The 52,982-nt window shown below is 70.1% G+C and carries 69 protein-coding genes (2 of these 69 running past the window's edge); 44 read left to right on the top strand and 25 right to left on the bottom strand.

The annotated features are described in order from the left end of the window. Window positions 1-3,248: the 3' portion of a DNA-directed RNA polymerase subunit beta' gene (locus ACIGW2_RS02250; RefSeq protein WP_361575128.1), read on the top strand. The gene continues 652 nt to the left of window position 1, outside the view; only the last 3,248 of its 3,900 coding nucleotides appear in the window; its start codon lies off the left edge, out of view; its stop codon occupies window positions 3,246-3,248. 62 nt (window positions 3,249-3,310) lie between these two features. Here the strand turns inward: ACIGW2_RS02250 and ACIGW2_RS02255 are convergent, their stop codons facing one another. The 14 genes from ACIGW2_RS02255 to ACIGW2_RS02320 form a co-directional block, all read right to left on the bottom strand. After that, window positions 3,311-3,574: a hypothetical protein gene (locus ACIGW2_RS02255; protein WP_356063715.1), complete on the bottom strand. Its 264-nt coding sequence runs from the start codon at window positions 3,572-3,574 to the stop codon at window positions 3,311-3,313. Beyond that, the gene (locus ACIGW2_RS02260; protein ID WP_128980813.1) at window positions 3,561-3,794 is read right to left on the bottom strand and encodes a hypothetical protein; all 234 of its coding nucleotides are present in this window, start codon (window positions 3,792-3,794) and stop codon (window positions 3,561-3,563) included. Before ACIGW2_RS02260 ends, ACIGW2_RS02255 begins: the two co-directional genes overlap by 14 nt. Window positions 3,795-3,825: 31 nt before the next feature. Next, window positions 3,826-4,737: a peptidoglycan-binding protein gene (locus ACIGW2_RS02265; protein ID WP_399840618.1), complete on the bottom strand. Its 912-nt coding sequence runs from the start codon at window positions 4,735-4,737 to the stop codon at window positions 3,826-3,828. A gap of 78 nt (window positions 4,738-4,815) precedes the next feature. Next, window positions 4,816-5,205, bottom strand: coding sequence for an ATP-binding protein (locus ACIGW2_RS02270; protein ID WP_361575138.1), 390 nt, complete (start codon window positions 5,203-5,205; stop codon window positions 4,816-4,818). A gap of 11 nt (window positions 5,206-5,216) precedes the next feature. Next, window positions 5,217-5,795 (bottom strand): hypothetical protein, encoded by a 579-nt coding sequence (locus ACIGW2_RS02275; protein WP_391653206.1) that lies wholly within the window; start codon window positions 5,793-5,795, stop codon window positions 5,217-5,219. Further along, the gene (locus tag ACIGW2_RS02280) at window positions 5,795-6,940 is read right to left on the bottom strand and encodes a hypothetical protein (RefSeq protein ID WP_361575144.1); all 1,146 of its coding nucleotides are present in this window, start codon (window positions 6,938-6,940) and stop codon (window positions 5,795-5,797) included. Before ACIGW2_RS02280 ends, ACIGW2_RS02275 begins: the two co-directional genes overlap by 1 nt. 11 nt (window positions 6,941-6,951) lie before the next feature. Beyond that, window positions 6,952-8,088, bottom strand: a complete 1,137-nt coding sequence (locus ACIGW2_RS02285) for a hypothetical protein (RefSeq protein WP_391653205.1) — start codon at window positions 8,086-8,088, stop codon at window positions 6,952-6,954. A 31-nt stretch (window positions 8,089-8,119) separates the two neighbouring features. Beyond that, entirely contained in the window at window positions 8,120-9,307 is a 1,188-nt protein-coding gene (locus ACIGW2_RS02290) for a hypothetical protein (protein WP_399840621.1), read from the bottom strand. 40 nt (window positions 9,308-9,347) lie between these two features. After that, a complete protein-coding gene (locus tag ACIGW2_RS02295) occupies window positions 9,348-10,550 on the bottom strand; it encodes a hypothetical protein (protein WP_391653203.1) in 1,203 nt (400 codons plus the stop codon). 47 nt (window positions 10,551-10,597) lie between these two features. Beyond that, complete coding sequence (locus ACIGW2_RS02300) at window positions 10,598-11,521, bottom strand: phage distal tail protein (protein WP_361575155.1); 924 nt, start codon at window positions 11,519-11,521, stop codon at window positions 10,598-10,600. A 102-nt stretch (window positions 11,522-11,623) separates the two neighbouring features. Continuing rightward, window positions 11,624-12,871: a tape-measure protein gene (locus ACIGW2_RS02305; RefSeq protein ID WP_399840623.1), complete on the bottom strand. Its 1,248-nt coding sequence runs from the start codon at window positions 12,869-12,871 to the stop codon at window positions 11,624-11,626. Beyond that, window positions 12,868-14,070, bottom strand: coding sequence for a phage tail protein (locus ACIGW2_RS02310; RefSeq protein ID WP_391653201.1), 1,203 nt, complete (start codon window positions 14,068-14,070; stop codon window positions 12,868-12,870). The genes ACIGW2_RS02305 and ACIGW2_RS02310 overlap by 4 nt, the downstream gene beginning before the upstream one ends. 26 nt (window positions 14,071-14,096) lie before the next feature. Further along, complete coding sequence (locus ACIGW2_RS02315; protein ID WP_399840625.1) at window positions 14,097-15,263, bottom strand: hypothetical protein; 1,167 nt, start codon at window positions 15,261-15,263, stop codon at window positions 14,097-14,099. Between the two features lie 99 nt (window positions 15,264-15,362). After that, window positions 15,363-15,563: a hypothetical protein gene (locus ACIGW2_RS02320; RefSeq protein WP_361575167.1), complete on the bottom strand. Its 201-nt coding sequence runs from the start codon at window positions 15,561-15,563 to the stop codon at window positions 15,363-15,365. Between the two features lie 307 nt (window positions 15,564-15,870). Here ACIGW2_RS02320 and ACIGW2_RS02325 point away from each other — a divergent pair, with 307 nt between their 5' ends. Next, window positions 15,871-16,662: a hypothetical protein gene (locus ACIGW2_RS02325; protein ID WP_399840627.1), complete on the top strand. Its 792-nt coding sequence runs from the start codon at window positions 15,871-15,873 to the stop codon at window positions 16,660-16,662. A gap of 49 nt (window positions 16,663-16,711) precedes the next feature. On the opposite strand, the gene ACIGW2_RS02330 is transcribed toward ACIGW2_RS02325, so the two are convergent. The 4 genes from ACIGW2_RS02330 to ACIGW2_RS02345 form a co-directional block, all read right to left on the bottom strand. Beyond that, window positions 16,712-17,014 carry a hypothetical protein gene (locus ACIGW2_RS02330; RefSeq protein ID WP_361575173.1) on the bottom strand — a complete coding sequence of 101 codons (303 nt, stop codon included), beginning with the start codon at window positions 17,012-17,014 and terminating at the stop codon, window positions 16,712-16,714. 113 nt (window positions 17,015-17,127) lie between these two features. Then, window positions 17,128-17,418, bottom strand: a complete 291-nt coding sequence (locus ACIGW2_RS02335; RefSeq protein ID WP_361575176.1) for a hypothetical protein — start codon at window positions 17,416-17,418, stop codon at window positions 17,128-17,130. 97 nt (window positions 17,419-17,515) lie between these two features. Further along, complete coding sequence (locus ACIGW2_RS02340) at window positions 17,516-18,115, bottom strand: phage tail protein (protein WP_391653198.1); 600 nt, start codon at window positions 18,113-18,115, stop codon at window positions 17,516-17,518. Window positions 18,116-18,255: 140 nt separating this feature from the next. Next, on the bottom strand, window positions 18,256-18,666 hold the full coding sequence (locus tag ACIGW2_RS02345) for a hypothetical protein (protein WP_356063755.1): 411 nt from the start codon (window positions 18,664-18,666) through the stop codon (window positions 18,256-18,258). Window positions 18,667-18,986: 320 nt separating this feature from the next. Between ACIGW2_RS02345 and ACIGW2_RS02350 the strand changes: the two genes are divergently transcribed. Continuing rightward, the gene (locus tag ACIGW2_RS02350) at window positions 18,987-19,823 is read left to right on the top strand and encodes a hypothetical protein (RefSeq protein WP_391653197.1); all 837 of its coding nucleotides are present in this window, start codon (window positions 18,987-18,989) and stop codon (window positions 19,821-19,823) included. A gap of 26 nt (window positions 19,824-19,849) precedes the next feature. Next, entirely contained in the window at window positions 19,850-20,197 is a 348-nt protein-coding gene (locus ACIGW2_RS02355) for a hypothetical protein (RefSeq protein ID WP_399840630.1), read from the top strand. A gap of 88 nt (window positions 20,198-20,285) precedes the next feature. On the opposite strand, the gene ACIGW2_RS02360 is transcribed toward ACIGW2_RS02355, so the two are convergent. The 3 genes from ACIGW2_RS02360 to ACIGW2_RS02370 form a co-directional block, all read right to left on the bottom strand. Continuing rightward, window positions 20,286-20,501, bottom strand: a complete 216-nt coding sequence (locus tag ACIGW2_RS02360; protein ID WP_391653195.1) for a hypothetical protein — start codon at window positions 20,499-20,501, stop codon at window positions 20,286-20,288. Beyond that, window positions 20,495-21,199 carry a hypothetical protein gene (locus ACIGW2_RS02365; RefSeq protein ID WP_399840930.1) on the bottom strand — a complete coding sequence of 235 codons (705 nt, stop codon included), beginning with the start codon at window positions 21,197-21,199 and terminating at the stop codon, window positions 20,495-20,497. Before ACIGW2_RS02365 ends, ACIGW2_RS02360 begins: the two co-directional genes overlap by 7 nt. Window positions 21,200-21,293: 94 nt before the next feature. Continuing rightward, a complete protein-coding gene (locus ACIGW2_RS02370) occupies window positions 21,294-21,767 on the bottom strand; it encodes a WhiB family transcriptional regulator (RefSeq protein ID WP_391653193.1) in 474 nt (157 codons plus the stop codon). 148 nt (window positions 21,768-21,915) lie between these two features. Between ACIGW2_RS02370 and ACIGW2_RS02375 the strand changes: the two genes are divergently transcribed. The 6 genes from ACIGW2_RS02375 (at window position 21,916) to nshR (ending at window position 27,970) form a co-directional block, all read left to right on the top strand. Beyond that, window positions 21,916-22,365 carry a helix-turn-helix transcriptional regulator gene (locus tag ACIGW2_RS02375; RefSeq protein WP_361575197.1) on the top strand — a complete coding sequence of 150 codons (450 nt, stop codon included), beginning with the start codon at window positions 21,916-21,918 and terminating at the stop codon, window positions 22,363-22,365. Window positions 22,366-22,686: 321 nt separating this feature from the next. Continuing rightward, complete coding sequence (gene rpsL, locus ACIGW2_RS02380; protein WP_003948652.1) at window positions 22,687-23,058, top strand: 30S ribosomal protein S12; 372 nt, start codon at window positions 22,687-22,689, stop codon at window positions 23,056-23,058. Window positions 23,059-23,060: 2 nt separating this feature from the next. Next, window positions 23,061-23,531 carry a 30S ribosomal protein S7 gene (gene rpsG / locus ACIGW2_RS02385; protein WP_128985143.1) on the top strand — a complete coding sequence of 157 codons (471 nt, stop codon included), beginning with the start codon at window positions 23,061-23,063 and terminating at the stop codon, window positions 23,529-23,531. A gap of 39 nt (window positions 23,532-23,570) precedes the next feature. Continuing rightward, window positions 23,571-25,697, top strand: coding sequence for an elongation factor G (gene fusA, locus ACIGW2_RS02390; protein WP_356063770.1), 2,127 nt, complete (start codon window positions 23,571-23,573; stop codon window positions 25,695-25,697). A gap of 158 nt (window positions 25,698-25,855) precedes the next feature. After that, on the top strand, window positions 25,856-27,049 hold the full coding sequence (gene tuf, locus ACIGW2_RS02395; protein WP_356063772.1) for an elongation factor Tu: 1,194 nt from the start codon (window positions 25,856-25,858) through the stop codon (window positions 27,047-27,049). Between the two features lie 117 nt (window positions 27,050-27,166). Further along, window positions 27,167-27,970, top strand: a complete 804-nt coding sequence (nshR, locus tag ACIGW2_RS02400) for an NshR/TsnR family 23S rRNA methyltransferase (RefSeq protein ID WP_391653192.1) — start codon at window positions 27,167-27,169, stop codon at window positions 27,968-27,970. 79 nt (window positions 27,971-28,049) lie between these two features. Here the strand turns inward: nshR and ACIGW2_RS02405 are convergent, their stop codons facing one another. Next, window positions 28,050-30,059, bottom strand: coding sequence for a PIG-L family deacetylase (locus ACIGW2_RS02405; protein ID WP_399840635.1), 2,010 nt, complete (start codon window positions 30,057-30,059; stop codon window positions 28,050-28,052). A gap of 78 nt (window positions 30,060-30,137) precedes the next feature. Then, complete coding sequence (locus ACIGW2_RS02410; RefSeq protein WP_399840637.1) at window positions 30,138-30,707, bottom strand: 2'-5' RNA ligase family protein; 570 nt, start codon at window positions 30,705-30,707, stop codon at window positions 30,138-30,140. A gap of 112 nt (window positions 30,708-30,819) precedes the next feature. Here ACIGW2_RS02410 and ACIGW2_RS02415 point away from each other — a divergent pair, with 112 nt between their 5' ends. The 33 genes from ACIGW2_RS02415 (at window position 30,820) to truA (ending at window position 49,744) form a co-directional block, all read left to right on the top strand. Beyond that, entirely contained in the window at window positions 30,820-31,935 is a 1,116-nt protein-coding gene (locus ACIGW2_RS02415) for a hypothetical protein (RefSeq protein ID WP_399840639.1), read from the top strand. 30 nt (window positions 31,936-31,965) lie between these two features. Next, window positions 31,966-32,178 carry a hypothetical protein gene (locus tag ACIGW2_RS02420; RefSeq protein ID WP_399840641.1) on the top strand — a complete coding sequence of 71 codons (213 nt, stop codon included), beginning with the start codon at window positions 31,966-31,968 and terminating at the stop codon, window positions 32,176-32,178. A 530-nt stretch (window positions 32,179-32,708) separates the two neighbouring features. Further along, complete coding sequence (rpsJ, locus tag ACIGW2_RS02425) at window positions 32,709-33,017, top strand: 30S ribosomal protein S10 (RefSeq protein WP_003948644.1); 309 nt, start codon at window positions 32,709-32,711, stop codon at window positions 33,015-33,017. A 13-nt stretch (window positions 33,018-33,030) separates the two neighbouring features. Beyond that, window positions 33,031-33,675 (top strand): 50S ribosomal protein L3, encoded by a 645-nt coding sequence (rplC, locus tag ACIGW2_RS02430; protein WP_031012092.1) that lies wholly within the window; start codon window positions 33,031-33,033, stop codon window positions 33,673-33,675. A 4-nt stretch (window positions 33,676-33,679) separates the two neighbouring features. After that, a complete protein-coding gene (gene rplD, locus ACIGW2_RS02435; protein ID WP_356063783.1) occupies window positions 33,680-34,330 on the top strand; it encodes a 50S ribosomal protein L4 in 651 nt (216 codons plus the stop codon). Beyond that, window positions 34,330-34,653 (top strand): 50S ribosomal protein L23, encoded by a 324-nt coding sequence (rplW, locus tag ACIGW2_RS02440; RefSeq protein WP_265864044.1) that lies wholly within the window; start codon window positions 34,330-34,332, stop codon window positions 34,651-34,653. The genes rplD and rplW overlap by 1 nt, the downstream gene beginning before the upstream one ends. Before the next feature lie 39 nt (window positions 34,654-34,692). Beyond that, window positions 34,693-35,529, top strand: a complete 837-nt coding sequence (gene rplB, locus ACIGW2_RS02445; RefSeq protein WP_046908246.1) for a 50S ribosomal protein L2 — start codon at window positions 34,693-34,695, stop codon at window positions 35,527-35,529. A 12-nt stretch (window positions 35,530-35,541) separates the two neighbouring features. After that, on the top strand, window positions 35,542-35,823 hold the full coding sequence (rpsS, locus tag ACIGW2_RS02450; RefSeq protein ID WP_265864046.1) for a 30S ribosomal protein S19: 282 nt from the start codon (window positions 35,542-35,544) through the stop codon (window positions 35,821-35,823). A gap of 43 nt (window positions 35,824-35,866) precedes the next feature. Beyond that, window positions 35,867-36,214 (top strand): 50S ribosomal protein L22, encoded by a 348-nt coding sequence (gene rplV, locus ACIGW2_RS02455; RefSeq protein ID WP_391653185.1) that lies wholly within the window; start codon window positions 35,867-35,869, stop codon window positions 36,212-36,214. Then, window positions 36,214-37,041 carry a 30S ribosomal protein S3 gene (gene rpsC, locus ACIGW2_RS02460; RefSeq protein ID WP_356063786.1) on the top strand — a complete coding sequence of 276 codons (828 nt, stop codon included), beginning with the start codon at window positions 36,214-36,216 and terminating at the stop codon, window positions 37,039-37,041. Before rplV ends, rpsC begins: the two co-directional genes overlap by 1 nt. 5 nt (window positions 37,042-37,046) lie before the next feature. Beyond that, window positions 37,047-37,466, top strand: coding sequence for a 50S ribosomal protein L16 (gene rplP / locus ACIGW2_RS02465; protein ID WP_030494257.1), 420 nt, complete (start codon window positions 37,047-37,049; stop codon window positions 37,464-37,466). Then, the gene (rpmC, locus tag ACIGW2_RS02470; protein WP_128985131.1) at window positions 37,466-37,690 is read left to right on the top strand and encodes a 50S ribosomal protein L29; all 225 of its coding nucleotides are present in this window, start codon (window positions 37,466-37,468) and stop codon (window positions 37,688-37,690) included. Before rplP ends, rpmC begins: the two co-directional genes overlap by 1 nt. Continuing rightward, window positions 37,690-37,971, top strand: a complete 282-nt coding sequence (gene rpsQ / locus ACIGW2_RS02475) for a 30S ribosomal protein S17 (protein WP_356063789.1) — start codon at window positions 37,690-37,692, stop codon at window positions 37,969-37,971. Before rpmC ends, rpsQ begins: the two co-directional genes overlap by 1 nt. 102 nt (window positions 37,972-38,073) lie before the next feature. Continuing rightward, entirely contained in the window at window positions 38,074-38,442 is a 369-nt protein-coding gene (rplN, locus tag ACIGW2_RS02480; RefSeq protein ID WP_003956455.1) for a 50S ribosomal protein L14, read from the top strand. 2 nt (window positions 38,443-38,444) lie between these two features. Beyond that, window positions 38,445-38,756 (top strand): 50S ribosomal protein L24, encoded by a 312-nt coding sequence (gene rplX / locus ACIGW2_RS02485; RefSeq protein ID WP_282694363.1) that lies wholly within the window; start codon window positions 38,445-38,447, stop codon window positions 38,754-38,756. Then, complete coding sequence (gene rplE / locus ACIGW2_RS02490; protein ID WP_265864084.1) at window positions 38,753-39,310, top strand: 50S ribosomal protein L5; 558 nt, start codon at window positions 38,753-38,755, stop codon at window positions 39,308-39,310. Before rplX ends, rplE begins: the two co-directional genes overlap by 4 nt. Window positions 39,311-39,315: 5 nt before the next feature. Then, on the top strand, window positions 39,316-39,501 hold the full coding sequence (locus ACIGW2_RS02495; RefSeq protein WP_003956452.1) for a type Z 30S ribosomal protein S14: 186 nt from the start codon (window positions 39,316-39,318) through the stop codon (window positions 39,499-39,501). Between the two features lie 222 nt (window positions 39,502-39,723). Then, entirely contained in the window at window positions 39,724-40,122 is a 399-nt protein-coding gene (gene rpsH / locus ACIGW2_RS02500; RefSeq protein WP_041130779.1) for a 30S ribosomal protein S8, read from the top strand. Between the two features lie 21 nt (window positions 40,123-40,143). Then, the gene (rplF, locus tag ACIGW2_RS02505; RefSeq protein ID WP_356063793.1) at window positions 40,144-40,683 is read left to right on the top strand and encodes a 50S ribosomal protein L6; all 540 of its coding nucleotides are present in this window, start codon (window positions 40,144-40,146) and stop codon (window positions 40,681-40,683) included. A 3-nt stretch (window positions 40,684-40,686) separates the two neighbouring features. Next, window positions 40,687-41,070, top strand: coding sequence for a 50S ribosomal protein L18 (gene rplR, locus ACIGW2_RS02510; RefSeq protein WP_356063795.1), 384 nt, complete (start codon window positions 40,687-40,689; stop codon window positions 41,068-41,070). A 45-nt stretch (window positions 41,071-41,115) separates the two neighbouring features. Then, window positions 41,116-41,721 (top strand): 30S ribosomal protein S5, encoded by a 606-nt coding sequence (rpsE, locus tag ACIGW2_RS02515; RefSeq protein WP_030201551.1) that lies wholly within the window; start codon window positions 41,116-41,118, stop codon window positions 41,719-41,721. After that, entirely contained in the window at window positions 41,721-41,903 is a 183-nt protein-coding gene (gene rpmD / locus ACIGW2_RS02520) for a 50S ribosomal protein L30 (RefSeq protein WP_005313525.1), read from the top strand. The genes rpsE and rpmD overlap by 1 nt, the downstream gene beginning before the upstream one ends. 1 nt (window position 41,904) lies before the next feature. Then, entirely contained in the window at window positions 41,905-42,360 is a 456-nt protein-coding gene (rplO, locus tag ACIGW2_RS02525; RefSeq protein WP_356063798.1) for a 50S ribosomal protein L15, read from the top strand. A gap of 167 nt (window positions 42,361-42,527) precedes the next feature. Further along, the gene (gene secY / locus ACIGW2_RS02530) at window positions 42,528-43,847 is read left to right on the top strand and encodes a preprotein translocase subunit SecY (protein WP_356063800.1); all 1,320 of its coding nucleotides are present in this window, start codon (window positions 42,528-42,530) and stop codon (window positions 43,845-43,847) included. Then, window positions 43,847-44,494 carry an adenylate kinase gene (locus ACIGW2_RS02535; protein ID WP_361575233.1) on the top strand — a complete coding sequence of 216 codons (648 nt, stop codon included), beginning with the start codon at window positions 43,847-43,849 and terminating at the stop codon, window positions 44,492-44,494. Before secY ends, ACIGW2_RS02535 begins: the two co-directional genes overlap by 1 nt. Before the next feature lie 99 nt (window positions 44,495-44,593). After that, window positions 44,594-45,445, top strand: a complete 852-nt coding sequence (gene map / locus ACIGW2_RS02540; RefSeq protein WP_361575236.1) for a type I methionyl aminopeptidase — start codon at window positions 44,594-44,596, stop codon at window positions 45,443-45,445. A gap of 140 nt (window positions 45,446-45,585) precedes the next feature. Then, window positions 45,586-45,807, top strand: coding sequence for a translation initiation factor IF-1 (gene infA / locus ACIGW2_RS02545; RefSeq protein WP_003956442.1), 222 nt, complete (start codon window positions 45,586-45,588; stop codon window positions 45,805-45,807). Between the two features lie 63 nt (window positions 45,808-45,870). Beyond that, window positions 45,871-45,984, top strand: coding sequence for a 50S ribosomal protein L36 (gene rpmJ, locus ACIGW2_RS02550; RefSeq protein ID WP_003956441.1), 114 nt, complete (start codon window positions 45,871-45,873; stop codon window positions 45,982-45,984). A gap of 186 nt (window positions 45,985-46,170) precedes the next feature. Then, the gene (rpsM, locus tag ACIGW2_RS02555) at window positions 46,171-46,551 is read left to right on the top strand and encodes a 30S ribosomal protein S13 (RefSeq protein WP_015035595.1); all 381 of its coding nucleotides are present in this window, start codon (window positions 46,171-46,173) and stop codon (window positions 46,549-46,551) included. 66 nt (window positions 46,552-46,617) lie between these two features. After that, a complete protein-coding gene (rpsK, locus tag ACIGW2_RS02560) occupies window positions 46,618-47,022 on the top strand; it encodes a 30S ribosomal protein S11 (protein WP_003956432.1) in 405 nt (134 codons plus the stop codon). A gap of 134 nt (window positions 47,023-47,156) precedes the next feature. Next, window positions 47,157-48,179, top strand: a complete 1,023-nt coding sequence (locus ACIGW2_RS02565) for a DNA-directed RNA polymerase subunit alpha (RefSeq protein WP_128985121.1) — start codon at window positions 47,157-47,159, stop codon at window positions 48,177-48,179. A 137-nt stretch (window positions 48,180-48,316) separates the two neighbouring features. Next, window positions 48,317-48,787 (top strand): 50S ribosomal protein L17, encoded by a 471-nt coding sequence (gene rplQ, locus ACIGW2_RS02570; protein WP_356063809.1) that lies wholly within the window; start codon window positions 48,317-48,319, stop codon window positions 48,785-48,787. A gap of 84 nt (window positions 48,788-48,871) precedes the next feature. Beyond that, window positions 48,872-49,744, top strand: a complete 873-nt coding sequence (gene truA, locus ACIGW2_RS02575; RefSeq protein ID WP_391653184.1) for a tRNA pseudouridine(38-40) synthase TruA — start codon at window positions 48,872-48,874, stop codon at window positions 49,742-49,744. Between the two features lie 210 nt (window positions 49,745-49,954). Here the strand turns inward: truA and ACIGW2_RS02580 are convergent, their stop codons facing one another. Beyond that, window positions 49,955-50,980, bottom strand: coding sequence for a hypothetical protein (locus ACIGW2_RS02580; RefSeq protein ID WP_399840646.1), 1,026 nt, complete (start codon window positions 50,978-50,980; stop codon window positions 49,955-49,957). Window positions 50,981-51,036: 56 nt separating this feature from the next. Here ACIGW2_RS02580 and ACIGW2_RS02585 point away from each other — a divergent pair, with 56 nt between their 5' ends. Next, a complete protein-coding gene (locus tag ACIGW2_RS02585) occupies window positions 51,037-52,659 on the top strand; it encodes an ATP-binding cassette domain-containing protein (RefSeq protein ID WP_361575249.1) in 1,623 nt (540 codons plus the stop codon). A 176-nt stretch (window positions 52,660-52,835) separates the two neighbouring features. Here ACIGW2_RS02585 and ACIGW2_RS02590 read toward each other — a convergent pair whose 3' ends face one another. Then, window positions 52,836-52,982 carry the 3' end of an NADP-dependent oxidoreductase gene (locus tag ACIGW2_RS02590; protein ID WP_391653182.1) on the bottom strand. 792 nt of this gene lie beyond the right edge of the window, so the window shows 147 of its 939 coding nt (coding positions 793-939); the start codon falls outside the window, past its right edge — the gene reads right to left on this strand; the stop codon is at window positions 52,836-52,838.

The raw sequence follows: 52,982 nt of genomic DNA on the forward strand, positions 1-52,982 counted from the left end.
GCCTCGACGAGGTGTGGAACCGCTTCAAGAACCTCAAGGTCCAGGACCTGGAGGGCGACGAGCTGCTCTACCGCGAGCTGCGCGACCGCTTCGGCACCTACTTCGACGGCTCGATGGGTGCCGCGGCGCTGCAGAAGCGCCTGGAGTCCTTCGACCTCGAGGAGGAGGCCGAGAAGCTCCGCGAGATCATCCGCACCGGCAAGGGCCAGAAGAAGACCCGTGCGCTCAAGCGCCTCAAGGTCGTCTCCGCGTTCCTGCAGACCGCGAACAGCCCCAAGGGCATGGTTCTCGACTGCGTGCCGGTCATCCCGCCGGACCTGCGTCCGATGGTGCAGCTGGACGGTGGCCGCTTCGCGACCTCCGACCTGAACGACCTGTACCGCCGTGTGATCAACCGCAACAACCGTCTGAAGCGTCTGCTCGACCTCGGTGCCCCCGAGATCATCGTGAACAACGAGAAGCGGATGCTCCAGGAGGCGGTCGACGCCCTCTTCGACAACGGCCGTCGCGGTCGCCCGGTCACGGGCCCCGGCAACCGTCCGCTGAAGTCCCTCAGCGACATGCTGAAGGGCAAGCAGGGTCGTTTCCGTCAGAACCTGCTCGGCAAGCGTGTCGACTACTCGGCGCGTTCCGTCATCGTCGTCGGCCCGCAGCTCAAGCTGCACCAGTGCGGTCTGCCGAAGGCCATGGCCCTCGAGCTCTTCAAGCCGTTCGTGATGAAGCGCCTGGTCGACCTGAACCACGCGCAGAACATCAAGTCGGCGAAGCGGATGGTCGAGCGCGGCCGCACGGTCGTGTACGACGTCCTCGAAGAGGTCATCGCCGAGCACCCGGTGCTGCTGAACCGTGCCCCCACGCTGCACCGCCTCGGCATCCAGGCCTTCGAGCCGCAGCTGGTCGAGGGCAAGGCCATCCAGATCCACCCGCTCGTCTGCACCGCGTTCAACGCGGACTTCGACGGTGACCAGATGGCCGTCCACCTGCCGCTCTCCGCGGAGGCGCAGGCCGAGGCCCGCATCCTGATGCTGTCCTCGAACAACATCCTCAAGCCGGCCGACGGCCGCCCGGTGACGATGCCGACCCAGGACATGGTCCTCGGTCTGTTCTTCCTCACCACCGACGGCGAGCTGCGGAACGTCAAGGGCGAGGGCCGCGCGTTCGGCTCCACGGCCGAGGCGATCATGGCCTTCGACGCCGGCGAGCTGTCGCTGCAGTCGCAGATCGACATCCGCTTCCCGATCGGCACCGTTCCGCCGCGCGGCTGGGTCCCCCCGGTCGCCGAGGAGGGCGAGCCGGAGTGGCAGCAGGGTGACTCGTTCCGTCTGCGGACGACCCTGGGCCGTGCGCTCTTCAACGAGCTGCTGCCCGAGGACTACCCGTTCGTCGACTACTCGGTCGGCAAGAAGCAGCTCTCCGAGATCGTCAACGACCTCGCCGAGCGCTACCCCAAGGTCATCGTGGCGGCGACGCTCGACAACCTGAAGGCGGCCGGCTTCTACTGGGCCACCCGCTCCGGCGTCACCGTCGCCATCTCGGACGTCGTCGTCCCGGAGGCGAAGAAGGAGATCGTCGCGGGCTACGAGGCCCAGGACGAGAAGGTCCAGAAGCAGTACGAGCGCGGTCTGATCACCAAGGAAGAGCGCACGCAGGAGCTCATCGCGATCTGGACCAAGGCGACCAACGAGGTCGCCGAGGCGATGAACGCGAACTTCCCCAAGACCAACCCCATCTTCATGATGGTTGACTCGGGTGCCCGAGGAAACATGATGCAGATGCGGCAGATCGCCGGTATGCGTGGTCTGGTGTCGAACGCGAAGAACGAGACCATCCCGCGTCCGATCAAGGCCTCGTTCCGCGAGGGCCTCTCCGTGCTCGAGTACTTCATCTCGACCCACGGTGCCCGTAAGGGTCTCGCCGACACCGCCCTGCGTACCGCCGACTCGGGTTACCTGACCCGTCGTCTGGTGGACGTCTCGCAGGACGTGATCATCCGCGAGGAGGACTGTGGCACCGACCGCGGTCTGAAGCTGCGGATCGCGGCCAAGGACGAGGCCGGCGTGCTGCGCAAGGCCGATGACGTCGAGACCAGCGTGTACGCGCGCTGCCTCGCCGAGGACGTCGTCGTCGACGGCAAGGTGCTGGCCCCGGCCGGCGTCGACCTCGGTGACGTGCTCATCGACCAGCTGGTCACCGCGGGCGTCGAGGAGGTCAAGACCCGCTCGGTCCTGACCTGTGAGTCCGCCGTCGGCACCTGCGCCATGTGCTACGGACGCTCGCTCGCCACCGGCAAGCTGGTCGACATCGGTGAGGCGGTCGGCATCATCGCCGCCCAGTCCATCGGTGAGCCCGGTACCCAGCTGACGATGCGTACCTTCCACACCGGTGGTGTGGCCGGTGACGACATCACCCAGGGTCTGCCGCGTGTCGTCGAGCTCTTCGAGGCGCGTCAGCCCAAGGGTGTCGCCCCGATCTCCGAGGCGGCCGGTCGCGTCCGCATCGAGGAGACCGAGAAGACCAAGAAGATCGTCGTCACCCCGGACGACGGCACCGACGAGACGGCCTACCCGATCTCGAAGCGTGCCCGTCTCCTGGTGGGCGAGGGCGACCACGTCGAGGTGGGCCAGAAGCTCACCGTGGGTGCCACCAACCCGCACGACGTGCTGCGCATCCTCGGCCAGCGCGCCGTCCAGGTCCACCTGGTCGGCGAGGTGCAGAAGGTCTACAACTCGCAGGGCGTGTCGATCCACGACAAGCACATCGAGATCATCATCCGGCAGATGCTGCGCCGCGTGACGATCATCGAGTCCGGCGACGCGGAGCTGCTGCCGGGCGAGCTCGTCGAGCGCTCGAAGTTCGAGACCGAGAACCGTCGTGTGGTCCAGGAAGGCGGCCACCCGGCCTCCGGCCGTCCGCAGCTGATGGGTATCACCAAGGCCTCGCTGGCGACGGAGTCCTGGCTGTCGGCCGCCTCCTTCCAGGAGACGACCCGAGTCCTGACGGACGCGGCGATCAACGCCAAGTCCGACAGCCTCATCGGCCTCAAGGAGAACGTCATCATCGGTAAGCTCATCCCGGCCGGTACGGGTCTGTCCCGCTACCGCAACATCCGGGTCGAGCCGACCGAGGAGGCCAAGGCCGCGATGTACTCGGCCGTCGGCTACGACGACATCGACTACTCGCCGTTCGGCACCGGCTCCGGCCAGGCCGTTCCGCTGGAGGACTACGACTACGGTCCGTACAACCAGTAAGTAGCGAGAAACGCCAAGAAGGGCGGCACCCCGCACGGGGTGCCGCCCTTCGGCGTGCGGGGTCAGCGGCTCGCCAGCTCCCAGACCGCGAGCAGCACGCCGGCGCTCGCGGTGAGCGCGGCGACCGAGGCGAGCGGCCAGCGGGCCCGTTCCAGGGCGTCGAGCCGGGACTCGTGGTCGGCGAGCTGCTTGTCGGTCTGGTCGCTGCGCTGCACGAGCAGCGCGAGGGAGCCGTCGACCCGGGCGAAGCCGGCCTCCAGGGTGCCGCGCAGCCGCTCCAGTTCGAGGGCGACGGCGACCGGGTCGTTCGGGTCAGGCTCGGTCATCGGCCGCCCCCGGCTCCACGCGCAGCCAGGACGGCAGCAGTCGCTGGACGGCCGGCAGGGCCATCACCCGGGTGAGGGCGCCGGCGACGGCGAGCGCCCCCGCGACCCAGGGCAGGGTCTCGGGGATGCCCGCGGCGTCGACGATCGCGGGCAGCACGACGGCGATGCCGACGGCGGTCTGCACGAGGGTGCGGGCCGTCCGCTTGGCGGCTTCGGTCATCGGTGGTTCTCCTTGCGTGCGGTGGGGGGAGTCAGGCGGTGTACGGGACCTTGAGCGCGTTCCAGGAGGTGGCGCCCGGCCAGCCGTCGGCGTCCGAGCCGCGGAAGCCGAGCTTGCGCTGCCAGGCGGCGTACGAGCGGCGGTCGGCCTCGGACCAGCGCGGGCCGGGCCCGACCTGGTACTGGCCGCAGCCCTCGGCCACCAGCCGGCGGCCCATCGCGGTGACGATCGGGGAGCTCGGGGTGGTCCTGAAGAAGGCGGTGCCGGGGAAGGGCTGGTAGCGCGGCGGGGCCGGCCTGGCGGGCGCGGTCGGCTTCGCGGCCGGGGCCTTGCCGAGGCGCTTCTGCACCCGGTCGCGCATGCCCGGCATGCCGAAGCCGCGGGGGTCGTTCTTCCAGTCGGACCACTCGGAGTGCCCGATGACGGACTTGGCGCCCCAGCCGTGGGCCCGGCACAGGGCGGCGGACACCCGCTCGATGGCGTCGAGCTGTTCGGCGGGCCAGGGGTCGGAGCCGTTGCCGAGGTTGACGCACTCGAAGCCGTAGAAGCGGGAGTTGCCGTCGACGGCGCCGGCGCTGCCCTGGTGCTCGCGCGGCACCGGGGGCCGTACCCCGTAGGTCTCGCTGATCACGGCCTGGAGCACGGACGGGTCGCCGCCGCCGGCGTGGTTGGCGCGGCCCGCGGAGACCAGGTGCACGGTGCCGTCCTTGGCGATGACGCCGTGGCACAGCGGGCCGGGCAGGCCGGCGTAGCCGTCGTAGCACAGGGCGACGGTGTTCGCGGTGCCGCTGGAGACGGTGTGGTGGATCATCACACCGGCCACGGGTCCCCAGGAGCCATGGCCGTTGCGGTCGTGGGTGCGCCAGCCGTCGTGCTCGACGACCTTGACGCCTTCGGCGCGGAGCGCGGCGACGAGCCGGTCCGCGGAGAGTGGTGCGGCCATGAGGGCCTCCAGACATGCGGAAAGCCCCGGCCGGTCGGGGCGGCGCGGGGCGTACGGGAGCGGGGTGACGGGGCCGGGTTACGGCGCGGGCTGCGCCGGCGGCTCCGGGGCCGGGGCCCAGTCGGCGCACAGGGCGGCGTACCCGGCGCGGCGGGTCTCGAAGTCGGCGAGCGCGGCGGCCACCGCCCTCTGCACGGCGGTCGGGTCGGGCACGACCGGCATGCCGTTCTGGCCGGGCACGGTGACCAGGCCGGAGCCGCGCAGCACGACGTCGCCGGTGCCGGTCTCGGCGCACTGCGCGGAGACGTACACCGGCGGGTACTGGCCGGTGACCGGGTCGCGCTCCAGGACGTAGCCGAGGCTGTTGTCGTGGACGTGGATGGCGAAGGTGTGGCCGGACTCGGTGACGGTCGCGCGGCCGGCGTAGTCGATGGCCACGCCCCAGGGCTGGGTGGGGTCGATGTTCACGGCGGGGCTCCTCAGGTCTGCTTGCCGTGGATGAGGACGGGCTGGGCGTAGACGGTGCCGCTGGTGGTGGTGAGGGCGGCCTGGACCTCGATCGTCATCGTCTGGCCGAACCGGGTCTTCATGTCGCCGGGCAGCACTCCGGTGTAGTCGTAGGTGGTGCCGGCGGTGACGGTGGGGCCGAAGGCGACGCCGTCGACGAGGACCCTCACCTGGCCGCTGGCGCCCGAGGAGGCCGCCGTGTTGATGGCGAGCCGCAGCTTCGGCTGCCAGATCGGGTTGGAGCAGCGGGCGATGGTGGTGAAGGCGGTGCTGCTGGTGGACGGCCACTTGGTCGTCTCGGCCGGCAGCGGCGGCATCAGCGGCAGCCACGGCCGGGCGAGGCCGCCGGTCATGATGTCGTCGGAGAAGATCTCGTGACCGTAGCCGTCGAAGACGCGGAACAGCGGGCGGGTGACCGTGATGCTGTCGGACGTGACCGGCGGGCGGAACTCGTTGACCGCGGGACGGGTGTTGACGGCCGTGGACAGCGCCTTGAGCCGGCGTTCCATCTGGTTGAGCCGGTCGATGATGTCCTCGGGCAGCTTGGGCATCAGGCCTCCTCAAGGTAGAGCTCGGCGGTGTCGGGTCGGCCGCGCTCCGGGGGAGTGACCTTGACGCCGATGATCCGGAACCGGGTGTCGAGGCCCTCCGAGAACCACTCGTCGGTGATCCGGATGCGGGCCATGCGCCCGAGCAGGGCGGGCGGGACGATCCCGCCGAGGTGGATGCTGATCGCGGGGATCACGACCGTGCCGCGGGCCTCGTCGAGCTCGCGCTTGGCCAGCGAGTCCAGGGTGAGGGTGTCGGTGACCTCGTTGTGGTCCGAGGACAGGTCGATCAGCGGCCAGCCGTCCGCGAGCAGGTCGCTGGCGTACTGCTGGGTGGAGGCGATCGGCCGGGACTCGGCGGCGGCGTTGGAGTTGGTCGAGGCGCCGCGGGCCAGTGCCGTGGTGCCGCCGCGGGTCGCGTCGTACGGGAAGGAGTACGACAGGATCGAGCCGGGCCGGTCGAAGACCAGGTCGGTCGCCCCGTTGACGATCTTGGGGGAGCCGAGCCGGAGCTGTCGGATCCGCCGCCCGTCGTTGGGGTCGCGGTAGACCAGGATCTGGTGCTCGAAGCCGTCCTCGAGCGCGGCGAGCTGGTCGAGCGCCTCCAGGTAGACGGTCTCGTCGCCCCGGCGCCAGGAGGCGGTCCGCCGGCCCTTGTTCTCGGGGGACTTCTCCTCGCCGAAGGTGATGCCGAGCCGGCGCGGCTGGTGGCCCTCCTCCGGCGGGACGGTGGGGTCGTCCTGGAGGTCGAGCTCGCTCCACAGCCGGCGGGCGATGTCCAGCTGGTCGGTCGGGGTGGTGAAGGAGATGTCGGTGCGGATCCGGCGCCGGCTCGCGTACGAGTCGAAGGTCGCCGCCTGCACGCCGAGGGTGAGCACCCCGCGGCCGCTGGACTGCAGGGTGGTGGTCCAGACGATGCCGCCCCACCACAGGTCGCCGCCGCGCTCCAGGTAGACCGCGGTGCGGCCCTCGCGGACCTTCTTGACCCGGTCCGCGATCTCCGCGTTGGGGATCGGGATGGTGCCGGACAGCGAGCCGGCCTTGCCGATGTAGTCGTCGATGGAGACGTCCCGCAGCGGCAGGATGTCGAGGGTCTGGTCGGTGAGCAGATCGCAGAAGATGGCCCGGTAGGGCGTGTCGAGTGCCATGACGAGCCTCCTCAGAGCACGTAGGTGGCGGAGATGCGGATGTTGCGGCCGGGCACGAGGGCGCCGTTGGAGGACCAGGTGCGCAGGTCGACCTGGCCCGAGGTGTTGACGGTGGCCCCGCCGTTGCCGTAGCCGTCGCAGGCCGGGGCCTCGACGAGGAGGGCCGGGCGCCAGCCCGCGGGCAGGACGCAGACGGCCTCGTCGTCGAAGTTGCCGGCGCTGTTGACGTTGATCTGGGCGCCGGTGCGGGTGACGGTGACGGTCGCGGTGCACAGTCCGCTCTTGGTCCGGCGGGCGGTGAAGCCGACCAGGCCCCAGCCGGTGAGCGGGGTGGCCCCGGTCGTGGTGGCCTCGGTCTCGGCCGGCGGCTGGTAGTTCGCCCAGGCCGTGCCGGTCCAGCGCTGGAGGACCCCGGCGTTGTCCCGGTACTGGCCGGTGTAGCTGCCGGTGGACAGCGAGCCGCTGGGGGCGATGCCGCCGATGTCCTTCGGGTACGGGATCCAGGCGGTGCCGTCCCAGCGCTGGAGCTGGCGGGCGTTGTTGTTGTCCTGGTACTGGCCGGGGTAGGAGCCCGGCACCGTCGCGTTGTTGTAGACCGGCAGGATGCCGCCGACCCCGGCCGTCGTGGTGCGCAGGTCGGTGAGCGAGGTGGTCCACGGGATGCCGCCGGTGCCGGCGGAGCAGCCGGCGGGCACCAGGACGCGGAACAGCGACAGGGAGGTGGCCGGTGCCTGCGGCGCCTCGGGCACGGCCTTCGGCTGTCCCTGGAGGATCTCGACGGTGGCCTCGCTGCGGGTCTGGCCGTCGAACTCCGCGTCGTACACCCGCAGCACCACCAGGTCGAGGCGCGGGTTGAAGGGGTCGCCGTCGGCGAAGGTGAGGGGCATGTCCGCGTCGAGGCTCACGGGGTAGGCGCCCCGGGAGTTGGGGCCCTGGACGACGGCGCGGCCGTAGGAGAGGTTCGCGGTCATCGGACCGATGGGGGTCAGGGAGTAGCCGCTCACCCGGTACGTGCCGTTCGGCGAGCCCGGCAGGATGCCGGAGCGGGAGGCGACCGGGTCGACCGGGGTGGTGGCGCCGAGGGCGGTGAGGCGGGTGGTCACCCGGGTCTGGCCGGTGGGCTGCAGCCAGCCGCTGCGCAGGGCCATGGTGTCTCCTCTCGAAGGGGTGGGCGACCGGTCAGAACTGCGGGTCGACGCGGATGAAGACGTTGTCGAAACCGCCCTTGACCCCGGCGGTGTTGGCGACGATCCGGTAGTAGGCCGTGAGCGTGTAGTTCACGCCCGGGGTCAGGCCCGACAGGCGCCGCGCGCTGGCCGTGGAGATCTGGTTGTCGCTCGCGCAGATCGCCGCCAGCTCGTCGCTGGGCTGCTGGATCACGGTGGTGCCCTGGCTCAGCTGGAGCGCCACGTACGCGTAGAGGTCGTTGCGCGAGCGGATGCGGGCGCCGAAGGAGACGAGGACGTTCTTCGACGCCGGGGCGGTGAAGGTGAGCGACACCGGGTTCGCCGGACCCGCGGTGAGGGTGCTGACGTACGTGCTCGACGCGGTCTCGCCGTAGTCGGAGGTGTCGGTGAAGTACGGGCCCGGCAGGACGGCCGGCTTCCACGTCGTGCCGTCCCAGCGCTGGAGCGAGCCGCCGGTCGTGTCGCGGTACTGGCCGATGTAGCTGCCCGGCACGTTGCCGGCGCTGGTCGGGACGATGCCGCCGAGCGCCTCCGGGTACGACACCCACTTGCCGCCGTCCCAGCGCTGCAGCTGGCCGTTGACGGTGTCCTGGTACTGGCCCGGGTAACCGCCCGGCAGCACCTCGCCCTCCACGGGCAGGATGCCGCCGATGGAGACGACCGGGGTGCGCAGGTCCTTCAGGGCGCTGCCCCACTGGATGCCGCCGGTGCCGGCGCTGGCGTTCGCCGGGACGGCGATCTCGTACAGCGGCAGGGAGCGCGGCGGCGCGGCCGGGCGGTCCGGGCTGCCCGGGGTGCCCTGCATGATCTCGACCTTGGCCTCCTGGCGGAGCTGGCCGTCGTACAGGCTGTCGTAGATCCGGATGACGAGCAGGTCCTTGCGGGGCTGGTCGGTGCCCGGGGCGACGGTGAGCACCTCGGGGGTGGTGAGGGCCACCGGGTAGACGCCCTGGGAGATGTCGCCCTGGATGACGGCGCGGCCCTCGTGGACCGTCACCTGCATGAGGGCGGTGCCCTCGGTCCAGAAGCCGGACAGGCGGTGGGGGCCGCCGTAGGAGCCGGGCAGGATGCCGGAGCGGACCTGGACGGGGTTGACGGGCGTGGTCGCGCCGATCTGGTTGAGGCGGGTGTCCTCGCGGGTCTGGCCGGTCTCGGCGACCCAGCTGCTGCGCAGGTTCATGGGGTTCTCCGTTCGGTGGTGCGGGAGGGACGGGGACGGGTCAGGCCTTGATCCACTCGGCGTGCAGCGTGCAGCCGTAGCCGGAGCCGCCGAGCGTCTTCACGGCGGCGGTGTGCGACTGGTAGCCCTGCAGCTGGACGGTGGTGCCGGCGGCGAGCCGGATCAGGCCCTGGCCGCCGACGGTGACGGCGCCGTTGCCGGCCGGGATGAGCCAGGTCATCCGGGGCTGGCCGGTGCCGCCGGTGACGATCCGGGCGCCGCGCATGCCGGTCTGGCCGTCGTTCGCCCAGCTGACGTGACCGCCGACGCGCCACCAGCCGGTGCGCGGGATGGTGTACGTGTGGGTGCCGTTCCAGCCGGTGCCGTCGTCGATCTCGACGGTCGGCAGGGTGATCACGGTCCAGGCGGCGGGCGCCACGCTCTGCTGCTGGGTGGACAGGTACTGGGTCGCGCCGAACAGGATCTTCGCGGTGCCCTCGGTGTACTGCCAGGCCGCGCCGTCCCAGCGCTGGAGGCCCGTGGAGGTGTCCCGGTACTGGCCGGTGTAGCCGCCGGTGGCGGTGCTGCTGGGGGCGACGCCGCCGAGGGCCTTCGGGTACGAGACCCAGGTGGTGCCGTCCCAGCGCTGCAGCACGCCGCTGGTGTCGCGGTACTGGCCGGCGTACGCGCCCTTGAAGCCGCTCGCGGGCAGGATGCCGCCGAGCGCGACGACCGGCCAGTGCTGGGTGGTGACGTTGCTGCCGGTGCCGGTCCAGGTGATGCCGCCGGTGCCGGCGGAGGTGCCCTTCTTGACCAGCACGGTGTAGAGCGGCAGGGCGCTGCCGCTCGGGCTGGCGGGGGCGACCGGCACGGCCGCCGGCTCGCCCTTGACCAGCCGGATCGAGGCGCCGGTGACGCCCGTCTTGTCGTACTGGTCGTCCAGCACGACCAGTTCGATCAGGTCGATCCGGTCGTACTGCGCGTTGCCGTCCTCGATGGTCAGCGTCTCGGGCGTGACGGCGGCCACCAGATAGGCACCCTGGTTGGTGTCCTTGCCCTGGACGATCGCGCGGCCGGTGCCGATGGTGCACTGCATCGGCGCGGCCTGGGTGAGCTGGAAGCCGCCCGGCAGGATGCCGGGGCGGGAGCGCAGCGGGGTCTCCAGCTCGCTCTGGCCACTGGGGGTGAGCAGGGCGGCGAGAGTGAGGCGGGTGTCCTCGCGGGTCTGGCCCGTGGACTGGAGCCAGGCGGCCCGTACGGTCATGGTTCGTGCCTCTCGGTGGGGAGGGGAAGGGAACGGGGGTTACCGGGTCACCACTCGGCGCTGCGCCAGTGGACGGTCATCACGGCTTCCGGGGCCGCCGAGTCGGGGCGGAAGGACAGCTCGCTGCGGCCGGGGTCGAGCGTGAACAGCTCCTCCGGCGTGGAGTCGGCCATCGCGGTGTGCCGGCGGGAGGCCGTGTTGTTGAGCATCACGGTGCCGTTGGCGGTGTCCACGGTGAGCTGGTCGCCGGCGGCCAGGTCGATCGCGTACCGCAGCCGGCGCCGGCTGGTGCGGTCGGTGACGCTCGGCATCGAGCAGGGGCCGCGGAACACGATCACCGGGTGGGTGGCGGCCGAGCCGGTGTTCTCGGCGACGGTGTCGCCGGTGGAGGTGGCCTGGCCCCAGTCGAGCGGCCAGGTCAGCGGCCAGGTCAGCCCGCTCTCCGGCTGCGGTGCGCCGGTGGAGACGGACTGCTCGTTGACGGCGTAGCGGCGCGGGTCGGAGGCCAGCCACTGGATGGACATCCGGGAGCTGCCCTGGGTGGCGAAGCCCTGGTCGGCGGGGACGACCCGCTGGGCGATCCGGGCGCGTACGGCGAGGAGTTCGCCGTGCAGCCGGACGGTGAGCCAGCGCTCCTCGTCGAGCAGCGCGAGGGACTGGCGCAGCGCGCGCAGCGCCTCGGGCACGCCGTCGTACTCGGGCGTCAGCACGATGGTGCCGCCGACCTTGCGCGGCTTGGCGTAGCGGGAGCCGGGCCACGCGCCGTGCGAGGTGGGCCGCTCGGCGTCGGAGGAGTCGTACTCGGGCAGGTCCTCCCAGCCCTGGAGACCGGAACGGTCGACGGCGAAGGGCGTGCCCGGCCCGATGAGGAGCCCGGCCCACTGGATCTGCCCGTCCTGGGTGATCAGCGAGCCGGGCGCGAGGTCGGCGGTGAAGGCGTTTCCGGCGTATGCGGTGGTGGTCTCGGCCATGGGGCCGTCACCTCACTTCTGAGGGGGTGTCGGGAGCGGGAGCGGGGTACGGGCCGGGGCCCGGGCGGCGGGCCCGGGGCAGCGGTCGGCCCAGCGGTGGGCTCAGCAGTGGGCGCCGGCGAGGAAGAGCAGGTCCTCGGCGACGGCCCGCGGCCCGGCACCCGGGTCCTCGTGGAAGTCCCGGATGCGGTGCGGCGTCCGGGGCGCCTCGGTGACGGCCGGGACCCGGCGGGCCTCCAGGACGGTGAGCGGGTCGATGCGCGGCGCGGAGTCGGCGCCGGGGAAGACGACACCGCCCTCGGCGAGCATCGGGATCTTGTCGATGTCGACGCCGAACTTCTTGCCGAGGATGTTGACGCTCAGCTTGTTGAGGCCGTCGATGATCCAGTTGGCGAAGGCGATGAGCCCGTTGATGGGGCCCTTGACGACGCCGAGGACGGCGCTGAGGGCGCCCTTGATCAGGTCGCCCATGCCGCGCAGGGCCTTGGCGACGGCGTCCTTGGCGTGCCGGAAGAAGCCGGGGATCTTCTCCGTGACGAAGGTCAGGACCGGCTTCACCGCGCTCTTGATCGCGCCCATGGTGCGGGAGGCGATCCCGCGCAGGGCGCCGGCGGCGGAGGAGACGGCGCTGCCGATCCTCCGGATGCCGTCGATCGCGGAACCGATGCCCTTGAGGGCGGCCTTGAACAGCGCGAGGTACGCCTTGACGTAGGTGCCGACCGCGGTGCCGATGGCCTTGATGACGGGCTGGAGGAACGTCCAGACGGCCTGGAAGCCCTTCAGGACCGCCTGGAAGACCTGCTTCATGATCCGCTGCCCGGTCTCGGTCTGCATCGCGTACTCGATGAACCAGGCGGCGACGGGCACGAGGATGCCGACGAGGAAGCCGATCGGGTTGGCGCGCATGGCGAGGTTGACCCCGGTCATGGCGACGGAGGCGACGGTCATGACGGTGCCGTACGTCTCCATCAGCTTGGTGATGACGTCGGCGACGGGCAGCATCGGCGCGAGGACGGCCAGGATCCCGCCGACCGCGGGCCCGAACCTCCCGGCGGCGGTACGGGCCTTGCCGGCTGCGGTGCCCAGCTTCTTGATGCCGGCGCCGGCCTTGGAGCGCTGGATCCGGCGCACCGAGCCGGCCGCGCCGGAGGCGGTGGAGCCGAGGGTGCGGACGGAGGTGCCGGCGGTGCGGATCTCGGAGACGAGCTTCGCCATGTTCCCGGCGGCCTGCTGGACGTCGCCCTGGAAGCGCTTCATCGCGCCGCCCGCGGCCTCCGCGCCCCGCCCCAGCGAGCTCATCACCGGGGTGACGCGCCCGAACGCCGGCATGCGGATCGCGGCGGCACTCATCCGCGGGCCTTCGCCAGGTACATCAGCGCGTCGGCCGTGGCCTGCGGGTCACTGCCGCGGGCCGCGTGGTAGTGCTCGATGTGCAGTCCGACGCCGGCGCCCTTGCCGCCGTGCAGCTGCGCCGACATGCGGGCGCGGCGGGCGGTGAGGGCGAGCAGCCGGTCCAGCTTGGACAGCGGGAGGACGGCCTCGGCCTCGCCGGCCTCGGCGAGGATCGCCGGGACACCGCCGGCGCGCGGCATGACGACACCACCGGTGGCGAGCATCGGGATGGTCGGGATGTTCACGCCGAAGGTCTTGCCGCCGACGATCGGCACCCAGCCGGGGACGCTGACCTTGACGCCGTTGACGGCGCTGATCATGCGGTTGATCAGGCCGATGACGGCGTTGATCGGGCCGGACACGCCGGACTTGATGCCTTCGAAGGCCCGGGACGCGATGTCCTTGAGGCCGTTCCAGATCGAGGACATCTTGTCCTTGACGGCCCGGAAGGCGTTCGGGATGGCGGTCTTGATCCAGTTCACCACCGGGGTGATGACGGCCTTGATGCCCTTCCAGACGGCGCCGACGACGGTCTTGATCGCCTTCATGACCGTGGTGATGACCGTCTTCCAGATCTTCACGTAGGTCTTGATGACGGTGGCGACCGCCTTGACGACGGTGGAGACGGCCTTCTTGATGCCGTTCCACACCGTCTTGATCAGCTGGCCGGCCTTCTTCATGATCGGGCCGACGGCCTTCATGACCGAGCTGATCACGGTCTTGATGGCGTCGAAGGCCTTCTTCAGGATCTTCTGCATCGTCTTCGACTGCAGGGCCATGTCGACGATCTTCTCGATCAGCGGCATGAAGAGGTCGATGAGGCGGGCGAGGAAGTTGCCCTTCATCGACTTGTTGAGCTTGTCCTGACCCTTGGCGGCCTTGCCGGCGCCGGACTCGTACTTGCCGAGCTTCTTCCCGGCGGACTCGGCGGTCCTGCCCGCCTTCGACATGGCCTTCTCGGCCTGGTCGGAGGACGTCTTGAGGTTCTTGAGCTGGGAGTTGGAGCCCTGGGCGTTGGTCTTGAGGTTCTTGAGCTGCCCGGACGCGGCCTTGCCGGCGTCGCCGACCTTCTTGACCGAGCTGCCGGCGCCGGAGGCCTGGGTCTTGAGGGTGCGCAGGCCGTCGGATGCGCCCTTGAGGGACTTGACGAGGGACATGGGTTACCTCCTTTCGGGGTGGGGTCTCAGAGGGTGTCGTCGGCGCGCTGGACGGCGATGCGGAAGTTGTTGAAGGCCTGGGTCACGTTTCCGCCCGCCTCGGCGAGGTCGTTGGCGGCCCGTGCGGCCGTCCGGAGGTTGCCGGCATCGGGGAGCTTCTCCGGCTTGAAGTGCCGCTGGGCACCGGCGAGCTTTCCGGTCGCCCGGGCGAGCTCCGCGACCCTGCTGGGCTTGGACTTGTCGATGAGCTTGTTGAACTTGCCCAGTTCCTTCAGGTCGACCGGGTTTTCCTTGTACTTCTCCGAAGCCTCGGCGAGCTTCACGAGCTTCTCGGCGACGGCGTTCATCTTCGTGGGAACGGCCGCGGAGATCGCCGTGTTGACCTTGCCGACGGCCGTCGCGGTCTTCTCGAGCGAGCGAGCGCTCGGAAGCTTGCGGACCTCGGTGTTGAAGGTCGTGATCTTGGAGTTGACGCTCCCCATCGCGTCCCGCAGGGTGCGCAGCCTCTGCTCGTCAGGGAGGTTGGCGATGGGGACGCCGGCGGCGGCGAGCCGTTCGCGCTCCTCGACATGCGTCCTGGGCTGAAGGCCCCAGCCGTCGCCGTTGTCGTTTCTGGCCATGATCTGACCGCTTGCGACGCGGCCGCGGCTGAGGAACGAGACGATGTTGAAGAAGCCGCCCTGGATGGCCCGCTGGATCGTGGTGAACCTGGCGAGCAGTACCAGGCCTATGCCCCCGAGGATCGCCGGGATGACCAGGCTGCCGAGGGCGGCGACCCAGTATTTCCAGGCGTTCTCGTTGTTCTCGTGAACCTTCTCGACGGCGGCGCCGATGGTGTCGAAACCGGCGGCCTCCCAGAGCTCGCTCGACAGCTGCTTGCTGAGCTCCTCGTGCATGGAGTCGAACTTCGTGATGAAGTTCATCGGCAGGTGTCGCTCGGTGAGGATCTTCGGATCGGCTTCGATGAGGGAGGCCTTGAACTTGGAGATCGTGACCTTGGGGTCCTCGGGGACGTCCTTCCCGTCCTTGCGGGCCTTTTCCTCTTCCTCCCGCTTCTTGTCCTCGGCCTCCTTCTTCTCCTTGTCGGTCATCCGCTGCATCTCAACGTTCTTCACGCTGACGGTGGCGGTCTCGAGGTCGCCCTTGAGCTCGGCGACCTTGTCCAGGACGTCCCTGATCGTTGGCTCTGCCATGGATTACTCCGCTTTCCGGCCGGTGACGGCCAAGCGCCGAAAAGCCCCTGCCGCGGGGAACTCGGCAGGGGCTCGTGCGGGGAGGGGGCGGGCGGGCGGTCAGGCGTCGTCGCTCCGGCGCAGGGTCGCGAGGGCGTCGTTCCAGCCGGCCGCGTAGGCGGCCGCCTCGCGGCGGTCGACCTCGGCGCGCAGGGTGCCCAGCAGCGCTCTCTTGTCGAGCGCGGCGGGTCCGTTCAGGAGCTGGGCGAGGCGGTCCTGGAGCGGGATGTGCGGTCGCGATGCCCCGGCCTGCTGAGTCATGGACGCCTGCCTTCCGTTGCTTGCCCGTGCGTGCGTGGCGGCGCCGCGGAGTGAGGCGGGGGCACCACGTTATCGAACTTCTGTGCGAACAGATTGTGGAACACCTGTTCGATGTTTGTCGAGCCGCAAACCTCTGACGGCGTGTCTCCTTGCCCCGTTCCCCCTGGGGTTGGGCCTTGATCGGGGCTGGTGTTCGACCGGGGTACTCTGGGGGACGCGTTCCCCGGACCTGACACAGTCAGGGGGGCGACGGGGCGCGAGGGGCGCGCGGGGGAACCCCAGGGGGTTTGGAAGGCAGTGCAGACGCATGGACACGGAGCCGGGCGCTAACCGGCGGGAGCGGGTCGTCGACTGGCTCGAATCCCATCCGGATCTGCCCCATCTCTTCGCGCGGCTCGCCGAGCTCGTCCACGTCGACGGCTTCGCCCCGGAGGATCTGGTGGTACTGCCCCGCGCCGAGGTGGACCGTCGTGAGACGGCCGCCTTCACCGCCGGGTGGGCCGAGGCCGTCTCCGACGAACTCCCGCGCATCCGGCGGGAGTACGAGAAGCGGGTGGCCGACGCGTACGCCCAGGGCCAGGGTGACGCGCGGGGCATCCGGCGGCCCCAGCGCCGCACCGACGCGCAGGACGGGACCGGGGCCCGGGTGATCCCGCTGCCCTTCGCCCGGCTGCTCGAACCGCCGGCCGTGGTCGTCCAGGCAGAGGAGCGGGTGCGCCGGGAGCGCGAGCTGTTCGAACAGCGCCCCGAGCCGGAGCCGACGCCCGAGCAGGAGCCGGACCGCGATCCCGAGCCCGAGCCGGACCGGGACCCCGGGTCCGATCCGGAGCCCGAGCTCGGCCCGGAGCCCGCGCCCGAACCCGTACGAGAGCCGGAGCCCGACGCCGAGCCCGGCCGGCCCCGCCGCAACGCCCAGCCCGTCCGCAAGGTCGTCCGCGGCAAGGGCGGCCGGCCCATCGTGCCGCCGCTCGACCACGTGCCCCCGCAGGACGCGCGCGCGGGCGCGCGCGGGCGCCGGCTCTCCGAGCGGGCCAGGGCCCTGGAGGAGGAGCTGGCCGCCGAGCGAGCACCGGAAGCGCCCCCGGAGCCCGCTCCCTGAGGGGAACGGGCTCCGGGGGCCTCGGGGGTCCGGCACGAGCGGGTGGACGTCAGCCGAAGAAGCGGGCGAGCGCGAGCGGGGAGACCGACTCGTCGCCGGTCCCCTCCGCCGAGGGGTTCTCGTCCGCCCCGTCCTCGTCCTCGTCCGCCACTCCCGGCCGGGGGACCGGCTTCGGCGGATCGGGCGTCTCGCCGTCCTCGTCGCTGTTGACGCACTGGAACATCCAGTTGGCGACGGCCAGGTGGTCCACCGTCGCGGCGAGCAGGTGGTCGGAGATCGACCACTCCGCCGCCTCGCCGTGCAGCTCGCGCTGCACGGCGCTGTCCCGGGGCAGGTTCTTGACGAGGATCATCAGCCGCCGGCTGGACAGCTCGCCCCGGTGCCAGTCGAGCAGGTCGGTCCGGTAGTAGCGGAGCAGGTCCGCCTCAAGGGCCTCGGCGTGTTCGTCGACGAACTCGACGAGGCTCAGTCTTCCCCCAGGCCGAGCCCGGTCTCCTTGCCGTAGGCCTCCAGGATGGCGGCGACGTCCTGCATCGTGATGTCGTGCTCCTCGAAGCGGGCGTACTGCTCCGCACCCATCAGGAGTTCGAGCAGCCCGTCCACGTCGTTGTCGTCGAGCTTGCGCAGCGCCTTCGCGGTCTTGCGGGACAGCTCGGTGGGGAGCGTGTAGGACTCGCCGTCCAGCTCGAAGGACCAGGTGCGGCCGTGAGCCTCCAGTCGCTGGGCGCGAGCGGCGTTGACGTCGAAACGGGCCATGGTGTGCGTACTCCTTGATCGCGTGGTGCGCGGGGATGAAGAGGAGGAGAGGGGGTGGGGCGGGACGGCGGTGTGCCGTCCCGCCCCGGGGGGTGGATCAGGCGGCGTACTGGCTGTCCTTCATGAAGAAGGTGGCCAGCGGCTTGCCGTCGCCGTTCGACATGGCGCTGAAGGTGATGCCCAGGGTGGACGCCGCCTTGCGGGCCAGCTTGATGTCGTCGGTGGCGGTCACCTGGCCGCGCGGGATGATGAAGCGGTACGTGACCGCGGTGGTGCCGCCGGCCTTGACGTCGGTGAACTCCAGGCCGAGGGCGCGGGTGTCCACGTACGGACGCTCGGCGATCTCGTACTTGTAGGTGTCCGCCGGCGTGCCGTCCTTCTCGACCTGGCCGCCGCCCATGAAGAGCTTCAGGGTGTCCTCGTTGAACTGGAGCAGGGAGAACTTCAGCGAGAGGTCACGGGCCGAGTAGATGTAGTGCACCGGGGAGACCGACTGCCAGGAGTCGACGGCCTCCAGCTTGTCCTTCTTGGAGAAGGTGACGCCGTCACCGGTCGTGAAGCCGAGGTTGGTCCAGCTCGCCCAGTCCGTGTCGGCCGGCGAGGTAGCGCCGAAGACCGGGGCGGCGGTGCCGACGTCGGCGATGAAGAGCTTGCCGGTACCGGCGACGCGGATCTCGGCGGCGTTGTTTCCTGCCATGGTGGGGTTCTCCTTGGTGAGAGGGTTGCGAGGGTGGGGCACCGCACCGGTCCGGAGGGCTTCCGGGGCCGGGTACGGCAAAGGCCCCGCCGGTCGGTCCGGCGAGGCCTGGTCTGTGGGGTGCGCGGTGCGCGCGACCGTTACGGTGCGACGGTCAGGGAGAGCTGGATGACGACGAGGTAGCGGTTGGCGCCCCGGTAGAGGTAGTCGGGCATCCAGCGCGGCCCGTCCATCTCCTCCACGTCCTGGACGAGGCTGTTGCCCAGCTGCTTGCCCATCTTGTCGAGCAGCGCCTTGCGGGCCGCGTTGGCGAGGACGTGCGCCGCGGGCTTGGTCGCCGCGTACACCTCGAACTCGACCAGCGGCTTGTCCAGGTGCAGGTCGCCGATCCAGGCACCGCCGCGGCGGTTGACGAAGACGGCGCTCTGGGTGCCGTCGAAGCCGGCGGGCGCCTGGGCCGCGATCGTGGCGCCGGCCAGTGCCGGGTCGGCCTTGAGGACGTCGACGACCAGCTTCTCGACGTCCGGGAACGCACTCGGGGGAGTGGTCATGACGGTGCTCCTCGGGAGACGGGGGCGGGAGTGGCGGGTGGTACGGGGGCCGTCCGGGGCGCTCGACGCGGGGGAGGGGCGGGGGGCGCGGAGCGCGCCCGGACGGCGAACGGCGGAGCCGCGGCCCGTCTCGCGGGCACAGCTCCGCCGCTGCACCAACTGTGACAGACGAGCGTGCGCGCACGCAACTAGTTCCGGGATCGAATTCGGAACAGGTCGCCCGAGCGCCGGGCGCACCCGTTCTGACCTGGGAGAACGCTCTTCCGGGGGCGGGTGCCGCCCGATAGGTTGGGGGCCCCGAACCCCAGGAGGAGCCGCCCGTGTCCGCCGTCCCCGCCGCCCGCCCCCGTCTCCTCTACGTCACCGACCTCGCCTATCCGGCCCGCGGCCGCCGCTACTGCGACGAGGACATCGCCCTCACCGCCCGGCTGCGCGAACGCTTCGACCTGGCCCTCTGCCACCCGCGCGACGCCGCCGCCCTGATGGACGCCTTCGACGCCGTCGTCGTCCGCAACAGCGGCCCGGTCCTCCACTACCAGGAGGCCCACGAGGACTTCCGCGCCCGGGCCCGCGCGCACGGCACCCGCGTCTACAACCCGCTGCACGGCCGCGGCGACATGGCCGGCAAGCAGTACCTCCTCGACCTCACCGCCGCCGGATACCCGGTCATCCCCACCGTCGACCGCGCCGCCGACCTCGGCCGGCTCCCCGAGGCGCGGCAGTACGCCGTCAAGCCCAAGGCCGGCGCCGACTCCATAGGGCTCGAGTTCGTGCCGTACGAGCGCCTCGCGGACCTCTCGTACGGCGAGGTGCTCGTCCAGCCCCGGATCGACTTCCGCTACGAGGTGTCCTTCTACTTCGTCGACGACCGCTTCCAGTACGCCCTCCACGCCCCCGACCCGGAGCGCCGCTGGGTCCTGGAGCCGTACGAACCCACCGCCGCCGACCTCGACTTCGCCCGCCGCTTCATCGCCTGGAACACCCTCGACCACGGCATCCAGCGCGTCGACGCCTGCCGCGCCCCCGACGGCGAGCTGCTCCTGGTCGAGCTGGAGGACCTCAACCCGTACCTCTCCCTCGACCGCGTCCCCGAGGAGGTCCGGGACCGCTTCGTCGACGCGATGGCCGACTCGCTCCACGCCTTCCTGAAGCAATGAGAGCCGGAGGAATGAGAGCCGGAGGGATGAGAGCCGAAGAGGTGAGCGCCCGGAGGGTGCGGCGGGTCGACTTCGCGGTGACGGTGCTGTTCGGCGCGGTGTACGCCGGCGCGCTGTTCCTCGTCGTGACGGGCTTCGCCGGCGGATCGGGCGGCTGCGGGGGACGCTTCCAGGCGGGCTGCGCGGCCGAGACGTACGCACGCCTCGGCGTCGGCTTCGGCCTCGTCCTGGTGGTCGCCCCCGTGCTGCACAAGATCGTGCCGGACATTCCGTACGGCCAGGGGGTCGGCCGGGCGGCGGGCATCGCCGCCCTGGTGACGGGGGCGGCGGCCGGAATCGCCGTGACTGCCCTGGCCGCCCGCGCGGTGTTCTGACATGCGGGACCGCGGGCACCCGGGCACAAACGACGAAGCGCCCCCGTCTCCGTACGAGACAGGGGCGCTCCGTCGCCATGGGGTGGTGCTACGCGGTACGGGGCTTCCGCCGGGCCGCGCGTTCCGCCGCGAAGACGTCCTCCAGACGGAACAGCTGCGCGCGGCCCGCCTTGCCGGCGGCCCGCAGGTGGCCCAGCTGGACCCACTTGCGGATGGTGGCCGGGGCGACTCCCGCCTCCGCGGCGGCGAGCGGGCCCGGGATCAGGGCCGGCAGGGGCAGGGACAGCGCGGTCGCGCTCAGCATGCGGTCTCCTCGGTGTCGTCCATCGCGGCCTCGATCTCCTCCGGGCGCGCCCCGGACGCGTCCGCGAGCTCCGCCCAGGCCTCCTCGGCCCACAGGTGCCGGTAGGCCGGGTCGTCCTGGCAGCCGCAGGCCGGGTCCGTGCACACGCACGCCGGGTTCACGCACAGCACCGCGCGCCGGTCCGGGAAGGCCCGCAGCGAGACCGAGTCGCACCAGGGGCAGCGCCCGGACACCCGGACCACCGTCTCCGCCTCGCCCAGGGTGCGGGCGCAGCGGCGGGCCATCCGGCGCACCTCGTCCCGCACGTGCCGGGCCAGCACGGGGTGGCCGGCGATCTCGTCGAGCAGGCCCACCACCCGGCGCAGCCGCTCGACGACCCCGGCCCGGCGCGGGCGCGGCAGGGCGAGCCGGGCGCAGACCGCCTCCTCCAGCTCCACCACCCCGTCGGTGATGTCGCGGATCGCGTCCGAGACGTGCAGCCGGATCGGCGCGGCGCCGTGGCCGGGGACGGCCAGGCCGTGCCGCTGTTCGAGGAGCAGCGCCTCGCGCCGCTCGGTGCGGATCAGCTCGTCCCGGCCCGCGTGCGGCGCGCGCGGGGCACTGCCGGCGGGGGCCCTGCGGCCGGGCGCGAGCTCCTCGGAGAGCTCGGGGAACTGGCGTACGAGGGAGGCGGCCCAGAGCACGACGTCGCGCAGCACCCGCTCGTCGGCACCGGCACCGGCACCGGCACCGGCGCCCGGGCTCGTACCCGTACCCGTACGCGTGCTCGCATCGGCGGACGAGGAGGACTGCTCAGCCACGGGTGCCCCCGGCGGCGGAGCCGGCGAGCGCGCGGGCGGGGGCGAGGGCGGCCGGGGCGAGGGTCGCGGCGGCCGCGTCCAGGGCGGCCTCCAGCGCGGTGGGCGCGGTGGCGGCGGACGCGGCGGGCGCGCCCCGGCGGCGGCGCGGCTTCACCGGGCGCCCGTTGCGCCACAGCCGGCCCGCGCAGACGCCGTCGAACCAGCTCTCGGCGGGGGCGACCGCGGCCTCGCACTCCCGGCTGACGGGGCAGACGGCGCAGGCGCGCAGGGCCGGGGCCGCCTCCTTGCCGCGCCGGGAGAAGACGACGGAAGGGGAGAGGCCGGCGCACGCGGCGGCGGCCTGCCAGGGGGTGGGGTCGGACTGGTGCACAAGGATCTCCACGTTCCGGGCCCCGCTGTCCTTGGGACCCATGGGGCCCTTGGGACTCGTGAGGCCGACGAGTGCGGCGCTCAGCAACATAGACATGTTGCGTGCGAGCTCGCAACTACCTTTGTGAAGACCCCTTTACCGATTCGACACGATTGCGCGCACGAAAGCACGTAATTCCGTGCGCGCAAGCACGCTACAGTGAGGGGCCCGAAGGGTGGGGGAATAAACAGGGAGAGCGGTACACATGAGCACTCAAGGGCTCGACGAGTTCGCGGGCTGGGTCGAGGGCCTGATGCGCGCGCGCGGCTACGACATCGACAGCCCCCGCGGTGGCGGCAAGTCCCGGATCGCCGACGAGGCGGGCGTCCACCGCGCGGCCGTGACCCGGCTGCTGCAGCGCCAGAGCATGCCCGACCTGGAGACCATGCGCAGGATCGCCCCGCTCCTCGGGGTCTCCGTCCGTGACATGCTCATCCGGTCCGGCCGTGTGACCCCGGAGGAGCTGCCGCTCGCGGCGGACCTGCTGCCGCCGGGCGACTGGCAGCCGACCATGGAGGACTTCGCGCGCTGGCTCGGCGTCCCCGACGAGCGGATGGACGTCTTCGTCAAGGTCGTCCACCAGTTCCTGGAGCCCGAGCCCAAGGCCGGCGAGTCGCGCCCCGCGGGTGAGTCGCGCCGCGCCGCCCAGGACTGACCGCCCAGGACTGACCGCCCGGGACCGGCCCCCGCCCGCGGCCGGTCCCGCGCGCGCCCCGCGCGGCCCGTCGGGCGGCCGCGCGCGTGGGCATTTGTTTTGACCGGAGTCCATGCGATAGGTACGCTCAAGCCTTGTGCCTGGGGTGTGCCCGGAGCCGTGTGCGTGTCCTCAACCGCACCGGATCCGAGACCGGCCACCGCAATCAGCGCCCCTTTCCGCCCCCCGGCGGAGGTCCGCGCGATTCGACACACCCGACCGCGTGGGTCGGTGACGTTCCAGGTTAGTTGTACCGAACGGCACACAGAAACCGGAGAAGTAGTGCCTACGATCCAGCAGCTGGTCCGCAAGGGCCGGCAGGACAAGGTCGAGAAGAACAAGACGCCCGCACTCGAGGGTTCCCCTCAGCGCCGCGGCGTCTGCACGCGTGTGTTCACGACCACCCCGAAGAAGCCGAACTCGGCCCTCCGTAAGGTCGCGCGTGTGCGTCTGACCAGCGGCATCGAGGTCACGGCCTACATTCCGGGTGAGGGACACAACCTGCAGGAGCACTCCATCGTGCTCGTGCGTGGTGGCCGTGTGAAGGACCTGCCGGGTGTTCGTTACAAGATCATCCGCGGCTCGCTCGACACCCAGGGTGTCAAGAACCGCAAGCAGGCTCGCAGCCGCTACGGCGCCAAGAAGGAGAAGTAAGAATGCCTCGTAAGGGCCCCGCCCCGAAGCGCCCGGTCATCATCGACCCGGTCTACAACTCTCCTCTTGTCACCTCGCTGATCAACAAGATCCTGCTGGACGGCAAGCGTTCCACCGCCGAGCGCATCGTCTACGGCGCCATGGAGGGCCTCCGCGAGAAGACCGGCGCTGACCCGGTCGTCACGCTGAAGCGCGCCCTCGAGAACGTCAAGCCGTCCCTCGAGGTCAAGTCCCGCCGTGTCGGTGGCGCCACCTACCAGGTGCCGATCGAGGTCAAGCCCGGTCGCGCGTCCACCCTGGCGCTGCGCTGGCTGGTCGGCTACTCCCGCGCCCGTCGCGAGAAGACCATGACCGAGCGCCTCATGAACGAGCTCCTCGACGCCTCGAACGGCCTCGGTGCTTCGGTCAAGAAGCGCGAGGACACGCACAAGATGGCCGAGTCCAACAAGGCCTTCGCGCACTACCGCTGGTAGTCGCAACCCACATCGAGACCGAGAGAAGACTGAAGCCTTATGGCTACCACTTCGCTTGACCTGGCCAAGGTGCGCAACATCGGCATCATGGCCCACATCGACGCGGGCAAGACGACCACCACCGAGCGGATCCTGTTCTACACCGGTGTCTCGTACAAGATCGGTGAAGTCCACGACGGCGCTGCCACGATGGACTGGATGGAGCAGGAGCAGGAGCGCGGCATCACGATCACGTCCGCCGCGACGACCTGCCACTGGCCGCTCGAGGACGTCGACCACACGATCAACATCATCGACACGCCGGGTCACGTCGACTTCACCGTCGAGGTGGAGCGTTCGCTGCGCGTGCTCGACGGTGCTGTGACGGTGTTCGACGGCGTGGCCGGCGTCGAGCCGCAGTCCGAGACCGTCTGGCGTCAGGCGGACCGCTACGGCGTCCCGCGCATCTGCTTCGTCAACAAGCTCGACCGCACCGGTGCCGAGTTCTTCCGCTGCGTCGACATGATCACGGAGCGCCTCGGCGCGACGCCGATCGTGATGCAGCTCCCGATCGGTGCCGAGGCCGACTTCCAGGGCGTCGTCGACCTCGTCCGCATGAAGGCCCTGGTCTGGTCCGCCGAGGCCACCAAGGGCGAGATGTACGACGTCGTCGACATCCCCGACACCCACACCGAGCTCGCCGAGGAGTACCGCGGCAAGCTGGTCGAGGTCGTCGCGGAGAACGACGAGGAGATGATGGAGCTCTTCCTCGAGGGCACCGAGCCCACCGAGGAGCAGCTGTACGCGGCCATCCGCCGCATCACCATCGCCTCCGGCAACCCGGACAACACCACGGTCACCCCGGTGTTCTGTGGCACCGCGTTCAAGAACAAGGGCGTCCAGCCCCTGCTCGACGCGGTCGTGCGCTACCTCCCCTCCCCGCTCGACATCGAGGCCATCGAGGGCCACGCGGTCGGCGACCCGGAGCAGGTCGTGAAGCGCAAGCCGTCCGACGACGAGCCCCTGTCGGCCCTCGCGTTCAAGATCATGAGCGACCCGCACCTGGGCAAGCTCACCTTCGTGCGCGTGTACTCCGGCCGCCTCGACGCCGGCTCCTCCGTCCTGAACTCCGTGAAGGGCAAGAAGGAGCGCATCGGCAAGATCTACCGCATGCACGCGAACAAGCGTGAGGAGATCGCGTCGGTGGGCGCGGGCGACATCATCGCCGTGATGGGTCTCAAGCAGACCACCACCGGTGAGACGCTCTGTGACGACAAGAACCCGGTCATCCTGGAGTCCATGGACTTCCCGGCGCCGGTCATCCAGGTCGCCATCGAGCCGAAGTCCAAGGGCGACCAGGAGAAGCTGGGTGTCGCCATCCAGCGCCTCGCGGAGGAGGACCCCTCCTTCCAGGTCCACTCGGACGAGGAGACCGGCCAGACCATCATCGGCGGCATGGGCGAGCTGCACCTCGAGGTGCTCGTCGACCGCATGCGCCGTGAGTTCAAGGTCGAGGCCAACGTCGGCAAGCCGCAGGTCGCCTACCGCGAGACGATCCGCAAGGCCGTCGAGCGCGTGGACTTCACGCACAAGAAGCAGACCGGTGGTACGGGTCAGTTCGCCAAGGTCCAGATCGGCATCGAGCCGATCGAGGGCGGCGAGTCCTCGTACGAGTTCGTGAACAAGGTCACCGGTGGCCGCATCCCGAAGGAGTACATCCCTTCGGTCGACGCGGGTGCCCAGGAGGCCATGCAGTTCGGCATCCTCGCCGGTTACGAGATGACCGGCGTCCGTGTGATCCTGCACGACGGTGCCTACCACGAGGTCGACTCCTCCGAGCTCGCCTTCAAGATCGCCGGCTCGCAGGCCTTCAAGGAGGCCGCGCGCAAGGCTTCGCCCGTGCTCCTCGAGCCGATGATGGCCGTCGAGGTCACCACGCCCGAGGACTACATGGGTGAGGTCGTCGGCGACATCAACTCCCGCCGTGGCCAGATCCAGGCCATGGAGGAGCGTCACGGTGCCCGCATCGTGAAGGGCCTCGTGCCCCTGTCGGAGATGTTCGGCTACGTCGGCGACCTCCGCAGCAAGACCTCGGGTCGCGCAAGCTACTCGATGCAGTTCGACTCCTACGCCGAGGTTCCGCGGAACGTCGCCGAGGAGATCATCGCGAAGGCCAAGGGCGAGTAACGCACCGCGTTTAACGCACCGCGTTCACACGCTTTAGGCTTGACACCGACCGTCGGGGGTCGGCCCGCAAGGGAAGACCCCCGCGGGCGGCACCCCAGCAAAGATCACCTGGCGCCGATGAACCAAGGCGTACAGAACCACTCCACAGGAGGACCCCAGTGGCGAAGGCGAAGTTCGAGCGGACTAAGCCGCACGTCAACATCGGCACCATCGGTCACATCGACCACGGTAAGACGACCCTCACGGCCGCCATTACCAAGGTGCTGCACGACGCGTACCCGGACCTGAACGAGGCCTCGGCCTTCGACCAGATCGACAAGGCTCCCGAGGAGCGCCAGCGCGGTATCACCATCTCCATCGCGCACGTCGAGTACCAGACCGAGTCGCGTCACTACGCCCACGTCGACTGCCCGGGTCACGCGGACTACATCAAGAACATGATCACCGGTGCCGCGCAGATGGACGGCGCCATCCTGGTGGTCGCCGCCACCGACGGCCCGATGCCGCAGACCAAGGAGCACGTGCTCCTGGCCCGCCAGGTCGGCGTTCCGTACATCGTCGTCGCCCTGAACAAGGCCGACATGGTGGACGACGAGGAGATCCTGGAGCTCGTCGAGCTCGAGGTCCGTGAGCTCCTCACCGAGTACGAGTTCCCGGGCGACGACCTGCCGGTCGTCCGCGTCTCGGCGCTCAAGGCGCTCGAGGGCGACAAGGAGTGGGGCGAGAAGCTCCTCGACCTCATGAAGGCCGTGGACGAGTCCATCCCGCAGCCCGAGCGTGACGTCGACAAGCCGTTCCTGATGCCGATCGAGGACGTCTTCACGATCACCGGTCGTGGCACCGTCGTCACCGGTCGTATCGAGCGTGGTGTCCTCAAGGTCAACGAGACCGTCGACATCATCGGCATCAAGACCGAGAAGACCACCACCACGGTCACCGGCATCGAGATGTTCCGCAAGCTGCTCGACGAGGGCCAGGCCGGTGAGAACGTCGGTCTGCTCCTCCGTGGCATCAAGCGCGAGGACGTCGAGCGCGGCCAGGTCATCATCAAGCCCGGTTCGGTCACGCCGCACACCGAGTTCGAGGCCCAGGCCTACATCCTGTCGAAGGACGAGGGTGGCCGTCACACCCCGTTCTTCAACAACTACCGCCCGCAGTTCTACTTCCGTACCACGGACGTGACCGGCGTCGTGACCCTCCCCGAGGGCACCGAGATGGTCATGCCGGGCGACAACACCTCCATGTCCGTCCAGCTGATCCAGCCGGTCGCCATGGAGGAGGGCCTCAAGTTCGCCATCCGTGAGGGTGGCCGGACCGTCGGCGCCGGCCAGGTCGTCAAGATCACCAAGTAAGTCCACTTGGCTGATCCGGGCTGACCCGGTTGCTCTTGCCTGAGCACCTGCACGAAGCGGAGGGCCCGTACGACGCGAGTCGTACGGGCCCTCCGTCGTACCTGCTAACGTCGGGGCGTGGCCAGTCTCGACATCATCGAAGAACGTTCCGATCCCGCGGTCCAGCGGATCATCGATGTCACCAAGCACTCCAGGTCCGTCGTCCGGACCGTGCTCATCGAGGACATCGAACCCCTGCTGCAGAGCATCCGCGCCGGTGTCGAGTTCACCGAGGTCTACGGCCTGGACACCGCGCCGCCGCCGGCCGAGCTCCTCCAGGCGTGCGAGAAGCGCGGCATCCGGGTCCGGCTGCTCGCCTCCGCGCTCGCCAACCAGATCTTCAAGGCCGAGAAGAAGCCCAAGCTCTTCGGCATCGCCAAGGTGCCGCGGCCCAGCCGCTTCAAGGACCTCGCGGACCGCACCGGCGACGTCATCCTGCTCGACGGCGTGAAGATCGTCGGCAACATCGGCGCCATCGTCCGCACCGCCTTCGCACTCGGCGCGGCCGGCATCGTGCTCGTCGACAGCGACCTGCCGACCATCGCCGACCGGCGCCTGATCCGGGCCAGCCGGGGCTACGTGTTCTCCCTGCCGATCGTCCTCGCCTCCCGCGACGAGGCCCTGGAGCACCTGCGCCAGAGCGGACTGCGCCCGATGGTCTTCGAGGCCGAGGGCGACCACACGGTCGGCGACCTCGGTGCCATCGACGAGCGGATCGTCCTCATGTTCGGCAGCGAGAAGACCGGCCCCTCCGGGGCGCTGTCCGACCTCGCGACCGAGACGGTGTCGATCCCGATGAACCCCGAGGCCGAGTCGCTCAACGTCTCCGTCTCGGCCGGCATCGCGCTCCACGCGCGCGCCCGCCGCAACCTCGGCGCCTGACCAACCTCCGTCCGCGGCACGGCCGTTCGCCCCGAAGGGGGCGGGCGGCCGTTCGTCTTGAGTGACGGGCGCCGGCCCCTCAGGGCCGCCAGATCCAGGGTCGGGCGTCCGCGCCCAGGCCGACGACCGCGCCGGTGCCGTGCAGCACGGGCCCGGCGCCGGCCGGCGCGGTGCCGCGGTCCCGGACCGCGAGGCGCCCGTCCCGCAGCAGCTGCACCCGGCCGCGCGGGTCCCGGCCCAGCAGGACCGGGCCGCGCGGGCCCGGGGCGGCCGCCAGCGGCCCGTACCCCTCGAAGAGCGGCGCCGGTCCCGTACCGGAGGAGCGCAGCCGGCCGTCCGCCGGGGCGCGGTAGAAGACCTCGACACCGGCCGGACCGGGGGCCGGCACGGCGGCGACCGGGTCGCCGGACAGCGGGAGCGGCGCGGCCGGGGAGCCGTCGACCCAGTGCCGTACGTGGGTGCGGCCCGCCGCCAGCAGATGCGTCCGGCCCGCGGTGTCGAGGAGCGCGGTCAGCCCGTCCTGCACCTCCTCCTGGCCCGGCAGCGCCCGCCACGGCCCCCAGGTGCCGTCCGCCGCCCGTACCCGGGTCGACACGCCCTTGTCCGCGTTCCGTACGAAGAGGTGCACCCGCCCGTCGGGAGCGGCGAGCGCCACCGGCGCGCCGATCCGGCGGCTCCGGTCGTCCTCGCGCTCCGGACTGCCCAGGCCCTGCCAGGCGCGGAAGGCGCCGCCGGGGGAGCGCTGCTCCAGGAACACCACCTCGCGCCGGTTCGCCCCGCCGCGGCCGGTCAGCGCGGCGAACCGCACGCCGAACAGCAGCAGCCGCCCGTCGGCGAGCGCCGCCGGGGCGAGCACCGGCGCCAGCGGGCCGCCGCCCAGGTCCTCCGGCTCCCCGAACTCCTCGCCGCCGCGCTCCCGTTCGCGCCAGCGCACCGCGCGCAGCCCGAGCACCCCGTACGCGGACAGGCGCCCGTCCGGCTCCTCGGCGACGGCCGGTCCGGCGGCCGGCCAGCGGTAGTGCGTGGCGCGCACCCAGCCCTTCCAGTTGGTCAGCGGACGGTCGCCGCCGACGCCGTAGTCCCCGCAGCCGGAGGGGTTGCCGCAGTCCCAGGACGGATCGCCGCCGTACGGGACGAGGTGGGCGGCCTTCTCGGCGAGCACCCGGGGCGGCAGGTTCTTCGGCCAGTGCCGGTTGTAGTAGCCGCGGAAGGCGGTCGTCGTGAAGGCCGGCACCGGCCCGCCGTCCGCCGTGGCGTCGGCGACCCGGCGCAGCAGCGCCGCCCAGGTGAAGCAGGCCACCGCGGTGTGGTCGCCGTGGTCGGAGTAGCCCGGCTGCTCGCTGTCCCGCTGCCGGGTGGCCTCCGGGCTGTGCTGGATGTCCGGGTCCGGGTCGAGGGTGTGCACGACCGTCGGCCGGTAGGCGGCGAGCAGCCCGGCCAGCACCTCGACCAGCTGCCCGTGGTCGTAGGTGTCGGAGCGGGTGACGGGGGAGTCCGCGGACAGGTGGGTGCGCAGTTCCAGGGCGCGGTCCTGCCAGAGCGCCGGCAGCGCCATGTAGCGGCGCGGGGTGTGCATCGGCAGGTTGAGGAAGACCAGCTCGACCCGGCGGCCGCCGTGTTCGAGGACGTCGCGCTCGGCGCGCCGGCCGCCCGCGAGCTCGGCGGTCTCCTTCCGCCAGGGCGTGAACCGGTCCGCGCCGAGCAGCTCCGCGTACGCCTGGCGCAGGCCCTGGTGGCGGGCGGAGGAGTAGGCGGCCCGGTCCGGCGGGGTCTCCGGCATGCCCTTGATCCGGTTCTTGCCGTTGTGCTCGCCCGCCGTCACGTACACGGAGACCAGCGGCACCCCGGCGTCGAGCAGCCGCTGGGTGTCCGGGTTCATGAAGTAGAGGTCGTCGTCCGGGTGCGCGGCGAACTGCATGAGCAGTGCCCGGTGACCGGTGGCGATCGGACGCCCCGGGGCCGGATCGGCCGAGACGGTGCGGCCGGGCGGCGGGGCGGGCACGGAACAGCCCGCGAGGGCCGCGCCCGCGGCCGCCGCCGTCGCCCCGGCGAGCAGTCCGCGCCGCGTCGGTCCTCTGTTCTCGTCCACCGGTCGTGCGCCCCCGTGCGTGCTGTGCTGCCGTCGTGGCCGTGCCGTGCGGCTAGACGGATTTTCGAGCGCGGGGGTTCAGTGCGAGCCGCCGGATTCCCCCGGGCCGCCGAGCGGCAGCCGGGCCCGCACCTCCATGGGCCCGTCCCCGCGCCGCGACAGCAGCACCAGCCCGTCGACCGCCACGGCCGTCGAGCCGAGGAGCGCGGCGCACTCCGCCGCCAGCACGGCCGGCTCCCGGCTGCGCCCGAGGGAGAGGTGCGGGGTGTACGGACGGGGGTCGGCGCAGTGCGGGAAGCACTCCTCCAGCGCCGCCCGCAGCCGCAGCCACGGCGCCGCCCCGTCGGCGGCCGGGTCCAGCCACACGGTGGCGTCGTGCCGGTGCCGGAACCACCGGACCCCGGCCAGCCGCGCGGTGAACGCCGGACACCCGGCGAGCGCCCGCGCGGCGAGCGGCACCGCGGCCTCGAAGTCCGCCTCGGGCACGAACCCGTACACGACGTTCACGTGCGGCGGCCACCGCCGCACCTGCCGGTCGTGCACCCGCCGGATCGCCTGCACCGGCTCCCACAGCCGCCGCGGCGGCAGCCAGGCGACGGCGGTGCGGCGGGTGGGGCCGGACAGCAGGGGGAGCGGCACGGGAGGCACGGAAACGGCTCCTCACGTCACGAACCGATCAAGGTGTCGGATTTCCCTTCTCCGCAGGTCGGAGGGCATGAGAACGTCCGCTTCGCATGATGCGTCACCAGGGGTGGGGAAGTTGGACGACAAGCCGTCGGTCTCCGACGAGGAATGGGCCGCGTTCGTCGCGGCCGCCAGGGAGCAGGGCCTCGGCACGGAGGCCCAGGACCGCGCGCTGCGCAGGGCCAAGCCGCCGAAGCCGCCGAAGCGCCCGAAGCGGCCCGGGGCCTTCCGGACCCGCACCCGGCCCACCCCGCGGCTCAAGGCGATCCTCGGGATCGGCCTGGCGGCGGCGCTGGCCCTGGTGGCCGTGCGGCCCCAGCTGTTCACCGCCCTGCTCCCGGAGACCGTCACCGCCGCCCTCCCCTCCTCCTGGACGGACCACCCGGAGGACACCACCCCGCTTCCCGCCGAGACGACCCGCCCGACGGCCGCCCCGTCCCCGGTCGACCCGGACCGCCCGACCCTCGCCGAACCGTTCCGCGGCTCCCCGGCGCTGCGCTGGGCGGACGGGGCGGCGGGCATCGAGCTGCCGCCGGCGAAGGCGACGGGCTGGATGTCGAAGGAGCGGGTCGAGGCGGCGCTGAAGCAGTCGAAGGAGTTCCTGGTCGCCACCAACCTGGACCCGGCCGTCCTTGCCGGCGCCAGGCCGGACGCGGCGCTGAAGCTGCTCGACCCGAAGCACCGGGACTTCCACCGGGAGCTGGAGCGCGGCCTGGTCGCGCCGACCGAGGAGAACGACCCGCTGCGCCTGTTCAGCCGCTTCGCGCCGTCCGAGGTCCGCCTCGTGGGGACCGTCGTGAAGACCCGCGGCCGGATGAGCGTGGAGAAGGGCACGGGCGACGCGGCGGACGCCGTTCTCGTCCGTGCCGACTACACCTTCGTCTACCCGCTGGTGCGGAGCACCCCCGGAGCCGACGAGGTCGCCCGCACGGTCCTGCGCCGCGAGCTGGTGTTCGCCTTCTATCCGGCCGGCTACGACGTCACCCGGGGACGGCTCGTCCTCCACGCCTTCCCGTACAACGTGGGCAACAGCTCCTGCGGTGCCACCGACGGCTTCTTCCATCCGTCGTTCCCCGCGGACCGGCGGTCCGCGCCCCGGCCCACCGCCACGGGCGAGGCGGTCGACCCGTACGACCGCAGCAGGCCCCTCGACGACTTCCCGCACGGCTGCGGAACCGTCACGCGCAGCTGACACGCGACAACACACAGGGGTGGGACACGCATGGGGTGGGGCGACGACCGGCACGACAACGGCACACGGAGTCCGGCGGCCCGGCTGGCCTCGGGGGCGGTCGGCGTCGTCGTGGCCGCCGGGCTCGCCGTGCTCGTGCCGCGACCCGAGCTGATGCCGTGGCGGGACGCGGCGGACGCCACTCCGCCGGCCGCCGAGACCGAGCGGCCCTCCGCCGCGCCCTCCCAGACTCCGACCTGGTGACCGTCCCGGACACGGCTCCCTCGGGCCCGGCCCAGGACCCGTACGACCGCAGCCGGAACCCGGACGACCTGCCGCAGGAGTGCGGGACGACCTCGCGGACCTGAGGACACCGGCCCCGCGTCCCGGCTCCGCCGCGCCCTCGTGTGTGACCCGGCGTGACGTGGGGTACAGTCTTCGATCCCGATTGGCGGGCGGATGGCCCCGTATGGCAGACTAGCGGGGTTGCTCGGTTGAGTGCCGATGCTGCGCGCCTCCCGCCGGGAGGACCGGAAGCGAGTCCCACAGTACTCGTCGACCCCCTGCGGGTCGGACGTACGGGAATCTTCCGGGAAGCGTGGGCGGGGCCTCAGCCAGGCACCCGGTGGTGTTCTGCACCCGCCACGCGGCTCGGCCCGCACCCCCTTGGTTGGGAAATCCCTATGGGAGATCTTCGTAGAGGGAGCGCGACACGCCCGACCGCGTGGGTCGGAGACAGAGCGCTGGACCACCGGGTTCCAGAGCGTTACGAGAAAAAGGACTACTGAGTAGCCATGGCGGGACAGAAGATCCGCATCCGGCTCAAGGCCTACGACCACGAGGTCATCGACTCCTCGGCGAAGAAGATCGTCGAGACGGTGACCCGCACTGGTGCGTCGGTCGCGGGCCCGGTGCCGCTGCCCACTGAGAAGAACGTGTACTGCGTCATCAAGTCGCCGCACAAGTACAAGGACTCGCGCGAGCACTTCGAGATGCGGACGCACAAGCGCCTCATCGACATCCTCGACCCCACGCCGAAGACGGTTGACTCGCTGATGCGTCTCGACCTGCCGGCTGGCGTCGACATCGAGATCAAGCTCTGAGGTGACGCGCGAGATGGCTAAGAACATCAAGGGCATCCTGGGCGAGAAGCTCGGCATGACGCAGGTCTGGGACGAGAACAACCGGGTCGTCCCGGTGACCGTCGTCAAGGCCGGCCCGAATGTCGTGACCCAGGTGCGTACGAACGACGTCGACGGCTACGAGTCGGTCCAGATCGCCTTCGGCGAGATCGACCCGCGCAAGGTGAACAAGCCCCTCAAGGGCCACTTCGCCAAGGCCGACGTCACCCCGCGCCGTCACCTCGTCGAGATCCGTACCGCTGACGCCAGCGAGTACACCCTCGGCCAGGAGATCACCGCCGAGGTCTTCGAGGCGGGCATCAAGGTCGACGTGACCGGCAAGAGCAAGGGCAAGGGCTTCGCCGGTGCCATGAAGCGCCACAACTTCCGTGGTGGCAAGGCGTCCCACGGTGCCCACCGTGTGCACCGCAAGCCGGGTTCGATCGGTGGCTGCGCCACCCCGGGCCGCGTCTTCAAGGGCATGCGCATGGCCGGCCGCATGGGCAACGAGCGCGTGACCACCCAGAACCTGACCGTTCACGCCGTTGACGCGGAGAAGGGCCTGCTGCTCATCAAGGGCGCGGTTCCTGGTCCGAACGGCGGCCTCGTCCTGGTCCGCACCGCGGCCAAGGGGGCCTGAGGATATGAGCACCATTGACATTCTGTCGCCGTCCGGCGACAAGACCGGGACCATCGAGCTCCCGGCCGAGATCTTCGAGGCCAAGGTCAGCATCCCGCTGATCCACCAGGTCGTCGTCGCGCAGCTTGCGGCTGCCCGCCAGGGCACCCACAAGACCAAGACGCGTGGCGAGGTCCGCGGTGGTGGCAAGAAGCCGTACCGCCAGAAGGGCACCGGCCGCGCCCGTCAGGGTTCGACCCGCGCCCCGCAGTTCGCCGGTGGTGGCGTCGTGCACGGTCCCGTGCCGCGTGACTACTCGCAGCGGACCCCGAAGAAGATGAAGGCCGCCGCCCTCCGCGGTGCCCTCTCCGACCGGGCGAACCACTCCCGCATCCACGTCGTCACCGGCGTGGTCGAGGGTGACATCTCCACCAAGGCCGCCAAGACGCTGTTCGGCAAGATCTCGGAGCGCAAGAACCTGCTCCTGGTCGCCGAGCGCTCCGACGAGGCCGCGTGGCTGTCCGCCCGCAACCTGCCCCAGGTGCACATCCTGGAGCCGGGCCAGCTGAACACGTACGACGTGATGCGATCCGACGACGTGGTCTTCACCCAGGCCGCCCTCGAGTCCTTCGTGTCTGGCCCCAAGGCCGATGAGACCGAAGGGAGCGAGGCCTGATGTCCGAGGCCACGATCACCAGCAAGACCTTCACGGACCCGCGCGACGTCCTCGTCAAGCCGGTTGTCTCCGAGAAGAGCTACGCGCTGCTCGACGAGAACAAGTACACGTTCATCGTCGCGCCCGGCGCCAACAAGACCCAGATCAAGCAGGCCGTCGAGGCGGTCTTCTCGGTCAAGGTCACCGGGGTCAACACGATCAACCGCCAGGGCAAGCGCAAGCGCACCCGCACCGGTTTCGGCAAGCGCGCCAACACCAAGCGCGCCATCGTGACCCTCGCCGAGGGCAACCGAATCGACATCTTCGGCGGCCCGACCGCCTGATGGCGGTCGAGTCGTCCGATATCGGACGAGGACTGAGAAATGGGTATCCGCAAGTACAAGCCGACTACGCCGGGCCGTCGTGGCTCCTCCGTAGCCGACTTCGTCGAGATCACGCGGTCCACGCCGGAGAAGTCGCTGGTCCGCCCCCTGCACAGCAAGGGCGGCCGTAACAACACCGGTCGTGTGACCGTCCGTCACCAGGGCGGTGGCCACAAGCGCGCCTACCGTGTCATCGACTTCCGTCGCCACGACAAGGACGGCGTGCCGGCCAAGGTCGCTCACATCGAGTACGACCCCAACCGCACCGCGCGCATCGCGCTGCTCCACTACGCGGACGGCGAGAAGCGCTACATCATCGCCCCGCGCGGCCTGAGCCAGGGCGACCGGGTCGAGAACGGCCCGACGGCCGACATCAAGCCCGGCAACAACCTGGCGCTCCGCAACATCCCGGTCGGTACCACGATCCACGCGATCGAGCTCCGTCCCGGTGGCGGCGCCAAGTTCGCCCGGTCCGCCGGTGCCTCCGTGCAGCTGCTGGCGAAGGAGGGCACCATGGCCCACCTCCGCATGCCGTCCGGCGAGATCCGTCTGGTCGACGCCCGCTGCCGCGCCACCATCGGCGAGGTCGGCAACGCCGAGCAGTCGAACATCAACTGGGGCAAGGCCGGCCGCAAGCGCTGGCTGGGCGTTCGCCCGACCGTTCGCGGTGTGGCGATGAACCCGGTTGACCACCCGCACGGTGGTGGTGAGGGCAAGACCTCCGGTGGTCGTCACCCGGTCTCCCCGTGGGGTCAGAAGGAGGGTCGTACTCGTTCGCCGAAGAAGGCTTCGAACAAGTACATCGTCCGCCGCCGCAAGACGAACAAGAAGCGCTAGGAGCGGGTTTAGATGCCGCGCAGTCTCAAGAAGGGACCCTTCGTCGACGGCCACCTCATCAAGAAGGTGGACGCCCAGAACGAAGCCGGTACCAAGAACGTCATCAAGACCTGGTCCCGTCGCTCGATGATCGTCCCGGCCATGCTCGGCCACACGATCGCCGTGCACAACGGCAAGACCCACGTCCCGGTGTTCGTCACCGAGTCGATGGTCGGGCACAAGCTCGGCGAGTTCTCGCCGACGCGCACCTTCCGGGGTCACGTCAAGGAAGACCGGAAGTCGAAGCGCCGCTAGTAGCGGATCGCATTCAGACACGTAAGTAACTGAAGGGACAACCATGGAAGCCAGGGCCCAGGCGCGGTACATCCGCGTCACGCCCATGAAGGCCCGCCGCGTGGTGGACCTGATCCGTGGCATGGACGCCACGGAGGCTCAGGCTGTTCTGCGATTCGCTCCGCAGGCAGCCTCCGTGCCGGTCGGCAAGGTGCTCGACAGCGCCATTGCCAACGCCGCGCACAACTACGACCACACGGACGCCTCTTCGCTGTTCGTCAGCGAGGCGTACGTCGACGAGGGCCCGACCCTGAAGCGGTTCCGTCCGCGCGCCCAGGGCCGTGCCTACCGGATCCGCAAGCGGACCAGCCACATCACCGTGGTCGTCAGCAGCAAGGAAGGAACCCGGTAATGGGCCAGAAGGTTAACCCGCATGGGTTCCGGCTCGGCATCACCACGGACTTCAAGTCCCGCTGGTACGCCGACAAGCTGTACAAGGACTACGTCAAGGAAGACGTCGCCATCCGTCGGATGCTGACGTCCGGCATGGAGCGCGCCGGCATCTCGAAGGTGGAGATCGAGCGCACCCGTGACCGTGTCCGCGTGGACATCCACACCGCTCGCCCGGGCATTGTCATCGGTCGCCGCGGCGCCGAGGCCGACAAGATCCGCGGCCAGCTGGAGAAGCTGACCGGCAAGCAGGTTCAGCTCAACATCCTCGAGGTCAAGAACCCCGAGGTCGACGCTCAGCTGGTGGCCCAGGCCGTCGCCGAGCAGCTGTCCTCCCGCGTCTCCTTCCGTCGGGCCATGCGCAAGAGCATGCAGTCCGCCATGAAGGCCGGCGCCAAGGGCATCAAGATCCAGTGTGGTGGCCGTCTCGGCGGCGCCGAGATGTCCCGCTCGGAGTTCTACCGCGAGGGTCGTGTGCCGCTGCACACGCTGCGCGCGAACGTCGAGTACGGCTTCTTCGAGGCCAAGACGACCTTCGGCCGCATCGGCGTGAAGGTCTGGATCTACAAGGGCGACGTCAAGAACATCGCCGAGGTCCGCGCCGAGAACGCTGCTGCCCGCGCCGGCAACCGCCCGGCCCGTGGCGGCGCCGACCGCCCGGCCCGCGGTGGCCGTGGTGGCGAGCGTGGCGGTCGCGGTCGCAAGCCGCAGCAGGCTCCCGCTGCCGAGGCCCCCAAGGCCGAGGCCGCCGCCGCTCCGGCTGCTGAGAGCACCGGAACGGAGGCCTGACCGAAATGCTGATCCCCCGTAGGGTCAAGCACCGCAAGCAGCACCACCCGAAGCGCAACGGTATGTCCAAGGGTGGCACGCAGGTTGCGTTCGGCGAGTACGGCATTCAGGCCCTCACCCCGGCCTACGTGACCAACCGCCAGATCGAGGCCGCGCGTATCGCGATGACCCGCCACATCAAGCGTGGCGGCAAGGTCTGGATCAACATCTACCCGGACCGTCCGCTCACGAAGAAGCCTGCCGAGACCCGCATGGGTTCCGGTAAGGGTTCCCCGGAGTGGTGGATCGCGAACGTCAAGCCCGGTCGGGTGATGTTCGAGCTGTCCTACCCGAACGAGAAGATCGCGCGTGAGGCTCTGACTCGTGCGGCCCACAAGCTGCCGATGAAGTGCAAGATCGTTAAGCGCGAGGCAGGTGAGCTGTGATGTCGGCCGGTACCAAGGCGTCCGAGCTGCGCGAGCTGGGCAACGAGGAGCTTGTCGCCAAGCTCCGCGAGGCCAAGGAAGAGCTGTTCAACCTCCGCTTCCAGGCGGCGACGGGCCAGCTCGAGAACCACGGTCGGCTCAAGTCCGTCCGTAAGGACATCGCCCGGATCTACACCCTGATGCGCGAGCGCGAGCTGGGCATCGAGACGGTGGAGAACGCCTGATGAGCGAGAACAACGTGACTGAGAAGACCGAGCGCAACGCCCGCAAGGTCCGTGAGGGCCTCGTCGTCAGCGACAAGATGGACAAGACCGTCGTCGTCGCTGTCGAGGACCGCGTCAAGCACGCGCTGTACGGCAAGATCATCCGCCGTACGAACAAGCTCAAGGCTCACGACGAGCAGAACCAGGCCGGCGTCGGCGACCGCGTCCTCCTCATGGAGACGCGCAAGCTGTCCGCCACCAAGCACTGGCGCGTCGTCGAGATCCTCGAGAAGGCCAAGTAATTCCCTCCTAGGGGGACCCCCTAGGAACAGTTCCGCCAGGCTCCGCCGGGGGCCGAGAGATCGGCCCCCGGCGGGGAACCGGCAGACAATCAGGAGATAGACGTGATCCAGCAGGAGTCGCGGCTTCGCGTCGCCGACAACACTGGTGCCAAGGAGATCCTTTGCATCCGTGTTCTCGGTGGCTCGGGCCGCCGCTACGCGGGCATCGGTGACGTCATCGTCGCCACCGTCAAGGACGCGATCCCCGGTGGCAACGTGAAGAAGGGTGACGTCGTCAAGGCGGTCATCGTTCGCACCGTCAAGGAGCGCCGCCGCCAGGACGGCTCGTACATCCGCTTCGACGAGAACGCCGCCGTCATTCTGAAGAACGACGGCGACCCTCGCGGCACCCGTATCTTCGGCCCGGTGGGCCGTGAGCTGCGCGAGAAGAAGTTCATGAAGATCATCTCGCTCGCGCCGGAGGTGCTGTAAGCATGAAGATCAAGAAGGGCGACCTGGTCCAGGTCATCACCGGCAAGGACAAGGGCAAGCAGGGCAAGGTCATCGCGGCCTACCCCGCCGAGTCCCGCGTCCTCGTCGAGGGTGTCAACCGGGTCAAGAAGCACACGAAGGCCGGCCCGAACCAGGCCGGCGGCATCGTGACCACCGAGGCTCCGGTCCACGTCTCCAACGTCCAGCTGGTCGTGGAGAAGGACGGCAAGAAGGTCGTCACGCGTGTCGGTTACCGCTTCGACGACGAGGGCAACAAGATCCGCGTTGCCAAGCGGACGGGTGAGGACATCTGATGGCTACCACCACTCCGCGTCTCAAGACGAAGTACCGCGAGGAGATCGCGGGCAAGCTGCGTGACGAGTTCAAGTACGAGAACGTCATGCAGATCCCCGGCCTCGTGAAGATCGTGGTCAACATGGGTGTCGGCGACGCCGCCCGTGACTCGAAGCTGATCGAGGGCGCGATCCGCGACCTCACCACGATCACCGGTCAGAAGCCGGCCGTCACCAAGGCCCGCAAGTCCATCGCGCAGTTCAAGCTGCGCGAGGGCCAGCCGATCGGTGCCCACGTCACGCTCCGTGGCGACCGCATGTGGGAGTTCCTGGACCGCACCCTGTCGCTCGCGCTGCCGCGCATCCGCGACTTCCGCGGCCTGTCCCCGAAGCAGTTCGACGGCCGTGGCAACTACACCTTCGGTCTCACGGAGCAGGTCATGTTCCACGAGATCGACCAGGACAAGATCGACCGCGTCCGGGGTATGGACATCACCGTGGTCACCACGGCGACCAACGACGACGAGGGCCGTGCCCTTCTGCGTCACCTCGGCTTCCCGTTCAAGGAGGCGTAAGCGAGATGGCGAAGAAGGCTCTCATCGCGAAGGCTGCCCGCAAGCCCAAGTTCGGTGTGCGTGCGTACACCCGCTGCCAGCGCTGCGGCCGCCCCCACTCCGTGTACCGCAAGTTCGGCCTCTGCCGCGTGTGCCTCCGTGAGATGGCTCACCGTGGCGAGCTGCCGGGCGTGACCAAGAGCTCCTGGTAATTCCCCTTCGCCCGTAGGGCGTTGGAGAAGACCGGAGTCTCTCGGTAAGCATTGGGTTGGCGGAGGCCCTTCTCTTCATGCCGTAGGCTTGAAGGGTTGGGCGTCCGCCGCCCGTACGACTTACTACGCCGTAGGTCCACCGCACCGCACCCGCCCCGTCTCGGATCGGGGAGAGGGATGGTGCACCAGGAAACCCCGGCGAGAGAGGCCGAAGGCCAATTCATGACCATGACTGATCCGATCGCAGACATGCTCACGCGTCTGCGGAACGCGAACTCGGCGTACCACGACTCCGTGACGATGCCGCACAGCAAGATCAAGTCGCACATCGCGGAAATCCTCCAGCAGGAGGGCTTCATCACGGGCTGGAAGGTCGAGGACGCCGAGGTCGGCAAGAACCTCGTGCTCGACCTCAAGTTCGGTCCGAACCGTGAGCGCTCCATCGCGGGCATCAAGCGGATCTCGAAGCCGGGCCTCCGGGTTTACGCGAAGTCCACCAACCTGCCGAAGGTCCTCGGCGGCCTGGGCGTGGCGATCATCTCCACGTCCCACGGTCTCCTGACCGGCCAGCAGGCGCAGAAGAAGGGCGTGGGTGGGGAAGTCCTCGCCTACGTCTGGTAGTCGGGAACGGAGGAATAGCCAATGTCGCGAATCGGCAAGCTCCCCATCACGGTTCCCGCCGGCGTGGACGTCACCATCGAGGGCCGCACGGTCACGGTGAAGGGTTCCAAGGGCACCCTGACCCACACCGTCGCCGCGCCGATCGAGATCGTCAAGGGTGAGGACGGCGTTCTGAACGTCACCCGCCCCAACGATGAGCGTCAGAACAAGGCCCTGCACGGCCTGTCCCGCACGCTGGTGGCCAACATGATCACCGGTGTGACCCAGGGGTACACGAAGGCGCTCGAGATCAGCGGTGTCGGTTACCGCGTGGCCGCGAAGGGCTCCGACCTGGAGTTCCAGCTCGGCTACAGCCACCCGATCCTGGTGGAGGCCCCCGAGGGGATCTCCTTCAAGGTCGAGTCGCCGACCAAGTTCTCGGTCGAGGGCATCGACAAGCAGAAGGTCGGCGAGGTCGCCGCGAACATCCGCAAGCTGCGCAAGCCCGACCCGTACAAGGCCAAGGGCGTCAAGTACGCGGGTGAGGTCATCCGCCGCAAGGTCGGAAAGGCTGGTAAGTAAGCCATGGCATACGGTGTCAAGATCGCCAAGGGCGACGCTTACAAGCGCGCTGCGAAGGCGCGCCGTCACCTGCGCATCCGCAAGAACGTGTCGGGTACGGCGGAGCGTCCGCGCCTCGTCGTGACGCGCTCCAACCGCGGTATCACCGCGCAGGTCATCGACGACCTGAAGGGCCACACCGTGGCGTCGGCGTCCCACCTGGACGCGTCGATCCGCGGTGGCGAGGGCGACAAGTCCGCGCAGGCCAAGCAGGTCGGCGCCCTGGTCGCCGAGCGCGCCAAGGCCGCCGGTGTCGAGGCCGTCGTGTTCGACCGTGGTGGCAACAGGTACGCCGGGCGCATTGCCGCTCTGGCTGACGCCGCCCGCGAAGCCGGGCTGAAGTTCTAAGCCCCGGTTCCGGGACTAACGGACGTAACAGAGAGAGGTATTCCAATGGCTGGACCCCAGCGCCGCGGCAGCGGTGCCGGTGGCGGCGAGCGGCGGGACCGGAAGGGCCGCGACGGTGGCGCTGCCGCCGCCGAGAAGACCGCGTACGTTGAGCGCGTAGTCGCGATCAACCGCGTCGCCAAGGTTGTCAAGGGTGGTCGTCGCTTCAGCTTCACCGCGCTGGTCGTGGTGGGCGACGGTGACGGCACCGTGGGTGTCGGTTACGGCAAGGCCAAGGAGGTGCCGGCCGCCATCGCCAAGGGTGTGGAGGAGGCCAAGAAGCACTTCTTCAAGGTCCCCCGTATCCAGGGCACCATCCCGCACCCGATCCAGGGTGAGAAGGCCGCGGGCGTCGTCCTGCTCAAGCCGGCTTCCCCCGGTACCGGTGTCATCGCCGGTGGCCCGGTGCGCGCCGTGCTCGAGTGCGCCGGCGTTCACGACATCCTGTCGAAGTCGCTCGGCTCCGACAACGCGATCAACATCGTGCACGCGACCGTGGAGGCCCTGAAGGGCCTGCAGCGTCCCGAGGAGATCGCGGCCCGCCGCGGTCTGCCCCTCGAGGACGTCGCTCCCGCGGCTCTGCTTCGTGCGCGTGCCGGGGCGGGTGCGTAATGGCTCGCCTCAAGATCACGCAGACGAAGTCGTACATCGGCAGCAAGCAGAACCACCGCGACACCCTGCGTTCGCTCGGGCTCAAGCGCCTGAACGACGTGGTCGTCAAGGAGGACCGCCCCGAGTTCCGCGGAATGGTGCACACCGTCCGCCACCTCGTGACGGTCGAGGAGGTCGACTGACATGGCGGAGACCAACCCGCTGAAGGTCCACAACCTCCGTCCCGCCCCGGGCGCCAAGACCGCCAAGACCCGTGTGGGTCGTGGTGAGGCGTCGAAGGGTAAGACGGCCGGTCGTGGTACGAAGGGCACGAAGGCCCGCTACCAGGTTCCGGAGCGCTTCGAGGGTGGCCAGATGCCGCTCCACATGCGCCTCCCGAAGCTGAAGGGCTTCAAGAACCCCTTCCGCACCGAGTACCAGGTCGTGAACCTGGACAAGCTGGCCGCGCTCTACCCGCAGGGTGGCGAGGTCACGGTGGCCGACCTGGTCGCCAAGGGTGCGGTTCGCAAGAACCAGCTCGTCAAGGTCCTGGGCCAGGGCGAGCTCTCCGTGGCGCTGCAGGTGACGGTCGACGCCGTCTCCGGCTCCGCCAAGGAGAAGATCGCCGCCGCCGGCGGCACCGTCACCGAGCTCGTCTGAGACGACTCGATGGCCTGAACATCCGACCGGGGATGCCTCTCAAAAGGGGCATCCCCGGTTGGTCGTTCCTAGGGGGGCATGCTCGCCGGTAAGGTGGCCTGCAACTCTGTCCTTTACCTCAAGACCGTCACCTCTGACGCACGTGCGCGGGGGTCGCAGGAGGCACCGTGCTCACCGCGTTCGCCCGGGCGTTCAAGACGCCCGACCTGCGCAAGAAGCTGCTCTTCACGCTCGGCATCATCGTGCTGTACCGGCTCGGGGCGCACATCCCCGTCCCCGGCGTCAGCTACGAGGCCGTCCAGCAGTGTGTGGATCAGGCGAGCCAGGGCAACAACAGCCTGTTCGGCCTGGTCAACATGTTCAGTGGCGGGGCGCTGCTGCAGATCACCATCTTCGCGCTCGGCATCATGCCGTACATCACGGCGAGCATCATCCTGCAGCTGCTCACCGTCGTGATCCCGCGCCTGGAGGCCCTCAAGAAGGAGGGGCAGGCCGGCACGGCGAAGATCACGCAGTACACGCGTTATCTGACGGTCGCGCTCGCCATCCTCCAGGGCACCGGCCTCGTCGCCACCGCCCGCACCGGCGCGCTCTTCAGCGGCTGCACCGTCGCCAGCCAGGTCGTTCCCGACCAGTCGATCTTCACCACCGCCACCATGGTCATCACCATGACCGCGGGCACCGGCGTCGTGATGTGGCTCGGCGAGCTCATCACCGACCGCGGCATCGGCAACGGCATGTCGATCCTCATGTTCATCTCGATCGCCGCCGGCTTCCCGGGCGCCCTGTGGGCCATCAAGAAGAGCGGTGACCTGGCGGGCGGCTGGATCGAGTTCGGCACCGTCATCCTGATCGGCTTCGTGATGGTGGGCCTCGTCGTCTTCGTCGAGCAGGCCCAGCGCCGCATCCCGGTGCAGTACGCGAAGCGGATGATCGGCCGGCGGTCGTACGGCGGTACGTCCACTTACATCCCTTTGAAGGTGAACCAGGCAGGTGTGATTCCTGTCATCTTCGCCTCGTCGCTGCTCTACATCCCGGCGCTCGTCGCGCAGTTCTCGAACTCCACGGCCGGCTGGAAGACCTGGATCGAAGCCCACTTCGTCAAGGGTGACCACCCGTATTACATCGCCGCCTACTTCCTCCTGATCGTGTTCTTCGCCTTCTTCTACGTGGCGATCTCGTTCAACCCCGAGGAAGTCGCCGACAACATGAAGAAGTATGGTGGCTTCATCCCGGGTATCCGGGCTGGTCGACCTACTGCCGAGTATCTGAGCTACGTGCTCAACCGGATCACTTGGCCGGGCTCGCTGTATCTGGGTCTGATCGCTCTTGTGCCGACGATGGCGTTGGCGGGCTTCGGTGGGGCCAACCAGAACTTCCCGTTCGGTGGCACCAGCATCCTGATCATCGTGGGTGTGGGTCTCGAGACCGTGAAGCAGATCGAGAGCCAGCTCCAGCAGCGCAATTACGAAGGGTTCCTCCGCTGATGCGAATCGTCCTCGTCGGACCGCCCGGGGCCGGCAAGGGAACGCAGGCCGCGTTCCTTGCCAAGAACCTGGACATCCCGCACATCTCCACGGGCGACCTGTTCCGTGCCAACATCTCGCAGGGCACGGAGCTGGGCCTCAAGGCGAAGGCGTACATGGACGCCGGTGACCTCGTCCCGGACGAGGTGACCATCGGGATGGCCAAGGACCGCATGGAGCAGGAGGACGCCAAGAACGGCTTCCTGCTGGACGGGTTCCCGCGCAACGTGGCCCAGGCCGAGGCCCTGGATGTCGTCCTGAAGGCGGACGACATGCAGCTGGACGCGGTCCTGGACCTGGAGGTCCCCGAGGACGAGGTCGTGAAGCGGATCGCGGGTCGCCGCATCTGCCGCAACGACTCCTCGCACGTCTTCCACGTGACGTACAACGCCCCCAAGGTCGAGGGCGTCTGCGACGTGTGCGGAGGCGAGCTGTTCCAGCGCGACGACGACTCCGAGGAGACCGTCCGCCGGCGCCTGGAGGTCTACCACACCCAGACCGAGCCGATCATCGACTACTACCGGGCCCAGAACCTGGTCGTCACGATCTCGGCGCTCGGCAAGGTGGAAGAGGTCACGGCGAAGGCCATGGCCGCGCTGAAGAAGTAACCACGGTTCCGTACGACACGGCCGCGGTGCCCGGTGAGGGCGCCGCGGCCGTATCGTTGTTCTGTCCCCGGTACGCGCAGAGGAAAGGCCCCGACCACGATGGTGCAGATCAAGACCCCCGAGCAGATCGCGAAGATGCGCGAGGCGGGGCTGGTCGTCGCGGCCATCCACGCGGCCACCCGCGAGGCGGCCGTGCCGGGCGCCACGACCCGGGACCTGGACGAGGTCGCCCGCAAGGTGATCGCCGACCACGGCGCGAAGTCGAACTTCCTCGGGTACGGCGGCTTCCCCGCGACCATCTGCACCTCGGTGAACGAGGTCGTGGTCCACGGCATCCCGGACGAGAAGACGGTCCTCAAGGACGGCGACATCATCTCGATCGACGCCGGCGCGATCGTGGACGGCTGGCACGGTGACGCCGCGTACACCTGCTTCGTGGGCACCGGTCACGCGCCGGAGCTGATCGAGCTCTCCCGGGTGACCGAGGAGTCGATGTGGGCCGGCATCGCGGCCATGAAGCTCGGCAACCGCCTCGTGGACGTCTCGAAGGCGATCGAGACCTACATCAAGCGCCAGCCGCGCCCGGCCGTGGGAGACCACAGCCTGGGCCGCTACGGCATCATCGAGGACTACGGCGGCCACGGCATCGGCACCGAGATGCACATGGACCCGCACCTGCTGAACTACGTCTCCCGCAAGCGCGGCAAGGGCCCGAAGCTGGTCCCCGGCTTCTGCCTGGCCATCGAGCCGATGGTCTCCCTCGGCACGCCGAGGACGGAGGTCCTCGCGGACGACTGGACCGTCATCACCACCGACGGCACCTGGTCCTCGCACTGGGAGCACAGCGTCGCCCTGACCGAGGAGGGCCCCCTGGTCCTCACCGCGGTCGACGGCGGCAAGGCGAAGCTGGCGGAACTGGGCGTCACGGCGGCGCCGGACCCGCTCGCGTAATGATCTCGCGCGGTGGGAAGACTCCCCGGATTCGTCTTTTCCACAGGCCTGACGTAGACTGATGCGTCGGCTCTCGTGTACCCGTGTGCCCGCACACGGCGGCGAGAGTCGATCAAGGTAGCCGATTCGAAAGGCGAAGCGTGGCCAAGAAGCAAGGTGCCATCGAAATCGAGGGCACCGTGATCGAGTCCCTCCCGAACGCCATGTTCAAGGTGGAGCTCCAGAACGGTCACAAGGTCCTCGCGCACATCTCCGGCAAGATGCGTATGCACTACATCCGCATCCTCCCGGACGACCGGGTCGTCGTGGAGCTGTCTCCGTACGACCTGACGCGTGGCCGGATCGTCTACCGGTACAAGTAGATCTTGCCCGCACCCCCGCACTCCGCGCGGGTGGTGGCACTGACCCGGAGAACCTCACATCCCATGAAGGTCAAGCCGAGCGTCAAGAAGATCTGCGACAAGTGCAAGGTGATCCGCCGTCACGGCCGGGTCATGGTCATCTGCGACAACCTGCGCCACAAGCAGCGCCAGGGCTGACGCACGCCGACCGACCTGCATCTCGCAGTTCTTCGCGCGACGCATAGCAACACGTACATACGCAGAGCCCGCCCAGCCCATCAGGGTCGGCGACACCTCCGGCGGGGGCCGGGGACCCGATTCGTACCTCATACGGCGGTCGGGACCGGTTCTGCGGCAGACCCCCGAGAACACAGGAGCCATTGAATGGCACGCGTTTCCGGTGTTGACATCCCGCGCGAAAAGCGTGTGGTGGTCGCACTCACCTACGTCTTCGGCATCGGGCGTACCCGGTCCGAGGAGATCCTCGCCGCGACCGGCGTGAACCCGTCCACCCGTGTCCGCGACCTGGCCGAGGAAGACCTCGTCAAGATCCGCGAGTACGTGGACGCCAACCTCCAGACCGAGGGTGACCTCCGCCGCGAGATCGCCGCCGACATCCGCCGCAAGGTCGAGATCGGCTGCTACCAGGGTCTGCGCCACCGTCGTGGCCTGCCCGTCCGCGGCCAGCGCACCAGCACGAACGCTCGTACCCGCAAGGGCCCGCGTCGCGCCATCGCCGGTAAGAAGAAGCCGGGCAAGAAGTAGTCCTCAGCGGACGCTTGACCAAGCGGTCTTCGCTGTAGGACCGACCACCTCCCGTAGGAGTTATAGATGCCCCCCAAGGGTCGTCAGGGCGCTGCCAAGAAGGTGCGCCGCAAGGAAAAGAAGAACGTCGCTCACGGCCACGCGCACATCAAGAGCACGTTCAACAACACGATCGTCTCGATCACGGACCCGTCCGGCAACGTGATCTCCTGGGCCTCCGCCGGCCACGTCGGCTTCAAGGGCTCGCGCAAGTCCACCCCCTTCGCCGCGCAGATGGCCGCCGAGTCGGCCGCCCGCCGCGCGCAGGAGCACGGCATGCGCAAGGTCGACGTCTTCGTCAAGGGTCCCGGCTCCGGCCGTGAGACCGCGATCCGCTCCCTCCAGGCCACCGGCCTCGAGGTCGGCTCGATCCAGGACGTCACCCCCACCCCGCACAACGGCTGCCGTCCGCCGAAGCGGCGTCGCGTCTGACCCAGGTCCTCGCGACCTGCGGTTGATGTGGGCTCTCGGGCGGCACGTCCCCTTCGGGGGCGTGCCGCCCGTACCCTTGGCAGTACCTGTCGGACGTCAAATAGTGGGCGTCCACAAACGAAGGAATCACCGACATGCTTATCGCTCAGCGTCCTTCGCTGACCGAAGAGGTCGTCGACGAGTTCCGCTCCCGGTTCGTCATCGAGCCGCTGGAGCCGGGCTTCGGCTACACCCTCGGCAACTCGCTCCGCCGCACCCTCCTCTCGTCGATCCCCGGCGCTGCTGTCACCAGCATCCGCATCGACGGCGTCCTGCACGAGTTCACCACCGTGCCGGGCGTCAAGGAGGACGTCACCGACCTCATCCTGAACATCAAGCAGCTGGTCGTCTCCTCGGAGCACGACGAGCCGGTCGTGATGTACCTGCGCAAGCAGGGTCCGGGTGTCGTCACCGCCGCCGACATCGCGCCGCCGGCCGGTGTCGAGGTGCACAACCCCGACCTGGTCCTCGCCACGCTCAACGCCAAGGGCAAGCTGGAGATGGAGCTGACCGTCGAGCGCGGTCGCGGCTACGTCTCCGCCGTCCAGAACAAGCAGGTGGGCCAGGAGATCGGCCGCATCCCGGTCGACTCCATCTACAGCCCCGTGCTGAAGGTCACCTACAAGGTCGAGGCGACCCGAGTCGAGCAGCGCACCGACTTCGACAAGCTGATCGTCGACGTCGAGACCAAGCAGGCCATGCGCCCGCGCGACGCCATGGCGTCCGCCGGCAAGACCCTGGTCGAGCTGTTCGGTCTGGCCCGCGAGCTCAACATCGACGCCGAGGGCATCGACATGGGCCCGTCCCCGACGGACGCCGCCCTGGCCGCCGACCTGGCGCTGCCGATCGAGGAGCTCGAGCTCACCGTTCGGTCCTACAACTGCCTCAAGCGCGAGGGCATCCACTCCGTGGGTGAGCTCGTCGCCCGCTCCGAGGCGGACCTGCTCGACATCCGCAACTTCGGTGCGAAGTCGATCGACGAGGTCAAGGCGAAGCTGGCCGGCATGGGCCTGGCCCTCAAGGACAGCCCGCCCGGATTCGACCCGACCGCCGCCGCGGACGCCTTCGGCGCCGACGACGACGCGGACGCGGGCTTCGTCGAGACCGAGCAGTACTGAGAAAGCCCGGACCGCACGGTCCGTACCTTCCGGGACCCGCCCTCCGGGGCGCGTCCCGGATCTCCGACAGGTAACCGCCTGCTCGGACACTGACTCCGGTACCTGACACGGCCGGGGCAGACCCAAGGAGAATCACCATGCCGCGTCCCACCAAGGGCGCCCGCCTCGGCGGCTCCGCCGCGCACGAGAAGCTGCTCCTCGCCAACCTGGCGAAGTCGCTCTTCGAGCACGGCCGCATCACGACGACCGAGGCCAAGGCCCGCCGCCTGCGTCCGGTCGCCGAGCGCCTGATCACCAAGGCGAAGAAGGGCGACATCCACAACCGTCGCCTGGTGCTGCAGACGATCACCGACAAGGGCGTCGTCCACACCCTCTTCACCGAGATCGCCCCGCGCTACTCGGAGCGTCCGGGTGGTTACACCCGCATCACCAAGATCGGCAACCGTCGTGGCGACAACGCCCCGATGGCCGTGATCGAGCTGGTCGAGGGCGAGATCGCCAAGAAGGCGACCGTCGCCGAGGCCGAGGCCGCCACCAAGCGCGCCGTCAAGGAGGCCGACGAGGCCGCCGCGGTCGAGACGACCGAGGACGAGGCGAAGGACGCGTAAGCGTTCCGGCCTTCCCGTCTCGTGAGCGGGCCCGCATCCCCAGGGGTGCGGGCCCGTTCCCGCGTGTTTGAGAGGATTTACGGCGTGACTGACCTGCCTGAGCGTGACGACGTGCGGCCCGGGTTCGTACGGGTGCGGCTCGACCTTTCGTACGACGGCAAGGACTTCTCCGGCTGGGCCAAGCAGGCCCGGGGCCAGCGGACCGTCCAGGGCGAGATCGAGGACGCCCTGCGCACCGTCACCCGCTCCCAGGAGACGTACGAGCTGACCGTCGCCGGCCGCACCGACGCCGGCGTGCACGCGCGCGGCCAGGTCGCGCACGTCGACCTGCCGGCCGCGCTGTGGGAGGAGCACCGCGAGAAGCTGCTCAGGCGGCTCGCCGGGCGACTGCCGCACGACGTGCGGATCTGGAGGGCCGACGAGGCCCCCGCGGGGTTCAACGCGCGCTTCTCGGCGATCTGGCGCCGCTACGCGTACCGGGTCACCGACCACCCCGGCGGGGTGGACCCGCTGCTGCGCGGGCACGTGCTGTGGCACGACTGGACCCTCGACGTGGACGCGATGAACGCGGCTGCCGAGCGGCTCGTCGGCGAGCACGACTTCGCCGCGTACTGCAAGAAGCGCGAGGGCGCGACGACCATCCGGACCCTCCAGGAGCTGCGCTGGGAGCGCCGCCCCGACGGGATCCTGGAGGCCACCGTCAAGGCCGACGCCTTCTGCCACAACATGGTGCGCTCGCTGGTCGGCGCGCTGCTCTTCGTCGGCGACGGCCACCGCCCGGTGGAGTGGCCCGGCAAGGTGCTCGCCGCCGGTGTGCGGGACTCGGCCGTGCACGTCGTGCGCCCGCACGGCCTCACCCTGGAAGAGGTCGGCTACCCCGCCGACGACCAGCTCGCCGCCCGCAACCGCGAGGCCCGCAACAAGCGCTCACTGCCCGGGAGCGCCGGCTGCTGCTGAGGCCTGGGCGCGCCACCTCGGGCGCCTCGTCGGCTTCGGGCTGCGGGGGCGGGCGTCACTGCCCGGGAGCGCCGGCTGCTGCTGAGGCCTGGGCGCGGCCTCGGGCATAGGTCGTTCCTTTTGACGCAGCCCTCGCGGGCTCGGCGCCCGGGGCGCCTCGCAAGCTTCGGGCTGCTGCGGCGGACTCCGTCCGCCGGGCGGGGGCGGGCGTCACTGCCCGGGGGCGCCGGCTGCTGCTGAGGCCTGGGCGCGGCCTCGGGCATAGATCTGGTTGAAGGCGAAGGTGCCCAGGTCGTTGCTGGTCGTGAAGACGGCCTGGTCGGCCTTGGTGACCTTGCGGCCGTTGGTGAAGCCGGTGTAGGTGACGTACACGTACCGGCCGATGGAGTTGGTGCTGCGCAGGCAGACCGTCTTGCCGTGGCAGAAGTCGTTGACGCCGGCGCCGGCGAGCGGGGCGATGTTGCCCCGGGCCTGGTCCTTCGCCTTCAGGGCGGCCTGCTCGGACGGGAAGACCGCGACGCCGACGGTGACCGCGACCCCGTCCCTGACGTAGGTGGCGCGCAGCACCCGCTGGCAGCCCTGGGCCTTGAGGACCGCGCCGAGGCCGTTCTCGGTGGGGGCCGCGCAGTTCGTGGTGGCGGCGGTGGCGCCCTTGGCGTAGGGGCGGCCGTTCATCGTGAGCTTCTTGCCCGGGAACAGGCCCTCGGGGGTGAGCGGGGCCGTGTCCTTCTTCGGGTCGGAGATGTAGTCCTTCGGGTTCGGCGGGGGCGGCGGGGCCACCGAGGAGAAGGTGGGCGCCGGGCTCGCGGTCTCCGTGGGGGCGGCCGAGCCGGTCGGCGTGCCGCCGCCGTTCTTGGCCTCCTCGTTGGTCTTGTTGGTGGAGACGATCGCGGTGGCGACCACCGCGCCCACGGCGAGCGCGGCGACCGTGCCGCCCGCGATCAGCAGCAGGCGCTTGCGCTTGGTGCGGGCGGCGGAGGCCTCGGCGAGGGCGCCCCAGTCGGGGGTGCCGGTGTCCTGCGCGCCGGGGAAGGGGTTGGGCTGAACCTGGCCGGGCAGAGCCTGGCCGGGCTGCGGCTGGCCGTACGGGCCGGCGGGCTGCTGCGGGTACCCGTATCCGTACCCCTGCGCCGGCTGCTGCGGCTGCGCCGGCGGGTACCCGTACCCGTAACCCTGCTGCCCGTGCTGCTGCTGTCCCGGCTGCTCGCCGCCCGGCTGCGGTCCCCCAAAGCTCATGCCGCGCATCCTAAACCGCTTGGGTTCCCGGGCCGACGGCGGCGACAATGCCCCTCATGGGACACGTCGAAGCCGCGCATCTGGAGTACTACCTGCCCGACGGGAGGGTGCTCCTCGGCGACGCCTCCTTCCGGGTCGGGGAGGGCGCGGTCGTCGCCCTGGTCGGGGCCAACGGCGCCGGGAAGACGACCCTGCTCCGGCTGATCTCCGGGGAGCTCCAGCCGCACGGCGGCACCGTCACGGTCAGCGGCGGGCTCGGCGTGATGCCGCAGTTCGTGGGCTCCGTGCGGGACGAGTCGACCGTGCGCGACCTGCTGGTCTCGGTGGCGCCGGCCAGGATCCGGGCCGCCGCGAAGGCGGTCGACGAGGCCGAGCACCGGATCATGACGGTGGACGACGAGGCCGCGCAGATGGCGTACGCGCAGGCGCTCAGCGACTGGGCCGAGGTGCAGGGCTACGAGTTCGAGACGCTCTGGGACATGTGCACCACGGCGGCGATGGGCGTGCCGTACGACAAGGCGCAGTTCCGTCAGGTGCGCACGCTCAGCGGCGGCGAGCAGAAGCGGCTGGTCCTGGAGTACCTGCTGCGCGGCGGCGACGAGGTGCTGCTGCTCGACGAGCCCGACAACTATCTGGACGTGCCCGGCAAGCGCTGGCTGGAGGAGCGGCTGCGGGAGACCCGCAAGACCGTGCTCTTCATCTCCCACGACCGGGAGCTGCTCGCCCGGGCCGCGCAGAAGATCGTGGCCGTGGAGCCCGGCCCGGCCGGCTCGGACGTGTGGGTGCACGGCGGCGGCTTCGACACCTTCCACGAGGCGCGCCGCGAGCGCTTCGCCCGCTTCGAGGAGCTGAAGCGGCGCTGGGAGGAGAAGCACGCGCAGCTGAAGAAGCTGGTGGTCAACCTGCGGCAGGCGGCCGCGGTCAGCCACGAGATGGCCTCGCGCTACGCGGCCGCGCAGACCCGCCTGAAGAAGTTCGAGGAGGCCGGCCCGCCGCCGGAGCCGCCGCGCGAGCAGGACATCCGGATGCGGCTGCGCGGCGGACGCACCGGCGTGCGCGCGGTGACGGCGGAGAACCTGGAGCTGACCGGGCTGATGAAGCCCTTCTCCCTGGAGATCTTCTACGGGGAGCGGGTCGCCGTCCTGGGCTCCAACGGCTCCGGCAAGTCGCACTTCCTGCGGCTCCTGGCGGGCGACGAGTCGGTGGCGCACACCGGTACGTGGAAGCTGGGCGCCCGGGTCGTCCCGGGCCACTTCGCCCAGACCCACGCGCACCCGGAGCTGGAGGGCCGGCCGCTGGTCGACATCCTGTGGACGGAGCACGCCAAGGACCGGGGCGCGGCGATGTCGATGCTGCGGCGGTACGAGCTGGAGCGCCAGGGCGACCAGCCCTTCGACAAGCTCTCCGGCGGCCAGCAGGCCCGCTTCCAGATCCTCCTCCTGGAGCTGGCCGGCACCACCGCCCTGCTCCTGGACGAGCCGACGGACAACCTCGACCTGGAGTCCGCGGAGGCCCTCCAGGACGGCCTGGAGTCCTACGAGGGCACGGTCCTCGCCGTCACCCACGACCGCTGGTTCGCCCGCTCCTTCGACCGCTACCTGGTCTTCGGCTCGGACGGTGTGGTGCGGGAGACCAGTGAGCCGGTGTGGGACGAGCGGCGGGTGGAGCGGGCGCGCTGACCGGGCGGTGCCCGGCTGTCCGTGCGGCGGGGGCCCGCTACGACCGCCGGGCGAAGTCCGGCGCAGCCGGCCGAGGCCGGGGAGGCCCCCCTGGGGGCCGTGCCGTGCGAGGGTGGCGTGGAGAGCGGGGTCCAGCGAGGCGGTGTGGGACGAGCGGGCACGCTCGCCCTTGCTTCTTAGGGCACCAGCACCAGGCGCCCGCGCAGGCCGCCGCGTTCCAGGGTGCGGTGGGCCTCCGCGGCCTCCGTCAGGGGGAGGGCGCGGGCGACGCGCGGGGTGAGGAGGCCCTGTTCGGCGAGGGCGGCGAGGCGGGACAGGTCGGC

The organism is Streptomyces sp. NPDC053541 (assembly GCF_044544705.1).
In the GTDB taxonomy this organism is placed as follows: domain Bacteria; phylum Actinomycetota; class Actinomycetes; order Streptomycetales; family Streptomycetaceae; genus Streptomyces.

Coding starts and splice junctions, on each gene's coding strand:
- rpsS (WP_265864046.1), top strand. CDS start 35,542: ATGCCGCGCAGTCTCAAGAAGGGACCCTTCGTCGACGGCCACCTCATC.
- ACIGW2_RS02285 (WP_391653205.1), bottom strand. CDS start 8,088: ATGGCCCTGCGCAGCGGCTGGCTGCAGCCCACCGGCCAGACCCGGGTG.
- rplP (WP_030494257.1), top strand. CDS start 37,047: ATGCTGATCCCCCGTAGGGTCAAGCACCGCAAGCAGCACCACCCGAAG.
- ACIGW2_RS02295 (WP_391653203.1), bottom strand. CDS start 10,550: ATGACCGTACGGGCCGCCTGGCTCCAGTCCACGGGCCAGACCCGCGAG.
- ACIGW2_RS02360 (WP_391653195.1), bottom strand. CDS start 20,501: ATGCTGAGCGCGACCGCGCTGTCCCTGCCCCTGCCGGCCCTGATCCCG.
- ACIGW2_RS02260 (WP_128980813.1), bottom strand. CDS start 3,794: ATGACCGAAGCCGCCAAGCGGACGGCCCGCACCCTCGTGCAGACCGCC.
- ACIGW2_RS02585 (WP_361575249.1), top strand. CDS start 51,037: ATGGGACACGTCGAAGCCGCGCATCTGGAGTACTACCTGCCCGACGGG.
- rpsC (WP_356063786.1), top strand. CDS start 36,214: ATGGGCCAGAAGGTTAACCCGCATGGGTTCCGGCTCGGCATCACCACG.
- rplX (WP_282694363.1), top strand. CDS start 38,445: ATGAAGATCAAGAAGGGCGACCTGGTCCAGGTCATCACCGGCAAGGAC.
- ACIGW2_RS02280 (WP_361575144.1), bottom strand. CDS start 6,940: ATGGCACTCGACACGCCCTACCGGGCCATCTTCTGCGATCTGCTCACC.
- fusA (WP_356063770.1), top strand. CDS start 23,571: ATGGCTACCACTTCGCTTGACCTGGCCAAGGTGCGCAACATCGGCATC.
- rplR (WP_356063795.1), top strand. CDS start 40,687: ATGGCATACGGTGTCAAGATCGCCAAGGGCGACGCTTACAAGCGCGCT.
- ACIGW2_RS02330 (WP_361575173.1), bottom strand. CDS start 17,014: ATGATCCTCGTCAAGAACCTGCCCCGGGACAGCGCCGTGCAGCGCGAG.
- rpsE (WP_030201551.1), top strand. CDS start 41,116: ATGGCTGGACCCCAGCGCCGCGGCAGCGGTGCCGGTGGCGGCGAGCGG.
- ACIGW2_RS02335 (WP_361575176.1), bottom strand. CDS start 17,418: ATGGCCCGTTTCGACGTCAACGCCGCTCGCGCCCAGCGACTGGAGGCT.
- rplF (WP_356063793.1), top strand. CDS start 40,144: ATGTCGCGAATCGGCAAGCTCCCCATCACGGTTCCCGCCGGCGTGGAC.
- ACIGW2_RS02565 (WP_128985121.1), top strand. CDS start 47,157: ATGCTTATCGCTCAGCGTCCTTCGCTGACCGAAGAGGTCGTCGACGAG.
- rpmD (WP_005313525.1), top strand. CDS start 41,721: ATGGCTCGCCTCAAGATCACGCAGACGAAGTCGTACATCGGCAGCAAG.
- ACIGW2_RS02310 (WP_391653201.1), bottom strand. CDS start 14,070: ATGTCCCTCGTCAAGTCCCTCAAGGGCGCATCCGACGGCCTGCGCACC.
- rplV (WP_391653185.1), top strand. CDS start 35,867: ATGGAAGCCAGGGCCCAGGCGCGGTACATCCGCGTCACGCCCATGAAG.
- rpsM (WP_015035595.1), top strand. CDS start 46,171: ATGGCACGCGTTTCCGGTGTTGACATCCCGCGCGAAAAGCGTGTGGTG.
- ACIGW2_RS02320 (WP_361575167.1), bottom strand. CDS start 15,563: ATGACTCAGCAGGCCGGGGCATCGCGACCGCACATCCCGCTCCAGGAC.
- rplD (WP_356063783.1), top strand. CDS start 33,680: ATGAGCACCATTGACATTCTGTCGCCGTCCGGCGACAAGACCGGGACC.
- ACIGW2_RS02255 (WP_356063715.1), bottom strand. CDS start 3,574: ATGACCGAGCCTGACCCGAACGACCCGGTCGCCGTCGCCCTCGAACTG.
- ACIGW2_RS02290 (WP_399840621.1), bottom strand. CDS start 9,307: ATGAACCTGCGCAGCAGCTGGGTCGCCGAGACCGGCCAGACCCGCGAG.
- rpsJ (WP_003948644.1), top strand. CDS start 32,709: ATGGCGGGACAGAAGATCCGCATCCGGCTCAAGGCCTACGACCACGAG.
- ACIGW2_RS02535 (WP_361575233.1), top strand. CDS start 43,847: ATGCGAATCGTCCTCGTCGGACCGCCCGGGGCCGGCAAGGGAACGCAG.
- ACIGW2_RS02300 (WP_361575155.1), bottom strand. CDS start 11,521: ATGGCCGAGACCACCACCGCATACGCCGGAAACGCCTTCACCGCCGAC.
- ACIGW2_RS02325 (WP_399840627.1), top strand. CDS start 15,871: ATGGACACGGAGCCGGGCGCTAACCGGCGGGAGCGGGTCGTCGACTGG.
- ACIGW2_RS02305 (WP_399840623.1), bottom strand. CDS start 12,871: ATGAGTGCCGCCGCGATCCGCATGCCGGCGTTCGGGCGCGTCACCCCG.
- ACIGW2_RS02375 (WP_361575197.1), top strand. CDS start 21,916: ATGAGCACTCAAGGGCTCGACGAGTTCGCGGGCTGGGTCGAGGGCCTG.
- rplW (WP_265864044.1), top strand. CDS start 34,330: ATGTCCGAGGCCACGATCACCAGCAAGACCTTCACGGACCCGCGCGAC.
- ACIGW2_RS02265 (WP_399840618.1), bottom strand. CDS start 4,737: ATGGCCGCACCACTCTCCGCGGACCGGCTCGTCGCCGCGCTCCGCGCC.
- rplB (WP_046908246.1), top strand. CDS start 34,693: ATGGGTATCCGCAAGTACAAGCCGACTACGCCGGGCCGTCGTGGCTCC.
- rpsH (WP_041130779.1), top strand. CDS start 39,724: ATGACCATGACTGATCCGATCGCAGACATGCTCACGCGTCTGCGGAAC.
- ACIGW2_RS02370 (WP_391653193.1), bottom strand. CDS start 21,767: ATGTCTATGTTGCTGAGCGCCGCACTCGTCGGCCTCACGAGTCCCAAG.
- rpsQ (WP_356063789.1), top strand. CDS start 37,690: ATGAGCGAGAACAACGTGACTGAGAAGACCGAGCGCAACGCCCGCAAG.
- rplO (WP_356063798.1), top strand. CDS start 41,905: ATGGCGGAGACCAACCCGCTGAAGGTCCACAACCTCCGTCCCGCCCCG.
- rplC (WP_031012092.1), top strand. CDS start 33,031: ATGGCTAAGAACATCAAGGGCATCCTGGGCGAGAAGCTCGGCATGACG.
- rpmC (WP_128985131.1), top strand. CDS start 37,466: ATGTCGGCCGGTACCAAGGCGTCCGAGCTGCGCGAGCTGGGCAACGAG.
- map (WP_361575236.1), top strand. CDS start 44,594: ATGGTGCAGATCAAGACCCCCGAGCAGATCGCGAAGATGCGCGAGGCG.
- ACIGW2_RS02355 (WP_399840630.1), top strand. CDS start 19,850: ATGAGAGCCGAAGAGGTGAGCGCCCGGAGGGTGCGGCGGGTCGACTTC.
- rpsG (WP_128985143.1), top strand. CDS start 23,061: ATGCCTCGTAAGGGCCCCGCCCCGAAGCGCCCGGTCATCATCGACCCG.
- ACIGW2_RS02275 (WP_391653206.1), bottom strand. CDS start 5,795: ATGCCCAAGCTGCCCGAGGACATCATCGACCGGCTCAACCAGATGGAA.
- ACIGW2_RS02495 (WP_003956452.1), top strand. CDS start 39,316: ATGGCGAAGAAGGCTCTCATCGCGAAGGCTGCCCGCAAGCCCAAGTTC.
- ACIGW2_RS02315 (WP_399840625.1), bottom strand. CDS start 15,263: ATGGCAGAGCCAACGATCAGGGACGTCCTGGACAAGGTCGCCGAGCTC.
- ACIGW2_RS02420 (WP_399840641.1), top strand. CDS start 31,966: ATGGGGTGGGGCGACGACCGGCACGACAACGGCACACGGAGTCCGGCG.
- rplQ (WP_356063809.1), top strand. CDS start 48,317: ATGCCGCGTCCCACCAAGGGCGCCCGCCTCGGCGGCTCCGCCGCGCAC.
- rpsK (WP_003956432.1), top strand. CDS start 46,618: ATGCCCCCCAAGGGTCGTCAGGGCGCTGCCAAGAAGGTGCGCCGCAAG.
- ACIGW2_RS02580 (WP_399840646.1), bottom strand. CDS start 50,980: ATGAGCTTTGGGGGACCGCAGCCGGGCGGCGAGCAGCCGGGACAGCAG.
- rpmJ (WP_003956441.1), top strand. CDS start 45,871: ATGAAGGTCAAGCCGAGCGTCAAGAAGATCTGCGACAAGTGCAAGGTG.
- ACIGW2_RS02345 (WP_356063755.1), bottom strand. CDS start 18,666: ATGACCACTCCCCCGAGTGCGTTCCCGGACGTCGAGAAGCTGGTCGTC.
- ACIGW2_RS02340 (WP_391653198.1), bottom strand. CDS start 18,115: ATGGCAGGAAACAACGCCGCCGAGATCCGCGTCGCCGGTACCGGCAAG.